Here is a 57,671-nt window from a genome sequence, read left to right on the forward strand (position 1 = left end):
ATGTGCCAGATACTCGGCAAGAGTCTCTGGCTGTACTTGGGAATTACTCATCGGCAGGCAACTGGTAGCTCCAGGTCTCGGTCAAGACTTGTTCAGTTTTTACCGATTCCGGTGTGGCTGGGGTCGCTTCGGCAGCAGCAGGCTGCTTGGCGTCTTGTTCTTTCTTCTGCTTCTCTTGCTTCTCTTGCTTCTCTTGCTGCTTGGCAGCGATCTTCTCGGCCTTGGCAACGGAAGAATTGGCCGTCGCAGCCGAAGCTTTGACTGGCTCAGGTGCAACAATGTTCTGGACCAGTGCGGCACGCATCTCAGTGGACTTGCTCGGGTCCTTGATCTTCATGCGCAGCATCAGGCGCCAGCCTTGGGTCTCTGGGTTGTAGCGAACACTATTTTCCACCAGTTCTGCGTTGTCGCCAACGCTGACCTGACTGCGAACCGGCGTATCTTCCGGCAGAGCCTTGAGGGACGGGCCTACGAAGTCCACCAGGTAAGCGACGCTGCCGTCCGGCTGACGGATCAGATTGGACTGCTTCACGTCACCGGTAGAACGCAGGGTCTGCTGGACCCAGGCACTGTCGGCCGGATGCAATGCAGCTTCGTCGATGGTCCAGTGCAGACGGTAGGCGAAGTCCAGCGGCTGGCCTGGCTCTGGGAGTTTTTCCGGACTCCAGAAAGCAACGATATTGTCATTGGTTTCGTCGGCGGTCGGAATCTCGACCAGATCGACAGAACCTTTGCCCCAGTCGCCTTGTGGCTCGATCCAGGCGCTTGGACGCTTGTCGTAGCGGTCGTCGAGGTCTTCGTAGTGGCTGAAGTCACGACCACGTTGCAGCAGGCCGAAACCACGCGGGTTTTCCACCGAGAAGTTGCTTACGGCCAAGTGTTTTGGGTTGTTCAACGGACGCCAGATCCACTCGCCATTGCCGGCATGAATCGACAGACCGCTGGAGTCGTGCAGCTCGCGACGGTAGTTGAGTACTTTCGATGGCTGGTTGGCGCCGAACAGGAACATGCTGGTCAGCGGCGCAATACCGAGCTTGGTGACCTTGTCACGCAGGAACATCTGCGCCTTGACGTCGACAATGGTGTCGCTGCCCGGACGCAGGATCAGCCGGTAAGCGCCGGTCGCGCGTGGCGAATCCAGCAGGGCGAAGATCACCAGGTGTTTGTCGGTCGGCTTGGGTTGCTGAATCCAGAACTCGGTGAAGCGCGGGAATTCTTCGCCGGACGGCAGTGCGGTATCGATGGCCAGGCCGCGGGCGGACAAGCCATAGGTGTGACCTTTACCGACAACGCGGAAATAACTCGCGCCGAGCATGGTCATGATCTCGTCTTGCTTGTCAGCCTTGTTGATCGGGTACAGCACACGGAAACCGGCATAACCCAGTTGTTCGGTGGCCTTTGGATCGACTTTGATGTCGCCGAAATCGAAACGACTCGGGTCGTACTTGATCTCTTCAACGGTGTTGGCGGTGATTTCGTTGATTTTCACCGGGGTGTCGAAATGCATGCCCTGGTGATAGAACGACAGCTTGAACGGGGTTTTCTGGTCGGCCCATTCAGCTTTCTCGGTGCGGAAACGAATTTTTTGGTAATCCGCAAACTTCATTTCACGGAATTCGTTCGGCAGGTTACTGCGCGGGGCTTCGTACTTCTGCCCGGCCAGCTCTTTTGCCTTGGCCGACACATCATCCAGATCGAATGCCCAAAGCTGGCCGGCGCTGAGCAGACAAAGCAGTGCTGAGCCCGTCACCAGTGCGCTTCGTAACCGTTTGGCAGACAATATTGGTGCATTACAGGGACTAACAATCACGAGCAACCCTCGCCGAAAACAGATCAAAAAACCAACGGCCAGATAAAGTGCCTGTGAGGTGTGCGGCATGAAAAAACCGACCTTACAAACCACTCTTGCCAAGTTGGCGAGCATTATTCCGACTCCGATGGGGCTAAATGATTCCCCAAACGGTTCAGAACAAGGCTCTACTTAAGTCAAAATGGACCAACGAACGCTGATCCCCGTAGCGCGCGATTATCTAGTAGCCAGCGTTACAACGCATCAGGGGCAACAAAGTATTTATCGCGAAAAGCCCCTGTTTTCGGCCTAAAAGGGCTTAAAACGATGTTTCAAGCCCTTTTAGGTCTGTAACAGGAAGGTTACCGGGCCATCATTGACCAAATGCACCTGCATGTCTGCGCCAAATATCCCTGATGCCACATTGCTATGCAACTGATGCGCCTTGGCTAATAGATAGCCAAAAAGCTCTTCTCCCAATGCCGGAGGGGCCGCAGTAGAAAAGCTCGGACGCAAGCCATTTTTAGTGTCGGCAGCCAGCGTGAACTGTGACACCAGTAGCAAACCGCCGCCGACATCGGCCAAAGACAAGTTCATCTTGCCCTCGGCATCAGTGAACACCCGATAGTTAAGCAGCTTATGCAGCAATTTATCGGCGCTGGCCCGGGTGTCCTCGGGCTCGACCGCCACCAGCACCAGCAAACCCTGGTCGACCGCACCAACGATTTCCCCAGCCACTTCGACTCGCGCGCCACGCACGCGTTGTAGCAGGCCCTTCATGCTTCTTCAGGCGGCAGGTCAAGCAAGCGTCGGGCCATTTTGCTGGCCGCGCGCACCAGCGCATCGGTAATTCCAGGTTCCGACGCCGCATGACCGGCATCGCGAATGACCTGCAGCTCGCTGTTCGGCCAGTTCTGATGCAGCTCCCAAGCGTTATCCAATGGACAGATCACATCGTAGCGGCCATGGACGATCACACCCGGCAAGTGGGCGATCTTCTGCATGTCGCGGATCAACTGGTTGGGCTCAAGGAAAGCATTGTTGGTGAAATAGTGGCATTCGATCCGGGCAATCGACAATGCGCGCTGCGGCTCGGAGAAGCGTTCAACGACCATCGGGTTGGGACGCAAGGTTGCGGTACGACCTTCCCATGTCGACCAGGCTTTGGCCGCGTGCATCTGGGCGATCTGGTCGTTGCCGGTCAAGCGTTTGTGGAAAGCACCGAGCAGGTCGTCGCGCTCATCCAGCGGAATCGGCGCCAGGTAGTCTTGCCAGTAATCCGGGAACAGGCGGCTGGCACCGGCCTGGTAGAACCATTCGATTTCCTGCGGACGGCAGAGAAAGATCCCACGCAGAATCAGCCCGTGGACCCGCTCCGGATGGGTTTGCGCGTAAGCCAGCGCCAGGGTCGAACCCCAGGAGCCTCCGAACAACACCCACTTTTCGATGCCCAAATGCTGGCGAATCCGCTCAAGGTCGGCGACCAGATCCCAGGTCGTGTTGTTTTCAAGGCTGGCATGAGGCGTCGAACGACCGCAACCGCGCTGATCGAAGGTGACAATGCGATACAGGTTTGGATCGAAAAAACGACGGCTTTGCGCATCGCATCCGGCCCCAGGTCCACCGTGGATGAATACCACCGGCAAACCTTCCGGTGAACCACTTTCGTCGACATACAGTACATGTGGCTTATCGACGGCCAGATCGTGCCGGGCGTAGGGTTTGATCTGCGGGAACAAAGTCTGCATTGCGCGCTCCGTAAGGGGTCGAGGTCATCCCTGGGGGGACTTCTATTATTCTGCCGTCCGGCATCATAAACCCGAATTGTGCAATGAGCATGTCCTTGGAGAAATTGGGGGTGTTGGGTTCAACCGAAGGCGGACGCAGAGCGTCCAGGGCGGCATTCCCACGCAGAGCGTGGGAATGATCTTTCGTACTATTCGCTATAACGCTTCTGTGCCCAGTCCAGTAACCCTTGCAGCAATTCCTTGAGCACCACCTGAGTCGGCGCCGCAAGATCAGCGCGATAACGGAACGGCTCGACCTCTTCCATGTAAGTACGTTGCCCCAGCTCAAGCTGCACCGCATGGATGTTTTCAGCCGGGTTGCCGTAATGCCGGGTGATGTGACCCCCCTTGAAACGTCCGTTCAGCACATGACTGTAGTCCGCGTGCCGGGCGCAGATAGCTTCCAGCTGGCTGGCCAGTTGAGGATCACAACTGGCGCCATTGAAGGTCCCGAGGTTGAAGTCCGGCAGCTGCCCTTCGAACAGATGCGGGATCACCGAGCGGATCGAATGCGCGTCGAACAGCAATGCATAACCGAACTCGGCCTTCAACCGCGCCAGCTCTTGTTGCAAGGTGCTGTGATACGGCGTCCAGACCTGCTCGAGATAACGGGCGCGTTCCTCGGCTGACGGTTCAAGCCCTTCGCGGAACAATGGCACGCCGTCGAACAGCGTCGCCGGGTACAAACCGGTAGTAGCGCCGACATATAAAGGCTTGTCGTCGGAAGGCCGGTTCAGGTCGATGACGAACCGCGAGTACTCGGCGGCCAGGGTGCTGGCACCCAACTCTTGCGCGAACTGGTAGAGCTGCGGGATATGCCAGTCGGTATCCGGCAGGCTTTGCGCCTCGGGAATCAGCCCGGCTTCTACCGCAGGAGTCAGACGCAGGCCGGCATGGGGCATGCTGATCAGCAACGGCACCCGGCCTTGTTTGAAGTTCAGAACCTTATCCACAGCCATTCTCCTAAATCGTGACTTCAACGCCGTGACGCACGACGCGTTTATCCAGGTCGCCGCCCAGCCAATACGCCAGGTCCGCCGGACGATCGATCTGCCAGGCGACGAAATCCGCCACCTTGCCGACTTCCAGCGAGCCATGGGTTGTGTCCATGCCCAGCGCGGTGGCCGCATGAATGGTCACACCGGCCAAGGCTTCTTCCGGGGTCATACGGAAACAGGTGCAGGCCATGTTTAGCATCAGCCGCACCGACAGCGCTGGCGAGGTGCCTGGATTGAGGTCGCTGGCGACGGCGATTTTCACCCCGTGTTTGCGCAAAGCCTCCATCGGCGGCAACTGGGTTTCGCGCAGGAAGTAGAACGCCCCCGGCAACAGCACAGCAACAGTGCCGGATTTGGCCATGGCGATCGCGTCGTCTTCGGTCATGAACTCCAGATGGTCGGCCGACAACGCGTGATAACGCGCCGCCAGACTCGATCCGTGCAGAGACGACAGCTGCTCGGCGTGCAGTTTTACCGGCAAACCGAGGTTCTGCGCGGCGATGAACACCCGCTCGACCTGCTCCGGGGAAAACGCCAGGTATTCGCAAAACGCATCTACCGCGTCCACCAGCCCTTCAGCGGCCAGCGCCGGAAGCATTTCGGTGCAGATGTGATCGATGTAGTCGTCAGCGCGATCCGCGTATTCCGGCGGCAAGGCGTGAGCGGCCAGGCAGGTGCTACGCACGCTGACCGGCAACTCGGCGCCCAGACGGCGGATCACCCGCAAGATCTTGCGTTCACTGGCCAGATCCAGGCCATAGCCGGACTTGATCTCGACGCTAGTGACGCCGTCGCGCAACAAGCTTTTCAAGCGCTTGTACGCGCTGGCGAACAATTCGTCCTCGCTGGCAGCCCGGGTCGCGCGCACGGTGCTGGCAATGCCACCACCGGCAGCGGCGATTTCGGCATAGCTCACGCCTTGCAGACGCTGCTCGAACTCGCCGCTGCGATTGCCACCGAACACCGTGTGGGTGTGGCAGTCGATCAGGCCCGGCGTGACCCAGGCTCCGGCGAGGTCATGCACCTCGGGGTATTCGCCTGCCGGCAGTTCACTGCGCGGGCCGATCCACTCTATGTGCGCTCCTGACGTCACAATGGCGGCATCCTCGATGATCGAGTAATTGCCCTGCGCCATGCTTGCGACGTGGCAGTGTTGCCAGAGAGTTTTCATCCGAGGCCTCCGTTAGGTTATCGATGAGACAAAGAAAGGTCGTTGGAAATCTGTGCCGCCTGCCCTGCCGCGGGCTTGACCCACAACAGGTAGGCCAGTACCAGCAGGGCAATCCACACCACGCCGACGATCAAGGCTGCCTGAGTATCCGGGAAGTAGCCAAGTACACCGAAGATAAACACCATGAAGGCAATCGCCGCCATTGGCGCATACGGCCAGAACGGCACCGGAAACTTCAATTTGGCAACTTCGTCCGAGGTCATCGAGCGACGCATGGCCACCTGGGTGACCAGAATCATCAACCAGACCCAGACCGTGGCGAAGGTCGCAATCGAGGCGATCAGCATGAACACGTTTTCCGGGATCAGGTAGTTCAGCAGCACGCCACCGAGCAAGGCTGCGCTCATAACCACCACGGTCATCCATGGCACGCCATGGCGCGACAACTGACCAAAGCCCTTCGGCGCCTGACCTTGCTGGGCCAGACCGTACATCATGCGGCCGGCACCAAAGATGTCACTGTTGATAGCCGAGACCGCCGCCGAGATCACCACAATATTGAGGATGGTCGCCGCCGAGCTGATGCCCAGGTTGTCGAAAATCTGCACGAACGGGCTGCCTTGGCTACCGATTTGCTGCCATGGGTAGATTGACATCAGCACGAACAGGGTCAGCACGTAGAACAGCAGAATCCGCAAGGGAACGGCGTTGATAGCCTTTGGCAGAACATGCTGCGGGTCTTTCGCTTCACCAGCGGTCACGCCGATGATTTCGATGCCGCCGAACGCAAACATCACCACTGCAAACGACGCGATCAGGCCACCGACACCATTGGGCATAAAACCGCCATGGCTCCAGAGGTTGCTGATACCCGTGTCCGCGCCAGGTGTGGCGGTGCTGATACCGAACAGCATGATGCCAAAACCGCCGAGGATCATCGCGACAATGGCCGCGACTTTGAGCAGCGACAGCCAGAACTCCATTTCACCGAAGACTTTGACGTTGCACAGGTTCAGCCCGCCGATCACGGACACAATGCCGAGCACCCAGATCCAGCGCGCGACTTCCGGGAACCAGAAGCCCATATAGATGCCGAATGCAGTGACATCGGCCATGCCCACGATGACCATCTCAAACGCGTAGGTCCAACCGAGAATAAAGCCCGCCATCGGCCCCAGGTAAGTGCTGGCGTACTGACCGAAAGAACCGGAAACAGGGTTATGCACAGCCATCTCACCGAGGGCGCGCATGACCATAAACACCGCCGCGCCACCAATCAGGTACGCCAGCAATACTGCAGGACCGGCCATTTGAATGGCCGAAGCAGAACCGTAAAACAGCCCGGTGCCGATTGCCGACCCCAGTGCCATGAAGCGAATATGGCGAGCCGATAGCCCGCGTTTCAAGCCTTTTGCTTGCTGCTGCATTTCTCGTCCTTAGTTGTTTTTGTCGGAGAAAATCGATAGGAGGCGAATGAGCTGAGTCAGACTTGAGATCTCTGGCGTCAGCAAAATCGCCCCCTCACCCTAACCCTCTCCCCAGAGGGGAGAAGGAACTGACCGCGAGTTTCTTCCGAGGTGCTGCGACCTGCAATCTCGAGGTGAATGCACCTCTCGAAAACAACACAGATCGGCTCCCTTCCCCCTCTCCCCCTTGGGGAGAGGGTTGGGGTGAGGGGTGATTTTCGAGCGCACCGCAAAATGCCAGGCTCTACCCTCCCCCTCAAGCCATCAGAGGCTAGGCAGCAACTTCGCCAACACCAGCTCGTTCAAGCAACGCGAAGCCAACAGCTCGCTTGCAGCATTGATGTCTGGAGCAAAGAAGCGGTCCTTCTCGTAGAACGGTACTTTGTCGCGCAGGATGCCGCGGGCTTTTTCAAGCTTGGTCGAAGTCTTCAGACCGTCGCGCAGGTCCAGGCCCTGGCAAGCGGCGAGCCATTCCACAGCGAGAACGCCACGGGTATTTTCAGCCATTTCCCAGAGACGCTTACCGGCGGCAGGCGCCATGGAAACATGGTCTTCCTGGTTGGCGGAAGTCGGCAGGCTGTCCACCGAATGCGGGTGCGACAGGGCTTTGTTTTCGCTGGCCAATGCCGCAGCAGTCACCTGAGCGATCATGAAGCCGGAGTTGACCCCGCCGTTGGCCACCAGGAACGGCGGCAATTGCGACATGTGCTTGTCCATCATCAGCGAGATGCGGCGTTCGCTCAGCGAGCCGATTTCAGCAATGGCCAGCGCCATGTTGTCAGCGGCCATGGCCACAGGCTCGGCGTGGAAGTTACCGCCGGAGATCACGTCACCTTCAGCAGCGAACACCAAAGGGTTATCCGACACTGCGTTAGCTTCGATGCTCAGCACTTCAGCGGCCTGACGGAACTGGGTCAGACACGCGCCCATGACTTGCGGCTGGCAGCGCAGCGAGTACGGGTCCTGAACCTTTTCGCAGTTCTGGTGCGAATCGGAAACCTGGCTGCGCTCACCCAACAGATCGCGGTAAGCGGCAGCAGCATCGATCTGGCCTTTTTGACCACGGGCAGCGTGAATACGCGCATCGAACGGCGAGCGCGAGCCCAGCACCGCCTCAACAGTCAGGCCGCCCAGGGCCAGTGCGCCAGCGAACAGGTCTTCACCTTCGAACAGGCCACGCAGCGCGTAGGCGGTGGACACCTGAGTACCGTTGAGCAGCGCCAGACCTTCTTTGGCAGCCAGGGTCAGCGGTTGCAGGCCAGCAACTTTCAGCGCTTCAGTCGCTTCCAGCCATTCGCCCTTGTAGCGCGCCTTGCCTTCGCCCAGCAGCACCAACGACATGTGGGCCAATGGCGCCAAGTCGCCGGAGGCACCGACCGAACCTTTCAACGGAATGTGCGGGTAAACCTCGGCGTTGATCAGTGCGATCAGCGCGTCGATCACCACCCGGCGAATGCCGGAGAAACCACGGCTCAGGCTGTTGACCTTGAGCACCATGACCAGACGCACCAGGGCGTCGCTGATCGGCTCGCCCACGCCGGCAGCGTGAGACAACACCAACGAACGCTGGAGATTTTCCAGGTCTTCGCTGGCGATACGGGTCGAGGCCAGCAGACCGAAACCGGTGTTGATGCCGTAAGCGGTGCGGTTTTCAGCGAGGATCTGTTCCACGCAAGCGACGCTGGCTTCGATCTGTGCCGAGGCGCTGTCATCAAGGCTGATTTTTACTGGCTGCTGATAGACAGCACGCAATTGGGCAAGGCTCAGTTGGCCAGGGATAAGATTCAGAGCAGTCACATTCATTCTCCTTTTGAGAGTTTTATTTAACTAACTAACCAGACGCTCCGGATGATTCCGTTGTCCGTCGCTGCCCGCTTTTTGAGGGGGATAGCGCCTTGGCACGCTGGCTTTTGTAGAAATCAGTACAGCTTCGGTACAGCGTTTTGCAGATTCTGATGACGCAACGGGGCGCCTTCTATTACGACTTGTTCAACCTGAAACATCTTCAACCTCATTCAAATAACTTCAAAAGATCGCAGCCTTCGGCAGCTCCTACGCCGAATGCGGACTCCTGTAGGAGCTGCCGCAGGCTGCGATCTCTTCATTGCTTAAACCACCGCCGCACGACGCTGGACAAACCGGTCGACGTATTCATCGGCCGGCGAGTGAAGGATCTCTTTCGGCGTGCCCACCTGAATCAACCGGCCGTCCTTGAGAATCGCGATGCGATTGCCAATGCGCACGGCTTCGTCGAGGTCGTGAGTAATGAATACGATGGTCTTGTGCAGAGTCTTTTGCAGTTCGAGCAACTGGTCCTGCATCTCGGCACGGATCAACGGGTCAAGTGCACTGAAGGCTTCGTCCATCAGAATGATGTCGGTGTCCGCTGCCAGTGCTCGAGCCAGGCCGACGCGCTGACGCATGCCACCCGATAGCTGATGCGGGTATTTGTTTTCGTAACCCTTCAGGCCCACGGTATTGATCCAGTGCTGTGCGCGCTCGGCGCACACTTCTTTGCTCTCACCACGCACCTTCAAGCCGTAGGCAATGTTGTCCTGCACATTCTTGTGGGGCAACAGGCCGAAGCTCTGGAACACCATGCTGATCTTGTGCCGACGGAATTGGCGCAGGGCTTCCATGTCGTATTGCAGGATGTCCACGCCGTCCACCAGGATCGCGCCGCTGGTCGGATCGATCAGGCGATTGATGTGGCGTACCAGAGTCGATTTACCGGAACCTGACAGGCCCATGATCACAAATATTTCGCCGGTAGCGATGCTCAACGACAGATCGTTCACGCCGATCACGCAGCCGGTCTCGGCCAGCACCTGATCCTTGCTCATGTTCTGTCGGATCATGTTCAGCGCCTCTGCCGAACGGTTACCGAAAATCTTGAAGACGTTTTTGACTTCGATCTTGGCTGGGCTACTCATTGGCTCACCTCATGCCGTGGACGACCGTAGGCTTGGGTAATACGGTCAATGACCACCGCAAGAATCACGATCGCCAGACCGGCTTCAAGACCACGTCCGACATTGAGGGTCTGGATACCCACCAGCACGTCTTCACCCAGACCACGAGCACCGATCATCGAAGCGATCACCACCATCGACAGGGCCATCATGGTGGTCTGGTTGATCCCGGCCATGATGCTCGGCAGCGCCAGCGGCAGTTGCACGCCGAACAGTTGCTGCCAGCGGTTGGCACCGAAGGCATTGATCGCTTCCATCACTTCACCATCGACCTGGCGAATGCCCAGATCGGTCAGGCGAATCAGCGGCGGTACGGCGTAGATCACGGTGGCGAAAATCGCCGGGACCTTGCCCAGACCGAACAGCATCAGGACCGGAATCAGGTACACGAAGCTGGGCATGGTTTGCATGATGTCGAGCAGTGGCATCAGCACCGAACGCAGACGATTACGGCGCGCAGAAAGAATGCCCAACGGAATGCCGATCAGTACTGAAATAATCGTCGCCACCAGCATCAGCGCCAAAGTTTGCATGAGCTTTTCCCAGAGGCCGACAGCGCCCACCAGGAACAACAGACCAACAATCACCACCGTCGTCACCAGTTTACGGGTGGCATGCCAGGCGATACCGGCAACGATCGCCAGCATCAACCACCACGGCGCCGAGCGCAGCAGGCCTTCGAGGTTGACGATGGCCCAGAGCAAGGTGTCGGAGATGTGGCGGAACACATCTCCGTAGTTGACGACCAGCGAATCAACCCAAACGTTGACCCAGTCGGCGATAGAAAAGGTGAAGCTTTCGGGAAACATAAGAGACTCTCAATCAAGTGGATGTAGCGAACGCCCCGGCCAGCCTCTCGGTTAGCCGGGAGGTAGTCGACCTACAGTGCCGCGTTGATTTTCCTGGCAGCGTCGGTGGTAACCCACGCCTGCCAGATCTCAGGATGTTCCTTCATGAAGATCTTCGCCAGTTTCGTCCAATCAGATCACTACAACGCGATCCGCCCCACTTGTTTTCGCATTTACAGCGTCGTCCTGCTCTACCGGCAGAATCAAACGATCGGGTACAACGCCATGCCACTTCTTGGCCGCCAGGTAATACATCGCAGCCGGCACCACCAGGCCGATGATCCAGGAGATATCGGTATCACCGAGACTCGCGACCAATGGACCGGTGTAGAAGTGGGTGGAAATGAACGGCATTTGAATCAACACGCCGAACACGTAAATGCTGATGCCCATGATGTTCCAGCGCCCGTAACGACCGTTCGGGTTGGACAGCGCCGGGATGTCATAACGCTCTTTGGTAATGCAGTAGAAGTCCACCAGATTGATCGCGCTCCACGGCGTGAAGAACGCCAGCAGAAACAGGATGAACGCGGAGAAATCCTTGAGGAACGAGTCCTTGCCGAGCAACGCCAGGGATGCGGCAATCGAGACCATGATGAAGATGTACAGCAGGCGAACGGCACTGGAAATATGCCGGCTGCCACGGAAGCCGCTGATGATGGTGGCGATCGACATGAAGCTGCCGTAGGCATTCAGGGTGGTCACGGTCACCTTGCCAAAGGCCACTGCGAAGTACAGTAGCGCTGCGACAATACCGGTACCGCCGAGACTGACGATGAACGACACCTCGTGGTGGGCGAATTGCGAACCGGCCAGAGCCGCCGCAAACACACCGAAGACCATGGACGCTTGCGCACCGATCACCGAACCCAGACCCACCGCCCAGAACGTCTTCGACGCCGAGGTAGCGCGCGGCAGATAACGCGAGTAGTCCGCCACGTACGGGCCGAACGCAATCTGCCAGGACGCCGACAGCGAAATCGCCAACAGGAAGCTGCTCAAGGAGAAATGCTTGTTACCCAACAGCGCACCAACATCGTTGCCGGCGAGTAGTTTGTAGAACAGGAAGATGAAGGCCACGACCCCGAGTACGCTCGCCACCCGGCCGATGCCGTGGATGACGCGGTAGCCGAAGACGGTGAAAACCATGATCAACGCAGCGAAGATCACGATCCCGATCCAGTCATCAACCTGCAATAACTGGGCGACAGCTTGCCCTGCCAACAGCGAGCCGCTGGCAGAAAAACCGATGTACATCAGGCACACCAGCACCAGTGGGATCACCGCGCCATACACGCCAAACTGCACGCGGCTGGAGATCATCTGCGGCAAACCCAGTTGCGGGCCTTGCGCCGCATGCAGCGCCATCACGCCGCCGCCGAGCAATTGCCCGATCAGCAGACCAATCAACGACCAAAACACATCCCCACCGAGCACCACCGCCAAGGCACCGGTAACAATCGCGGTGATTTGCAGGTTGGCACCCAGCCACAGGGTGAATTGACTGAACAGACGACCGTGTCTTTCCGCTTCCGGGATGTAGTCGATCGAACGCTTTTCGATCAACGGTTTACTGCTTGCACGATCGTTATTAACAGCCATTATTCAACCTCTGTGGATTGTTCCAGTAATTCATTCAGCCCTTGTAGGAGCCGAGCTTGCTCGCGATGAACGATGACGCGGTGCATCAGGTACACCGCTATCGCGAGCAAGCTCGGCTCCTACAGGTTTTGCATTGGGCCGCCCATCAAAGGCGGCCCGTTTCTCAGCCTGTGATCATCGGCAGGTTCAGGCCCTGCTCGTTGGCGCAGTCGATCGCAATCTGGTAACCGGCATCGGCGTGACGCATGACGCCAGTCGCCGGGTCGTTGTGCAGTACGCGAGCGATACGCTCAGCGGCTTCGTCAGTACCGTCGCAGACAATCACCATGCCCGAGTGCTGGGAGAAGCCCATGCCGACGCCGCCGCCGTGGTGCAGGGACACCCAGGTCGCGCCGCTCGCGGTGTTGAGCAGGGCGTTGAGCAGTGGCCAGTCGGACACGGCGTCGGAACCGTCCTGCATGGATTCGGTTTCGCGGTTCGGGCTGGCCACGGAGCCGGAGTCCAGGTGGTCACGACCGATCACGATCGGTGCCGACAGCTCGCCGCTGCGCACCATTTCGTTGAACGCCAGACCCAGCTTGGCGCGCAGGCCCAGGCCAACCCAGCAGATACGGGCCGGCAGACCCTGGAAGGCAATACGCTCGCGCGCCATGTCCAGCCAGTTGTGCAGGTGCGCGTCGTCCGGGATCAGTTCTTTGACTTTGGCGTCGGTCTTGTAGATGTCTTGCGGATCGCCCGACAGCGCCGCCCAACGGAACGGGCCGATGCCACGGCAGAACAGCGGACGGATATACGCCGGTACGAAGCCTGGGAAATCGAACGCGTTTTCTACGCCTTCTTCTTGGGCCATCTGACGGATGTTGTTGCCGTAGTCGAAGGTCGGAATGCCCATTTTCTGGAAGTCGAGCATCGCTTTAACGTGCACGGCCATGGATTGCTTGGCGGCTTTCACCACGGCGGCTGGTTCGGTCTTGGCGCGAGCGCGGTATTCGTCCCAGGTCCAGCCGGCGGGCAGGTAACCGTTGAGCGGGTCGTGGGCGCTGGTCTGGTCGGTGACCATGTCCGGGCGCACGCCGCGCTTGACCAGTTCTGGAAGGATTTCCGCGGCGTTGCCGAGCAGGGCGATGGAGATCGCTTTGCCTTCCTTGGTGTATTTGGCGATGCGGGCCAGAGCGTCGTCGAGGTCGGTGGCTTGCTCATCGACATAGCGGCTGTTCAAACGGAAATCGATGCTGACCTGCTGGCATTCGATGTTCAGCGAGCACGCACCGGCCAGGGTCGCGGCCAATGGCTGAGCGCCGCCCATGCCGCCTAAACCTGCGGTCAGGACCCAGCGCCCGGTGAGGTTGTCGTTGTAGTGCTGGCGACCGGCTTCGACGAAGGTTTCGTAGGTGCCCTGGACGATGCCCTGGCTGCCGATGTAGATCCAGCTGCCGGCGGTCATCTGGCCGTACATGGCCAGGCCCTTGGCGTCCAGTTCGTTGAAGTGCTCCCAGCTCGCCCAGTGGGGCACCAGGTTGGAGTTGGCGATCAGTACGCGCGGGGCGTTGGTGTGGGTCTTGAACACGCCGACCGGCTTGCCGGATTGCACCAACAGGGTCTCGTCGTCATTCAGGTGGGTCAGGCTTTCGACGATCTTGTCGTAGCATTCCCAGTTACGGGCCGCGCGACCGATGCCACCGTAAACCACCAGTTCTTTAGGGTTCTCGGCAACTTCCGGGTCGAGGTTGTTCATCAGCATCCGCAGCGGCGCTTCGGTCAGCCAGCTTTTGGCGGTCAGCGTGTTACCGCGGGCGGCACGAATTTCAACGTCACGGTGCTTAGTAAAAGTGGCGGGGGTAGGTTTCTGGGTATTCTCAGTCACGAAAAAACTCCTCAGCGATCAATCCAAACCAGCCCAGATAGTGGGCGAGCGAGCCTGCGCGCAGGGTCTGCGCTACAAGCGGAATAGTTGAAGGTGCGAAGAGGTTTCAGTGACTCTTACGCACACATCTTTACTTGTACATACAAGCATATGCAATCAAGCGGCCAACTCACTGACTGAGCGTTCAAGAAAGTTTTTAAAAGTGCGGGAAGCCGCGTGGATCAAGGGCTTTGGGGAGGGATAAAATTTTTCGTGCGTTTTTTTTGGAAGGGAAACAATTGTTACCAAAGCGTGGTTTTGCGCCACGCTGGGGCGTTTGGTAACAACCTGAGAGATATTGGTGCGCAGGAGGGAACGGTGCGAAGAGAAGCTTTTGTGGCGACGGAGCTTGCTCCCTCGCCACAGTGAATCAGTGTGCAGCCAGCTCGATAACGCAGCACTGACCGGTGACGGCAATCTCCAACAAACCATTGTTACCGTCGAGCTGCAGGCAATCATGCCGCCCCAGCACTTCGGGTGCACTGTTACCCAGCTCAACCTGTACCTGCTCCGCCACACTAAAAATCAGAACCGTACCCGCCGAACTGAAAAACCGCTGCTCACCCTCAAGCCATTGCAGCCGTGCGCTATAGCGGTCCGGTGCATAGATCAGGTTGAAGTCGCGAATCGGCCCGCCGAGCAACGCGCAGGAAACCTGGCTGGCACCGCTGAACCCAAACGGGTCCAGCGGTAACAGCGGCCGCGTATCCTGCCCGTCGACCCGCAACGTCATGCCCGCGCCTTGCAGCACGGTGATGATCCGCTGATAACCGGCGAAGATGGAAAACCCGCCCGACTCACCGATATCGGCAATCGACAGGCGCCAGCCGAAGCCGTCCAGACCCAAGCCTGCATCACGGGTAATTTCTTCGGTGCTACCGCCGCCGTTTTTCCACGGCATGCGCGGATAGTTGGCCGCGCGCAAAACGTTCAACTGACTCATTTACTGAAGCGTCCTTCCAGACGATGACGGGAACCGGGGTGAATCAAGCGCGCGGCGGTCACTGGCTGACGGCCGGACCAGGTCCGGCGGCGAATCAGCAGGCACGGCTCGCCGCTTTCGATCTGCAACAACCTGCATTCTTCCGGCTCGGCCAGAATAGCTTCGACTACGTGCTCGCCTTCGGTCAGCGGTGCGACCTGGGACAAATAGGCGTAAGGCGTCTGCAAGGTGAAGTCTTGTTTGAGGTAGTCCGGTGCCACCGCCGCATTGACGAAGCGGTCTTCAATTTGCACGGGAATATCGTTTTCGAAATGCACAATCAGCGAATGGAAGACCTTCTGCCCTTCGCGCATATCCAGCGCGACCGCGCGTTCGGAACCGGCCGACTCCTCGCCAAGGGTAATCACCTTGCAGGTGTGACGATGGCCACGGGAGGCGATCTCATCGGCGATGTTATGCACTTCGAACAGCGCTGACTGGCTCTTGGGCTCGGCGACAAACGTACCGACACCCTGCATACGCACCAGCAGACCGTCGGCAGTCATCTCGCGCAAGGCGCGATTGATGGTCATGCGACTGAAGCCCAGCTGGCTGACCAACTCGCTTTCCGACGGAACGCGATAGTGCGGCGGCCAGTTTCCGCTCTGGATTTGCTGGGTGATCATCTGTTTGACGCGGGCGTACAAGGGCGCCGGACTGTCGCCCATATGGGCAGCCAGCGGGGAGACGGCAGGCGGAGTCGGCACTGGAAATCCTTGTGAGAGAGTAAAGGTTGCTAGCTTGCCGGAGTTTACCGAGCAGGCAAACGTCTGTATATGTATATACAAATAACACACGATGGGGTGCTGAACCATGTCCGCCTTCTTTGCCGAACGCGCGCTGCTGCCTAGTGGATGGGCCAACAATGTACGTCTTGAGGTCAGCGCCGATGGCGTGCTGACCCACATTCAGGCCGATGCCAGCGCCGCTGGCGCCGAACGGTTAAGCGGTCCGCTGCTGCCGGGGATGCCGAATCTGCACTCCCACGCATTCCAGCGGGCGATGGCCGGGCTAGCGGAAGTCGCTGGCAATCCGAATGACAGTTTCTGGACCTGGCGCGACCTGATGTATCGCCTCGTCGGAAAAATCAGCCCGGAACAACTCGGGATAATCGCCCGTCAGCTCTATATTGAAATGCTCAAGGCCGGCTACACCTCGGTCGCCGAATTCCATTACGTGCATCACGATACCAATGGCCAACCCTATGCCAACCCGGCCGAGCTGTCGTTGCAAATCAGCCAGGCCGCCAGCGCTGCCGGAATCGGTCTGACCCTGCTGCCAGTGCTTTACAGCCACTCCGGTTTCGGTGGTCAGGCGCCCAATGAAGGCCAGCGACGCTTTATCAATAGCACCGAAAACTATCTGAATTTACAAGCGCGTTTGCAGCCAATGCTTGCACAACAACCGGCGCAACAATTGGGCCTGTGCTTCCACTCGCTGCGCGCGGTGACGCCACAGCAGATCAGCGAAGTATTGGCGGCTAGCGATAAACAGTGCCCGGTGCATATCCACATCGCCGAACAGCAAAAAGAAGTCGACGACTGCCTGAGCTGGAGCGGTCGCCGTCCGTTGCAATGGCTCTACGAAAATACCGAGGTGGATCAGCGCTGGTGCCTGGTCCATGCGACCCACGCCAATCCTGAAGAAGTCACGTTGATGGCCAAGAGCAAGGCCATCGCCGGCCTGTGCCTGACGACTGAAGCCAACCTCGGCGACGGGATTTTCCCAGCGGTGGATTTCCTCGCTCAGGGCGGACGGATGGGCATTGGCTCCGACAGCCATGTGTCGCTAAGCGTGGTGGAAGAGCTGCGCTGGCTGGAATATGGCCAGCGTCTACGCGATCAACGGCGCAACCGCTTGTATCGCGGCGATCAACCGATGGTCGGGCGCACGCTCTACGACGCCGCGCTGGACGGTGGTGCGCAAGCATTGGGGCAGCCGATCGGCGCTCTGGAAGTGGGCAAGCGTGCCGACTGGCTGGTGCTCGACGGCAACGATCCGTACCTGGCAACGGCCAATGGCGATGCGATTCTCAATCGTTGGCTATTCGCCGGTGGCGATCGCCAAGTGCGGGACGTGCTGGTCAACGGCCAATGGGTGATCCGCGACGGCCACCATGCCGCGCAAGAGGACAGCAACCGGGCGTTTACCCAAGTGTTGCGCGAGTTGCTGGGCTAAAAGCAAAAGATCATCCGAGCGCGGCCCGAACCTTCGGCAGCGCCTACAGGATGATTGATCGTTCCCACGCTCAGCGTGGGAACGATCAACTGCTAGTTCGACGTCTTCGCCATCTTCGTATCCGACACTCGCCAGATCAGGCGGGTCGTGTCGTAACCCTGCTGACGCGCCCTGCTTAGCAAGTCTTCACGCTTCACCGCATCGATCTCAGGCGAACGTGACAACAGCCAGAGGCTGCGTCGATTCGGGCTGCCGACGATGGCAGTCTTGTAGTCGTCGCTGACATACAACACCCAATATTCCCCCTTGCCAGTGCCCGGTAACAGGGTGGTAAACCAATTATTGAATTCCACCCACAGCTTGTCGGTTCTGCCAGGAATCTGCGGCGTTGCAGTGCCCTTGACCTCTTCCCATTGCCAGTCCGGGGTCAGGCAACGATTCAATATCGCGATATCGCCATCGGCCTTCAGGGTGTAATGGGCTTCGGATTGCGCGCAGTTGCGCTGGAAATACATCGGCAGACGGGCCAACTCGTACCATGTCCCTTGGTAACGCTTGAGATTGACGCTGTTGGCGGTCTTGGGCGCCAACGGGTCTTCGCCAGAGGTGGCGCAGCCGGCCAATATCAGGCCGGCCAAAAGAGCTATTACGAACCGCATCATTATTTTTCTCCCGTGGACACGTGGCCCCGGTTTTTACTTCAGGCCTTGCCCGGAAAACATCAATACTTTGTCACCGGCATACTGCACGCTGATAAAGCTGTTCTTGTTGCCCCAGGTGCAGCTGGACATACCCAGGGCGCCGGAACAATCGGAAGGAGTACCCAAAAGTCTTTCGACTTCGGCCTTGGGCATACCGGTCGAAATTTTCGAATAGTTTTCCTGATTGACCTTGCTGCACGCAGCTAACAGCACGCAGAACGACAACAGAGCGAGAGATCGCAGCGACATGGTGAAACTCCTGGGCGGAAGGGGGAAGGCATGGCTGCCAACCAGAAGCTTAGAAGAGAAAAATGCCATCTGGTTCCCCAACCCGCCGGCTATTTCTTGAGTCGCAGAATCCACTATTTCCTCCTGAAATCAGCCACTTTTTACGCTTAAGGGCCTTTCGTCGACTTTATCCAAAGCCGCCTAATCTTTGGCGCTGGCAAGTCGACATAAAAGCAGTGCAAAGCCCCTCACTGTGGCAAATTGACGCCCCCTCGTTGACCAGCCCCTCGCGGTAGTTCATTTAATGACCAGAAACATGAAATTCAGCCACAAAATTCTGCTTGCCGCCGCTCTTGTGGTCGCCGTTGCATTCGCCTGCTTCATCCTGTTCAACGATTATCGACAGCGCCAGACCTTGCGCAGCAGCACCGAATCCTCAATGCAGGAACTCGGCAGCCTGACCACCAGCAACATCCAGACCTGGCTGGAAAGCCGCATGCAATTGCTGCAATCGCTGGCCCAACAGATCGCCGTCGACGGCAGCGCGCCCGACACTCTCAAACGCAGCGTCGGCCTGCCGGCCTACACCAGTAATTTTCAGCTCAGTTACTTCGGTGGCCAGGACGGCGTGATGTTCTCGGTCCCGGCCGGTAACCGCGCGGCCGATTACGATCCACGCTCCCGTGGCTGGTACAAGGCAGCCAACAGCGCTCAACAGACCATCGTCACCGAACCCTACATCGCTGCGTCGTCAGGCAAGTTAGTGATTACCGTCGCTACCCCGGTGCAACATCAGAACCAATTCATCGGCGTAGCCGGCGCGGACATCGACCTGTCCAGCGTCAGCGCGATCATCAACTCGCTGAACTTCGGCGGCCATGGCCATGCCTTTATCGTCAGCGCGGACGGCAAGATCCTGATCCACCCGGACAGCAAACTGGTGCTCAAAAGCCTGACCGATGCTTATCCCAACGGTGCGCCGAAGCTCAGCCCAGGCATGAAGGAAGTTGAAGTGGATGGCAAATCCCAGTTCATCTCCTTCACCCATGTCAACGGTGTGCCGTCGGCGGACTGGTATGTGGCGCTGGTGCTCGACCAGGACACCGCGTTCTCGATGCTCAGCGAATTCCGCACCTCGGCAATCATCGCCATGGTGATCGCCGTGGTCATCATCATCGCCCTGCTGGGCATGCTGATCCGCGTGTTGATGCAGCCACTGCTGACCATGGGCCGCGCGATGCACGATATTGCCGAAGGTGAAGGCGACCTGACCAAGCGCCTGACCATTCACGGCCACGACGAATTCGGCGCGCTGGGGATGTCCTTCAACCGTTTCGTCGAACGGATTCATACCTCGATTCGTGAAGTAGCGTCGGCCACCGGCCAAGTCAACGAAGTGGCCTTGCGGGTAGTCAGCGCCTCCAACTCGTCGATGTTCAACTCCGACCAGCAAGCGTCGCGCACCAGCAGCGTTGCCGCGGCAATCAATCAGCTCGGCGCCGCCGCCCAGGAAATCGCCCAGAACGCCGCCCTCGCCTCGCAGCACTCCAGCGACGCCCGCAGCCTGGCTGAAGACGGTCAGCTGGTGGTGAATAAAACCATCGCTGCCATGCAGCAGCTGTCGGCCAAGATCAGCGATTCGTGCGGCAACATCGAGACGCTGAACAGTAACACCGTCAACATCGGGCAAATCCTCGAAGTCATCACCAGCATCTCGCAACAGACCAACCTGCTGGCGCTCAACGCCGCCATCGAAGCCGCCCGCGCCGGTGAAGCCGGTCGCGGTTTTGCGGTGGTCGCCGACGAGGTGCGCAACCTGGCTCATCGCACTCAGGATTCAGCGCAGCAAGTGCAAAAGATGATCGAGGAACTGCAAGTTGGCGCCCGCGAAGCCGTCGTCACCATGACCGACAGCCAGCGTCAGAGCGAAAGTAGCGTCGGCATCGCCAACCAGGCCGGCGAACGCCTGGGCAGCGTGACCCAGCGCATCGGCGAGATCGACGGCATGAACCAGTCGGTGGCCACCGCTACCGAGGAACAGACCGCAGTGGTGGAATCGATCAACGTCGACATCACCGAAATCAACACCCTCAACCAGGAAGGCGTGGAAAACCTGCAGTCGACCTTGCGCGCGTGTGCCGATCTTGAGCAGCAAGCGGCGCGGTTGAAGCAGTTGGTGGGCAGTTTCAGGATCTGACGCGCCTATGAAGGCCCCATCGCGAGCAGGCTCGCTCCCACATGGATCTTTGTCGCTCTGGAGATCCATTGTGGGAGCGAGCCTGCTCGCGATGGCGACATCAGCAACAACGAATAGCTAAAACCACGACCCCGGCCCACTCAAAAACGCCAACTCTTCTGGCGTACTCTCACGCCCAAGAATCTTGTTGCGATGGGGAAACCGCCCAAACCTTGCAATGATTTTCTGATGCCGTTCAGCGTAATCGAGGTTATCGGCAAACACCGCCCGATCCGCCTCGGGCTGCTGTGCCAACAGGTCGGTAAAACGCGAGACGGCTTCGCTCTGCACCGCCAGATTTTCGCAATGCTCGAACACCAGGTAGATGAATACCCGCTGTATGGGCAGCAGTTGCCGATCGAAATCCGCGGCAATGCCTTGCGCCACCAGAGCCTGAGCCCTCAAGTCGCCTGCGAAAGATTTGGGGGTTTCGCGAAAGATCATTCGCGGTAACTGGTCGAGCAACAGCACCAGGGCCAGCCAACCTTCGGGACGTTGCGTCCACTCGGTCAATCCGCCGGCCAGTGCCTGTTCCACCAGATCCCCGAAACGCGTGCGCGCCTCGAGGTCCTGGCTGTCACGCTTACCGAACCACAACTTGCCCTTGTCAGCCGCTACGTCATCAGGTGCTTCGGCTGAACCGAACCACCAATCAAGCAACGGCTGCCAAGGGGCCGATATGGGTTTATTCCTTGTGGTAACCAGTGATGCGCTCAACTTCTTCTTTCGAGCCAAGGAACACCGCTACGCGCTGGTGCAGGCCTTCAGGCTGAATGTCGAGGATGCGCTGGTGGCCATCGGTAGACGCGCCGCCGGCCTGTTCCACCAGGAATGACATCGGGTTGGCTTCGTACATCAGGCGCAGTTTGCCCGGCTTGGACGGCTCGCGGCTGTCACGTGGGTACATGAACAGACCACCACGGGTCAGGATGCGGTGCACATCGGCAACCATCGCGGCAACCCAGCGCATGTTGTAGTTCTTTTTCAGCGGGCCTTCATCGCCAGCCAGCAATTCGCCGACGTAGCGTTGTACCGGCGCTTCCCAGTGACGCTGGTTGGACGCGTTGATCGCGAATTCCTGGGTGGACTCCGGGATCGTGATGTCTTCATGAGTCAGCACGAAACTGCCCATTTCACGGTCCAGGGTGAAGCCTTTCACGCCGTCGCCCAAGGTCAGGATCAGCATGGTCTGCGGGCCGTAGATGGCATAACCGGCGGCTACTTGCTGAGTGCCTGGCTGCAGAAAGGCCTTTTCGTTCAAGGGCTCATTCTGGCTCAGGTATTCGTTCGGGCAACGCAGCACCGAGAAGATCGTACCGACCGGTGCGTTGATGTCGATGTTCGACGAACCGTCCAGCGGGTCGAAAACCAGCAGGTACGCGCCTTTCGGGTATTTGCCCGGGATCTGGTAGGCATTGTCCATTTCTTCGGACGCCATGCCGGCCAGGTGACCGCCCCATTCGTTGGCTTCGAGCAGGATCTCGTTGGAGATCACGTCGAGCTTCTTCTGCACTTCACCTTGCACGTTTTCGGTGCCCATGCTGCCCAGAACACCACCCAGGGCGCCTTTGGAGACGGCGTGGTTGATTTCCTTGCAAGCACGCGCCACCACTTCGATCAGGAAGCGCAGATCGGCAGGAGTGTTGTTGCTGCGGGTCTGCTCAATCAAATAGCGACTTAGGGTAACGCGGGACATGGATGGCTCCGGAGGATGGGGGGCTAAAAACCCGCGCAGTTTAACGCGAGTCGAGGCGCATTTCCTCCTGTCAGACCCAGTTAAGGCAGATAGAGTTCATGCGCCGGGTTGAGCGTAGTTCGAAACCGACCGAAGGTGCCTGAAGATTTCCTGTCAGAAAGCCTGCCCTGCGGTGATCTACCGGCCCTCATCGCGAGCAAGCGCCAAGGTTCAGGTTTTCGCAGAAGGCTTACGCAACAGACTGAATGCCATTGCCGCGAGGAAAACCACTCCCAGCAAGAGCACAGCCCAAAGACCGACCTTCTTCCAATCGGTGCCAGAGGTAACCTGCGGCGTCGCCGTGGTCGGCTGAGTCGCCACCGAGCCACCATCGACTTTGGCCTGGCCCAACGCAGCCAAGCGCTTGGCGCTGTAATCCGGAATCAACGTCGACAGCGGCAGATTCGCCGCTTTCACCGTTGGACTGCCCAACGCCAGCGTGTAAGGTCCTGCACCGCGCGCCAGGAACACCAGTTGCGTCGCCCGCACGGCAAAGCGCAACGCCGGGGCTTCAGCGCCCAGGCCACCGCCACGTTCATCCACCGTCAGTTTCAACTGCTGAACGGTATGACCGGGCAGCTGCAGTTCGTCCTGCACCACGTCCTGACCGTTCTGGGTCAGGCGATAGAGCAAACCACTGCTCAGCGATTGCCACGGCAGACTACTTTCACGGCGACCGTACAGGCTCACCGGAGCAAGGCTGTTGGCTTGGCTCAGCTCGACCCGCAAACGCTCGATGTTCAGGCCCATCGGCAGTTGCCAAGTGTATTCACCCGCCTTGACGCTGCTGCCAGCCAGCGGCTGCGACCAGACCAATGGCAGCGGCAGGCTATTGGTGCTGGCGCTCTCCAATTGGGCCGAGGTGAGGACCGGCGCCGACTGCGGGGTATTCCACAGCAGGCGCAGATAGCGCGCCGACTGCCCCGGCAAACCGACCTCATGCTGCTCAACCCGTTCGTCGGCAAACGACAAGCGCGCCACCTGCCCTTCACCCCACGACTGCCAATGCTGCAAGTCATCGCTGGCTTCAATAGTGAAGCGCTGGAAGCCGTCACGCTCGCTGGTCCAGTCAAGAATCAGTTGCTGCAGCGGCGCCTTGATCGCGCTGGCATCCAGCAGCCAGCCGCGCAAAATTTCTTCACCGGCCTCCAGTTGAGTGGAAGGCTGAACTTCGACCAGAGTGCCGTTAGGGCTTGATTGAACGCGGATACTTGGCGTGGCTTCGCTGGCATCCGCCGAGTCGTACAGCGGGAACCATTTCACGTCGTGAACGATACGATTCTCGGTGGTCTGCGCCGTTTCCCGGGCCAATGCGTAGGCTTGGGCTTCACCCGCAGCGTTGAAAACCCGCACATCGCTGAGATCGGTCTGGCGCGCACTCAGCTGCACCGCCAACGGCAACTCGAGGCGATACCAAGGACCTTCGCCGCTCAGGGTTAACGGCACTTGAGTGGTGAAATCCCCCGGTTTTTCCTGGGCATTGGCCGACAACGCCACACATAACGCGACAGCCCCCAACCAACCCAGGCTCAGCTTCTGACTCAAGACGACACTCCTTCAGATTCATTGGCCGGCTTTTCAGCACCCGGCTCAGCTTCGGCACGCTTGGGCGGCAGCGGTGCGAAATAACCCACCACCAACAGCAACACACCCACGCCAATAAACGACACGATCCGCGCCAGCCCGCCACGGTTACTCAACTCGACAAAGAACAGCTTGGCGACCACCACTGCGATCAGCGCAGCGCCGATAAGCCAGACTTCGCGGCGGTGACGCACATGACCGCCGATCATCAGGCTCAGGGCAATCAGCGTCCAGACGATCGACAGGCCGGCCTGCACCAGCATCGACTCAAGCAATACGTCCAGCTCAAATGGTACGCCGCCCCAATGGTGAGCGCTGCGCATCACCAGCGCGGTGAAGAAGGCGAACAGCGACACACCGGCCACCAGCTGCGTGGCGCGCTCGGCATAGTTGGCGCGGATCGCCCATTGCGTGGCCGCACTGCGGGACCAGACATAAACCCCGAACAGCGCGAACAACAGACCCAGCTCCAGCGGATTAAGCAGCGGCACAAAGGGCAGTGGCTCGGCGGTACCGTCACTGACGATATTCGCCAGCCAGAACCAACCGAGCATCAGCACTGCCAACGGTAGTGCCGCGTACATACGGTACTCACGGGAATAAGCCGAGACCGGCCACGGCCAGGCGCGCGGTGCGGCCATCAGCACCAGATACAGGCTCGGCAGAATCGCCCAGCCCAGCCAGCGCCAAGCGTTGTACTGCTCGGACAACAGCAGCAGGCCGTAACGCAGCTCCAGCGCCAACACGCCGATCAGCAGCCAGCAACCCAGCACGTGGGCGGCGCTCAAGGCTTTAGCTGGCAGCATCGGCGCCAAACGCCGCAGCGAAACAAAGTGCACAAAAAACACTGCCGCCCACGCCAGCCAACCGACGTTTGCTGCCGGATGATAGCGAGCGTGCCAGGCCGCGACCAAGACCAGACCCGCTGCAGGCACCAACAAGGTGCAGAGCAAGCCCAACGCCGGCCACTTCAAACGTAAGGCCAGTACGGTCCACACGCCGACGCTCAGCGCCGCGACGCCAAGCAATAGCGTGGCGTGCAGATTCAGCGGTGCGAAGCGCAACACTTCGCTGATCAACGCCAGCGCCCACCATGCCGCGCCCCACACCAGCAAGAGTTCGGACAAACGCTGCAAATTCAAGGCATCGAACGCCGTCGCATGATTGCCACGCTGCAAGCGCCAGGCCCCGACCATCGCCGCCAGCCCCAAGACCATTGGCGTCCAGAAACCGCCGTGGGCCAGTGGGCGCAAGCCTTCGCTAGACAACGGCCCCAGCAGCTCAGGCCCGGCAATCAGGAACGCTGCGCCGCCGATCACCTGCAGCAACAGACCAAAGACGAAGCTCACGCGTTGTTGCAAGTACAGGCTCAGCCAGATGATCAATAGACCGCTGGCAGCCCACACCGCGCTCGCGGTTTGCCACGGCAGGACGAACAGTACGGCCAGATTGATCAGCACCAGACCCGCCAGCAACACCACCGACAGGCCGCGCAACAGGCGCACGTCGCCGCGCACCATGTCATCACGAGCCGCCAGCAACATACCGCCAATCAACGCCAGACCGATCAGGGAGGCACTGAGCAAACCGCTCCAGCCGGCGCTGAACACCGCAGAGTCACCCTCCGCGCCTTGCAGCCGCAGCAGAAACAACGCGCCACCCAGCAGTTGCACTGCGAAAGCGCTAAACAGGAAAGTCCGCGATTGCAGGCGCAGGCCGACAAACAAGGTCACCAACCCGGCGAGCGCCCAACTGATGGCCGTGCCGTGGGTGAAGAAAAACAACGGTGCCAACAGATAGAGGAACGCCAGGCCGCCGCAGGCCAGTACCGGTAAGGCGTTGCGCTCCCGGTTCGACGCTTGCTCTGGCAGGGCTTTACGCAACTGATCGAAACTGAACAGCAAGGCCGCGCCCAGCAGCAGAGCCCCCAGCGGTGCACCGTCCAGCAGACTGGCCTCGCCAATGCGCAGCTCACTGAGGAACGCCAGCGCCGAGCCCACTTGCAGCAACAAGGCAAATGCCCGCGCCAAGGGTCGTTGCTGACGCAGGCCGAGCCAGAAAATCCCCGCGCCTTCTACCGCCCAGGCCGCCGCCGTCCAGCGCACATCCAGCCCCAGCGGAATCGCCAGGGTGGCGAAAATCACCCCCAGCGCCAGGCAGGTTTCGCCCAACAACAAGGCTCGCCCACCGGCCAGCAAACGGGCCAGGCCCATGTAGATGATGCCCAGCGCCAATGCGCTGAACGCCGCAGCAAACTCCAGATGCTGGACCAGCGCGAACTGCAAACCGAAACCAACCAGCGGCGGGCCGAACAGCATCGTGCCGTCAACATAGTCGCCCTTGCGCGCCGACCAGTGCAGCAGCGCCTTGCGGCTGTCGTCGTCCGGTGCGTCGCTCATCTCAAGTAACTTGCGCCGCGCAAACAGCAAACCGATCGCCAGGTACATCAGGAAGAACAGAATCAGAAACGGCTCGGTGCTCCACAGCAGTTCCGGCGTGTAAGAACGCAAGCCCCAGGCGAAGCCAATGCCGAAGGTGCCGACGAAACCGATCAGGTTGAGCAACCGCCAGGCCTTGAACCAGGCGATGCCCAGGATGCCGGCATTAAGCAAGGCAAAATAGCTGAACAGCGCGACATGGTTGCCAGCACCGGTGGAGGTCAGGATCGGCGCGGCAAAGCCACCGAGGGCCGCTGCCGCAGCCAGGCCCAGCGAATCCTGAGTGATCGCCAGAACCGCCGAGAACACCGTGACTGCCACTAACAAACTCAAAGCGGCGGTCGGATCGAGCAGCGGGTGCAGGCGCATGGCGGCAAACACCGTCAGGTACAACACCGCGATTCCGGTGCCTTGCAATATCAACGCGTAGTTGCTGTTGCGCAGACGCAGCCACCAGCCCACCCCGAGCAGGCCAAGAGCGCAAGCGGCGACCCCGGCGTAACGCAGCTCGATCGGCACCACCATACCTTCGGTGGCATAACGCAGCAGGAACGCCAAACCAAGGAACAACAGCACCACACCGACCCGCAGCACCATGTTGCCGCCGAACAGCCAATTGCGTGCGCCGGCAAGGGCGCGCTCGATCAGGTTCGGTTCGCGTGGAGCGGCAGGGGCGGCAGGTTTTCTTGGTTCGCTGGCAGCGGGCTCTGGCTTCCAGGCATCGGCAGGCAATAGCTTGCTCAACTCTGGTGCAACGGAAAATTGCTCGGGTTCAAGCTCGGCGGGCCATTCCCAGACCAATTCGGGAACCGCACGCAAAGACGCCGGAATCGGTTCCGGCGCTTCGTTCAAGACAAATTCAGGGGGTTGATCCGGCCGGACAGATTCGCTGGCAGCCGTCGGTTCAGGCTGCCCGACGGCGCTGGCACCCGGCACTTCAAGCAGCGCCAGGCGCTGCTCGACAGCCGCTAAAGCCTTCTGCGCCAGTTCCAGCTGCTGACGCTGCTGCGCCGCTTGCGACCCCAAACTCGCGAGGCGGATAGCTTGCCCAATGCCGAGCCCGATCAGCGCACCGAACAGGGCATCGCTGAAGGACTCATCGAGTACCCAGCCCAGCACCAACCCTATCAACATGAAAATCCATTGCATGGTCGATATCCCTAAGCGGCTCATACAGTCCGTTGAGGGATAAATATCTACGCGTCTTGCTGAGAACGACGTCCCGTAGCAGCTGGCGAAGCCTGCGTTCGGCCGCGTCGCGGTCGCAATCCAGACGACTCAATCTCTTTGCAGAAACGAGGCATGGCATCTTGCGACCGCTATGCGGCCGAACGTAGCCTGGCGGCAACTGCTACGGAAGGTGTTCCAGCCCGGAGCCGGTAGATACCAAACGCGCAGACGGACAGACCCGGGTCGTTCAATACCCGGAAAAACTGTCGCCTAGTATATCGATCCGGCCCAACGGGCGTTGGGCCTTACTCGCAATTGTCGCTAAAATTTACTCAAGCGCCTTCCAGATATCCGTCGCGTACTCACGAATCGTTCGGTCGGACGAGAACCAACCCATCCGGGCGCTGCTCAACACCGCCGAGCGCCACCACTCTTTCGAGTCGTGCCAATGAGTTTCCACCCGCGCCTGGGCGTTCCAGTAGGAGTCGAAGTCGGCGCAGACCAGAAAGCGGTCATAGTCGATCAACGAATCGATCAAGCCGACATAACGCGCCGGATCGTCCGGCGAGAACACCCCACCGCGAATCGCTTGCAGCACATCGTTGAGCCGATGGGAGGCAGCGATATCGGGAACGGCGCTGAACTCGCCGTTGCGCTTGCGCGCCTCGACTTGCTGGGCGCTTAAACCAAAGATGAACATGTGCTCGGCACCGATGCGCTCGCACATCTCCACGTTGGCACCGTCCAGCGTACCGATGGTCAGCGCGCCGTTGAGACCGAATTTCATATTACTGGTGCCCGAGGCCTCGAAGCCGGCAGTGGAAATCTGCTCTGACAGGTCAGCCGCCGGAATGATGCTCTCCGCCAGACTCACGTTGTAGTTAGGCAGGAACACTACTTTGAGCAGGCCGCGTACGGTCGGGTCGTTGTTCACGGTGCGGGCGATGTCGTTGGTCAGTTTGATGATCAACTTGGCCTGGTGATAACTGGCCGCAGCCTTGCCGGCGAAGATCTTCACCCGCGGCACCCAATCGATTTCAGGCTCCGCGCGGATCGCCTGGTACAGCGCCACGGTGTGCAGCAGGTTGAGCAGTTGGCGCTTGTATTCGTGAATCCGTTTGACCTGCACATCGAACATCGCCGCCGGATTGACCGCGATACCCAGTTGCTCGTGGATGATTTGGGCCAAGGCCCTTTTGCTGTGCAGGCGCTGCTCGGCGAACTGCTTGCGGAACGCTGATTTCTCAGCGAACGGCTCCAGCTCAACCAGGCGCTGCTCGGGATTATCCAGCAGATCAGGACCCAGCGCCTCGACCATCATCGCGGTCAGTTCCGGGTTGGCCTGGTACAGCCAGCGGCGAAAGGTGATGCCGTTGGTCTTGTTGTTGATCCGTTCCGGATAGAGCTTGTGCAGCTCGGAAAACACCGTGCTGCGCATCAATTGAGTATGCAGACCGGACACACCGTTGACACTGTGGGAGCCGAGAAACGCCAGGTTGCCCATGCGTACCCGGCGGCCGTTGTCTTCCTCGATCAGCGACACCGCGCGCAGCACGTCAAAGTCGTGGATGCCCTTGGCCCGCAGTGAGTCGATGTGTTGGGCGTTGATCAGGTAGATGATCTGCATATGCCGCGGCAGCATCCGCTCCATCAGTCCTACCGGCCAGGTTTCCAGCGCTTCGGGCAGCAACGTGTGGTTGGTGTAAGACAGCGTGTCGACGGTGATCTGCCACGCCGCGTCCCATGCGACGTCGTGCAAATCGACCAACTGACGCATCAGCTCGGCCACGGCAATTGATGGGTGGGTGTCGTTGAGTTGGATCGCGGCGTGGTCACCAAGACTCAATACCGAGTCATGCATATTCTTGTGCCGACGCAACAAATCCTGCAGGGACGCCGAGACAAAGAAATATTCCTGACGCAGCCGCAGCTCTTGTCCTGCATCGGTGCTGTCGGCCGGATAGAGTACGCGAGAGATACTTTCTGCCCGCGCTACCTCGGCTACCGCGCCCAGGTGGTCGCCCGCATTGAAGCGCTCCAGGTGCAGGTCTTCCATCGCCCGCGCCCGCCACAACCGCAGGGTGTTGACGCTGGCACCGCGCCAACCGACCACGGGCGTGTCATAAGCCACCGCACGCACGGTTTCCGCCGGGTGCCAGACTTGCATGGTCTTGCCGGTTTCATCCTCCACAGTCTCGACGCTGCCGCCGAAGCCGATCGGGTAGATCACCTCTGCCCGCTCGAACTCCCAAGGGTTGCCGAAATCCAGCCAGTGCTCGGTCTGCTCCTGCTGCCAGCCATCGACAATCGCCTGGCGGAACAAGCCGTGCTCATAACGAATACCGTAGCCATGGCCGGCGATGCCGAGGGTCGACATGCTTTCCATGAAACACGCCGCTAATCGCCCAAGACCGCCGTTGCCCAGCGCGGCATCAGGCTCCAACAGCCGGATACGCTCAAGGTCGACGCCCAGTTCGGTCAAGGCTTCGCGCGCCACGTCCAGCAGCCCGAGATTGCTCAGGCTGTCGTAGAGCAAACGGCCGATCAAAAATTCCAGGGAGAGGTAGTACACACGCTTCTGACCCTTGCGGTAGATCTGCCGCGTGTGGTCCATCCAATGCTCGACCATATGGTCTCGCGCTGCCAACGCAATGGCTTCGAACCAGTCATGGTCAAACGCGTGATCCGGGTCTTTACCCACCGCGTAGGTGAGTTTGGTCAAGACAGCGTCGCGAAATGCGGCCACCTCTGCGTCACGAACTAGCGGTTCCTGAGTCATCGATACGACCTCGAACGAGATAGACGGCGTGGAATTGTCTGAGCCTAGTCGGTCTGACACGGGGCAAAGGCACTGGTTCGGCAGTTTTTTCAATTGCCTATATAAAGCTTTTTTGTCCCGGCAGGTAACGCCCTAAAAAGATGCAGATGCCGTGCCGATCCGCCCTAAATGCCCTGAGCGGACGAAAAACCGGCAAATGGTTGTTCACTCATCCATCAACCCCGGTATCATCTCGCGCCCTGATACACCCCCCTGGAAACACACCTGATGAAGCCCCAACTGATCGCCGCCGCGGAAATCGACCGACTCGATACCTGGGCGAAATACTCCAGCTATATGTGCGGTGGCTGTGTTTCCAGCTGCTGCACCCTGCCGGTCGAAGTGAAGATCAAAGACTTGATCCGCATCGGCATCGTCGATGAGTTCGAGCGCGGCGACCCGCCGAAGAACATCGCCAAACGCTTGCAAAAAGAAGGCATCGTCGAGCGCTACAACCAGAAGTCGGAAATCTTCACACTTCAGCGCATGAGCAACAACGATTGCCTTTATCTGGATCGCAAAAGCCGTCTGTGCACCATTTACGAGAAACGCCCGGACACCTGCCGCAACCACCCGAAGATCGGCCCACGGCCGGGGTTTTGTGCGTACAAGCCCAAAGAAGTCGAGCGCGAAACCAGCAGCCGCAAGCCACTGGAGAAGTTTTGATCAGTATTCTGGTCGCCTGACAGACCGCTATCGTCGGATCGCCGCCCGGAGCGAGCTTGCTCCGGGCGGCGATCCGACGATGAAGCCCTGACAAACGCTACAAAATCTCCAGACAAACAAAAACGCCCCCGACCTTGCGGTCGGGGGCGTTTTTTTAACAGCTAACTAATAAATCAGTTGCCGCTTTTCTTGGCAGCGCGGGTGCGCTCGCTTTCGCCCAGGATCTTCTTACGAAGACGGATGGACTTCGGCGTAACTTCACACAGTTCGTCTTCTTGAACGAATTCCAGAGCTTGCTCCAGAGTGAAGCGGATAGGCGGAACCAGTGCGATGGTTTCGTCTTTACCGGAAGCACGCATGTTGTCGAGCTTCTTGCCTTTGGTTGGGTTTACACCCAGGTCGTTGTCGCGGCTGTTGATGCCGACGATTTGACCTTCGTACACGTCTTCGCCGTGGCCCAGGAACAGCTTGCCACGAGCCTGCAGGGTTTCCAGCGAGTAAGTCAGAGCCTTACCGGTAGCAACCGAAACCAGCACGCCGTTCTGACGGCCGGACATGTCGCCGGACTTCATCACGTCGTAACGGTCGAAGATGCTGGTCAGGATGCCAGCACCGGAGGTCAGAGTCAGGAACTCGTTACGGAAACCGATCAAGCCACGAGCAGGGATGTTGTACTCAAGGCGAACACGGCCCTTGCCATCCGGAACCATGTTGGTCAGGTCGCCTTTACGGATACCGATCTGTTCCATGATCGCGCCTTGGGATTCTTCCGGCAGATCGATGGTGACGTTTTCGTACGGTTCGTGCTTGACGCCGTCAACCATACGGATGATCACTTCCGGACGACCAACACCCATTTCGAAGCCTTCGCGACGCATGGTTTCGATCAGTACCGAGAGGTGCAGCTCACCACGGCCGGAGACTTTGAACTTGTCGGCGGTATCGCCTTCTTCAACGCGCAGAGCAACGTTGAACAGCAGTTCTTTATCCAGACGTTCCTTGATGTTACGGCTGGTGACGAACTTGCCTTCTTTACCGCAGAAAGGCGAGTCGTTTACCTGGAAGGTCATGGAAACGGTTGGTTCGTCAACGGTCAGCGGCTTCATCGCTTCGACGTTCAGTGGGTCGCACAGAGTGTCGGAGATGAACAGCTGATCGAAGCCGCTGATGCAGACGATGTCGCCGGCAGCTGCTTCGTCAACGTCGATGCGGTGCAGACCGTGGTGACCCATCAGCTTCAGGATACGACCGTTGCGCTTTTTGCCATCAATGTCGATCGCTACAACCTGGGTGTTCGGCTTGACGCGACCACGAGCGATACGGCCAACGCCGATGACGCCCAGGAAGCTGTTGTAGTCCAGTGCCGAGATTTGCATCTGGAACGGGCCGTCACGGTCAACTTGTGGAGCTGGAACGTGGTCAACGATGGCCTGGTACAGCGGGGTCATGTCTTCAGCCATGTCGGTGTGTTCCAGACCGGCAATGCCGTTCAGGGCCGAGGCGTAGACGACTTTGAAGTCCAGCTGTTCTTCGGTAGCACCGAGGTTGTCGAACAGGTCGAAGATCTGGTCCAGAACCCAGTCCGGACGCGCGCCTGGACGGTCAACCTTGTTGATTACCACGATTGGACGCAGGCCGGCTTCGAAAGCCTTCTTGGTCACGAAACGGGTTTGCGGCATAGGGCCGTCTTGAGCGTCAACCAGCAGCAGAACGGAGTCAACCATCGACATTACGCGTTCAACTTCGCCGCCGAAGTCGGCGTGGCCCGGGGTATCCACGATGTTGATGTGGTAGCCGTTCCAGTTGATGGCGGTGTTTTTCGCCAGAATGGTAATACCGCGCTCTTTCTCCTGGTCGTTGGAGTCCATCACGCGCTCGTCGTTGAGCTCGTTGCGCTCCAGAGTGCCGGATTGACGCAAGAGTTTGTCTACCAGGGTGGTTTTACCATGGTCAACGTGAGCAATGATGGCGATGTTGCGTAGATTTTCGATCACTTGTGTATCTCGATCAGAGGATTCGGTGTGCTGACAGGTCGTGGCAGCGATTAACAGTAGAGTCCGGCAAAGCCGTTACAGCTTGACGGCGGCGTCGGGGGGCCGGTGACGCAGGCCACAGGCATACAGCCCCGGGCTCTTAGCTCGGTCGATAAACGCGCACATTGGCATGCCCCTCACTGAGCAAATGGTGGGCATGCAGGCGACTCATCACGCCTTTGTCGCAATACAACAGGTACTGGCGAGTAGGGTCCAGTTCCTTGAAACGAGCGTTCAATGCATAAAACGGCATCGCTTGTACCTCGATGCCAGGCAGCGCCAGCGGCTCGTCTTCCTGAGCATCCGGATGACGGATGTCGATCACGATCTGACCGGCCAGCACTTCACTGACTTCTTCGACCTGCAAATCCTGGCCCAATTCATCGATAACCCGATCGATCGGCACCAGTTTGGCGTTCTCGAGCGCACGCTCGAGCACCGCCATATCAAACTGTTGTTCTTCATACTCCACGCGGTTGCGCTTGGCGTGGGTCTTGGGGTTGACCGAAATCACCCCGCAATATTCCGGCATGTGCTTGGCAAAATCGGCAGTGCCGATCTCGTTGGCCAGATCAATGATGTCCTGCTTGTGACTGGCGATCAGCGGGCGTAACACCAGCTTCTCGGTCACGCAGTCGATCACCGACAGATTCGGCAGCGTCTGGCTGGAAACCTGGGAGATCGCCTCACCGGTAACCAGCGCGTCGATTTCCAGCCGATCGGCAATCCTGGACGCAGCGCGCAACATCATACGCTTCAATACTACGCCCATATGACTGTTATCGACTTTACCGAGAATTTCTCCGAGCACTTCCTCGAACGGCACGCTGACAAATAGCACGCGTTGGGAGCTGCCGTACTTTTTCCAGATAAAGTGCGCGACTTCCATCACGCCCAGCTCGTGGGCACGACCGCCAAGATTGAAGAAGCAGAAATGGCTCATCAGCCCGCGGCGCATGATCTGGTAGGCCGCCACCGTCGAATCGAAACCGCCGGACATCAACACCAGGGTCTGTTCGAGGGCGCCTAGCGGATAACCGCCGATGCTGTTGTGCTGGCTGTGAATCACAAACAACCGTTGGTCGCGAATTTCCATTCGCACTTCGATTTCTGGCTCTTTCAGGGAAATTCCGGCGGCGCCGCACTGACGACGCAGCTGGCTACCGACGTATTTCTCGACTTCCATCGAGGTGAATTCATGCTTGCCGGCGCGCTTGCAGCGCACTGAAAAGACCTTGCCCGATAAGGTATCACCGACGTGCTGTTTGCACTTGGCGACGATGTCATCGAAGTCGCCCAACGGGTACTCATCGACCTGCAGGAAATGCGCGATGCCCGGCATGCAACTCAGGCGATCCATCATCTCCTTCAAGGCTTTCGGCTCGCTGACGCGGGTTTCCATGACGAGGTTGTCCCACACACCGTTCACCACCACAGCCGGGTCCAGATCGCGGAGCACGGCACGGATGTTCTTGGCCAACTGACGGATGAAACGCATCCGTACCGGGCGGCTCTTGATGATGATCTCGGGGAAGACTTTTACGATTAATTTCATGAAAACAGCGCGCGAGGGGCCAGCCGAAAAAGGGGGGCGCGGATTATAGCGGAAATTGCTCAAGGTTTAACCAGTTAATATACAGATGACTCTCGATGCACTAAAACAGGGCGTTTAGGATTTTTAGCGCTACATTGCAGTGCGTAAATATCGCATTTTTTCCCGCGTGTACCTTTATGTGCGTGAGTTTGGGGCGAAAAACCCAAGTCGGGGCACTGGCATGCAATTTGCTCCCTTGTGAGGCAGGTTGCCATGGCAGAGTATTCGCGCCGGCATCACCCACATTCTAAGGGCACTCCACTACTAGCCCGAAGCCACCCCGGAGGACACTATGTCGAAGTCGGTTCAACTCATCAAAGATCATGACGTCAAATGGATTGATCTGCGCTTCACTGATACCAAAGGCACTCAGCACCACGTGACCATGCCGGCCCGTGATGCGCTGGATGAAGCCTTCTTCGAAGAAGGCAAAATGTTCGACGGCTCCTCCATCGCTGGCTGGAAAGGCATTGAAGCTTCCGACATGATCCTGATGCCGGACGACACCACTGCTGTTCTGGACCCGTTCACCGAAGAGCCGACCCTGATCCTGGTTTGCGACGTGATCGAGCCTTCGACCATGCAAGGCTATGACCGTGACCCACGTGCCATCGCCAAGCGCGCCGAGGAATACCTGAAGTCGACCGGTATCGGCGACACCGTTTTCGTCGGTCCAGAGCCTGAGTTCTTCATCTTCGACGAAGTGAAGTTCAAGTCCGATATCTCCGGTTCGATGTTCAAAATCTACTCCGAACAAGGTTCGTGGATGTCCGACCAGGACGTGGAAGGCGGCAACAAAGGCCACCGTCCAGGCGTCAAAGGTGGCTACTTCCCGGTACCTCCGTTCGACCACGACCACGAAATCCGTACCTCCATGTGTAATGCCATGGAAGAAATGGGCCTGATCATCGAAGTTCACCACCACGAAGTGGCGACTGCCGGTCAGAACGAAATTGGCGTCAAGTTCAACACCCTGGTAGCCAAGGCTGACGAAGTTCAGACCCTGAAATACTGCGTACACAACGTTGCCGATGCTTACGGCCGCACCGCGACCTTCATGCCTAAGCCTCTGTACGGCGATAACGGTTCGGGTATGCACGTTCACCTGTCCATCTCCAAAGATGGCAAGAACACCTTCGCTGGCGAAGGCTATGCCGGCCTGTCCGATACCGCTCTGTTCTTCATCGGCGGCATCATCAAGCACGGTAAGGCACTGAACGGCTTCACCAACCCGTCGACCAACTCCTACAAGCGTCTGGTCCCAGGCTTCGAAGCTCCAGTAATGCTGGCCTACTCGGCTCGCAACCGTTCCGCTTCGATCCGTATTCCTTACGTGTCCAGCCCTAAAGCTCGCCGTATCGAAGCTCGCTTCCCGGATCCAGCAGCCAACCCGTACCTGGGCTTTGCTGCACTGTTGATGGCTGGCCTGGACGGCATCCAGAACAAGACCCACCCAGGCGATGCTGCTGACAAAAACCTGTATGACCTGCCGCCTGAAGAGGCGAAAGAGATCCCACAAGTTTGCGGCAGCCTGAAAGAAGCCCTGGAAGAGCTGGACAAAGGTCGTGCGTTCCTGACCAAAGGCGGCGTTTTCAGCGACGATTTCATCGACGCTTACATCGCCCTGAAAAGCGAAGAAGAAATCAAGGTTCGTACCTTCGTACATCCACTGGAATACGAGCTGTACTACAGCTGCTAATCCGGTAGCGCTTGCGCAAGCGGCGTAACAGAGGCCTCCTTCGGGAGGCCTTTTTTATGGCCGCGATTCAACGGCTGACAAAAACCCAATGTGGGAGCGAGCCCGCTCGCGATAGCGTTTGTTCATTCAACATTGATGCTGGCTGATCCACCGCCATCGCGAGCAGGCTCGCTCCCACAGGGTATTGTGGTTTCTGATACAGCTCGGTAAACCATACCCAAATGTTTACAACTTGGGTCAACCGTCACCCCTGACCTATGCTGCAACCCAACGCCTTCGTTTCTGGTCGATTTTATGGGTCGTGGTTTTCTATTCATTTTGCTACTCATCGCCCTGCCGGCGGCCGCACAGATCTATAAATACACCGACGCCAATGGCAACACCGCCTATAGCAACCAACCGCCCGATGGCACCCGGAGCCAGACCGTCGAACTGCCGCCGCTCAATAGCGTCGAGCCTCAGCAGCCTGCCCCGCCACAAGTCAGCCCAGCACAAAACGGCAGGCAGCAAGCCAATAAAGCCGCTTATGGGGTACTGGAGCTGACAGGGTTGCCCAGCGAAGAAGCCCTGCGTGCCAACAATGGCACCTTCACCGTTGGCGTTCTGCTGCAACCGCGCCTGCAAGGCGAGCATCGCCTACGTCTACTGCTGGACGGCCGGCCGTATGGTCAGCCGAGCAATGTTCCGCGCCTGCAACTGGTAGATGTCGATCGCGGCGAACACAGCCTGGCGGTGCAAGTACTGGATGGAGAGAAGAAGGTTGTGCAGCAGAGTCCGACTGCGACCTTCACCGTGCAACGGGTGCATACGCCTTGATGCCTTCATGAAACGGATATCCATGCGCACTCTATTGCTGGTCCTGCTCCTGATTGCCCTGCCAGTTGCCGCTGAGGTCCACACCTACATCGATGCGCAGGGGAATAGGGTCTTCACTGACCAACCGCAGCCGGGTAACGCTAAACGTGTTCAATTGGCGCCAGGCAATCGCATGCCCGCGACCCTTGGCGAAGCCGCCCCGGTGCCGGCAGCCAAAACAGCCAAAGACAAACCGCTCTTCCACTACCAGATGCTGCGCGTTCTGGTACCGGATCCGGACGCCACCATTCGCAACACCCAAGGCGAGTTGATTGTCAGCGTCACCAGCGAGCCCGGCCTGCAACGCGGGCATCGCTATCGCTTACTGCTGGACGGCCAGCCAACTGCCGATCCAGGCCCCAGCCCAGTGTTTGCCCTAAGCAACATCGACCGCGGCAGCCATCAGCTGGCGGTGGAAATTCTCGATGAGCAAGGGCGGATGGTCGAACGCACGCCCAACCAGCCGTTTCACATGCTGCGCATTTCCCTTGCCCAGAAGCGCCAGGTCAAACCTTGCACGCTTGCCGATTACGGCCAGCGTCCGGAATGCCCTTTGGCAGACAAACCTAAAGAAGAGAAAAACAGCATCTTTTCATTCTTCTGAACGCCGTTCAGGTTTGCGCACTATATTGGTGCAATGAGCTGCACCCTACCCACTAATCAACCCATTTTGGTTCGAAAATACCCGGCGAAGCTGGCAGAACGCCACGCAATCGAGCTTTAAACGCCTGTTTCAGGGGTTTAGCGCTTCTTTTCGGAGCCTTGGTTTGGTTTTTGCATTTTCCTCGCATCAGCGCTATATCCGCGCGCGCAATCCGGGACCGGCCTCGGGTTGCCCTGCTCCAAAAGAGGTCCTAATGACCATCAGCGACGCTCTGCACCGCTTGCTACTCGACAACCTGACCACCGCAACCATTCTACTCAACGCTGACCTACGCCTTGAGTACATGAACCCCGCGGCGGAAATGCTGCTGGCCATCAGCGGTCAGCGCAGTCATGGGCAATTCATCAGCGAGTTGTTCACCGAATCCGCCGAAGCCTTGAGTTCCTTGCGCCAAGCCGTCGAGCAAGCGCATCCGTTCACCAAGCGCGAAGCGATGCTCACCGCCCTGACCGGGCAGACCCTGACCGTCGATTACGCCGTGACGCCGATCCTCAGCAATGGCGACACCCTGCTGCTGCTGGAAGTCCATCCGCGTGACCGCTTGCTGCGGATCACCAAGGAAGAGGCCCAGCTGTCCAAGCAGGAAACCAGCAAGATGCTGGTGCGCGGCCTGGCTCATGAGATCAAGAACCCTTTGGGCGGGATTCGCGGCGCTGCCCAGTTGCTGGCCCGCGAGCTGCCGGAAGAAAGCCTCAGGGATTACACCAACGTCATCATCGAGGAGGCTGATCGCCTGCGTAACCTGGTGGATCGCATGCTCGGCTCGAACAAACTGCCGTCGCTGGCGATGACCAATATCCACGAAGTGCTCGAGCGTGTGGGCAGTCTGGTGGAAGCCGAAAGCCAAGGCTGCATCACCTTGGTGCGCGACTACGACCCAAGCATTCCCGATGTATTGATTGACCGTGAACAGATGATTCAGGCGGTGCTCAACATCGTGCGCAACGCCATGCAGGCCATCGGCAGCCAGAACGAACTGCGCCTGGGCCGAATCACTCTGCGCACCCGTGCGATGCGCCAGTTCACCATCGGCCATGTGCGCCATCGGCTGGTGACCAAGGTCGAAATCATCGACAACGGCCCGGGAATTCCCGCCGAGCTGCAAGAAACCATCTTCTTCCCAATGGTCAGTGGCCGCCCGGACGGTACCGGGCTGGGCCTGGCCATTACTCAGAACATCATCAGCCAGCACCAGGGCCTGATCGAATGTGACAGCCATCCTGGCCACACCACGTTCTCGATCTTTCTGCCACTGGAACAAGGAGCCCCATCGACATGAGCCGTAGTGAAACCGTGTGGATCGTCGATGACGACCGTTCTATCCGTTGGGTTCTGGAAAAGGCCCTGCAACAGGAAGGCATGACCACGCAAAGCTTCGACAGTGCCGATGGCGTGATGAGCCGTCTGGCTCGCCAGCAACCGGACGTGATCATCTCCGACATCCGTATGCCGGGCACCAGTGGTCTGGACCTGTTGGCGCGGATTCGCGAACAGCACCCGCGCTTGCCAGTGATCATCATGACTGCTCACTCCGATCTGGACAGCGCTGTCGCGTCCTATCAGGGCGGCGCTTTCGAGTACCTGCCCAAGCCGTTCGATGTCGATGAAGCCGTTTCCCTGGTCAAACGCGCCAACCTGCACGCCCAGGAACAGCAAGGCCTGGAGGTCGTGCCGACTCTGACCCGCACCCCGGAAATCATCGGCGAAGCGCCGGCGATGCAGGAAGTGTTTCGCGCTATCGGTCGTCTCAGCCACTCAAACATTACGGTATTGATCAACGGCGAATCCGGTACCGGTAAAGAGCTGGTGGCCCACGCCCTACACCGGCATAGCCCACGGGCAGCGTCACCCTTCATTGCCTTGAACATGGCTGCGATCCCCAAGGACTTGATGGAGTCCGAGCTGTTCGGCCACGAGAAAGGCGCGTTCACCGGTGCGGCCAACCTGCGCCGCGGGCGTTTCGAACAAGCCGATGGCGGCACACTGTTTCTCGATGAGATCGGCGACATGCCGGCCGACACCCAGACGCGTCTGCTGCGGGTATTGGCCGATGGCGAGTTTTACCGGGTCGGCGGTCACACCCCGGTCAAGGTCGATGTGCGAATCATCGCCGCGACTCACCAGAATCTGGAAACCCTGGTTCACGCCGGGAAGTTCCGTGAGGATTTGTTCCACCGCCTCAATGTGATTCGTATCCATATCCCGCGGATGTCGGACCGCCGCGAAGATATTCCGACCCTGGCCAAGCACTTCCTGGCCCGCGCCGCGCAAGAACTGGCGGTCGAGCCGAAACTGCTGAAGAGCGAAACCGAGGAGTACCTGAAAAACCTGCCGTGGCCCGGCAACGTGCGCCAACTGGAGAACACGTGCCGCTGGATCACGGTGATGGCTTCGGGTCGCGAAGTACATATCAGCGACCTGCCGCCTGAGCTGCTGAACCTGCCACAAGATTCTGCACCGGTGACCAACTGGGAGCAGGCCCTACGCCAATGGGCCGATCAGGCGTTGGCGCGTGGCCAATCGAGCCTGCTGGATAGCGCGGTGCCGAGCTTCGAGCGAATCATGATCGAAACCGCCCTCAAACACACCGCCGGCCGCCGCCGCGATGCCGCCGTGCTGCTGGGCTGGGGCCGCAACACCTTGACCCGCAAGATCAAGGAGCTGGGGATGAAGGTCGATGGTGCAGATGATGACGAGGGGGATGAGGGTTAAACAGCCTTTAGCTCTTCGCTGAAAGTTACATCCAATCGCGAGCAGGCTCGCTCCCACAGGGTTCAATGGTGTTCACACATTGTGTGAAACACTGAAAAATCACTGTGGGAGCGAGCCTGCTCGCGATGCTTTTGGGGCCATCAGTGCACCGACTGAATGCACCGTGAACCGCAATCGCGCACGGCAACTGATCCGAAATCCCGCCTGCTTTCGCAATCGAATCCTTATAAAAAAACACGAAATCCCCGGAATACGGGGCTTTCAGCGCTTAAAAGCGACTATCTGTTTCAACTTATTAAAACCTGGCACGCCCCCTGCAATAACCTAATCACAACCCAGTTTCGGGGACCTTGGTACAGGCAGGCCGGGGATTCCCCTCTTTACACCTGGGGCTCATGACGCAATCAGCGACGAGCCCCACCCGTTTCGGGAACCCTGGTACAGGCAGGCCGGGGATTCCCTCTTTTATTCCTCTCGGAGATGGATCTCCAGCCGCCAGCGGTCATCGACCTCAGCGCCAGCCCACTCGCCATGTAATGGCCTGGCGGCCACCAGCGTCAGCAACAAGCCCCCATCACTCAAACGCACCCGCCAGTTCACGTCCTTATCGTTGACCTTCAACTGACCTCGCTGTGCCTTACCCTCAGCCTCGAACAGCAGCGCGACGCTGCCGTCGATAAACTCACCGTGGGTCTTGGGTTCGTTGTTGAACCAGACCACCAGCCCATCGTTCGTCACCTCGACCTGCTGCAAAACGCTAGGGTCGGGGGTGGTCAGGCGACCGATCATCAGCCCGACCATCATCCCGACAATCGCCAACGAGCCGAGCACCTTCGGGAATAGCTTCGGCCGTGGGTCTTCTTCAGGCGTAGAATGCAGCCCATCTTTACGTTCGGAGCCGTGCATGTTTCACGTCATCCTTTTTCAACCAGAAATTCCGCCGAATACCGGCAACGTTATCAGGCTGTGCGCCAACAGTGGCTGCCACCTGCATTTGATCGAACCGCTGGGCTTCGAGATGGACGACAAGCGCCTGCGCCGGGCTGGTCTCGACTATCACGAGTATGCCACCTTACAACGCCATGCCGACCTGGCCAGCTGCCTGGAAAGCCTCGGCCAGCCGCGTCTGTTCGCCTTTACCACCAAGGGCTCGCGGCCCTTCCACGATGCCAGCTTTGCCGAGGGGGATGCTTTTCTCTTCGGCCCGGAAAGCCGCGGCTTGCCCGCCGAGGTTCTGGACGCCCTCCCGGCCGAACAACGCCTGCGCTTGCCGATGCGTGAAGGTTGCCGCAGCCTGAACCTGTCGAACACAGTGGCCGTGGCGGTCTATGAAGGCTGGCGACAACTGGGTTTCAAGTAACGCAATATTTCATAACAACGCAAATAAAATGTGGGAGCGGGCTTGCTCGCGATAGCGGTCTAACAATCGGCATCTGTGTCGACTGTCAGGCCCTCATCGCGAGCAAGCCCGCTCCCACATTGGTTTGCGCTATATCGACGGCTTATTGCACAGTCGGCGTTGCGCCAGCTTCCTGCATGCGCTGCAGTTCTTGCGCGTACAGCGCGTCGAAGTTCACCGGAGCCAGCATCAGTGCCGGGAACGAACCACGAGTCACCAAGCTGTCCAGGGTCTCACGAGCGTACGGGAACAAGATGTTCGGGCAGAACGCACCCAAGGTGTGGCTCATCGAAGCGTCGTCCAGGTTCTTGATCAGGAAGATCCCGGCCTGTTGCACTTCAGCGATGAACGCGACTTCTTCCCCGTTCTTCACGGTCACCGACAGGGTCAGCACGACTTCGTGGAAGTCACCTTCCAGAGCCTTCTGACGGGTGTTCAGATCCAGACCGACGCTCGGCTCCCACTGCTGACGGAAGATCGCCGGGCTTTTCGGAGCTTCAAAGGACAGGTCACGCACGTAAATGCGCTGCAAGGAGAATTGCGGTGCAGTTTCTTCTTCGTTCGCAGCAGTGTTCTGTTCGTCAGTCATCTCAGATCCTTTCTGATCTTGGGGGTCTTGTAGGGTTTGCTGATCTTGGGGGGGTTAGTCAGGCCTCGAGCAGCGCGTCCAGCTTGCCGGCGCGCTCCAGGGCGTGCAGCTCATCACAACCACCAACATGGGTGCTGCCGATCCAGATTTGCGGCACGGACGTCCGGCCCGCCTTCTGGGACATTTCAGCGCGCACCTGCGGCTTGCCATCGACCTTGATCTCTTCGAAGGCTACGCCTTTGCTCTCGAGCAGATACTTGGCACGCGAGCAATAAGGGCAGTAATCGCTGGAATAGACGACGACGTTTTTCATGTCACTTCACCAGCGGCAGGTTGTCGGCTTTCCAGCTGGAAACACCGCCGGACAGCTTGGCCGCAGTGAACCCGGACTTGAGCAGCTCGCGGGCGTGAGTACCGGAATGCTGGCCTTGGGCGTCGACCAGGATGATGGTCTTGGCCTTGTGTTTTTCCAGTTCGCCAACACGGGCGGTCAATTTGTCCTGCGGGATGTTGAGCGCACCGACGATATGACCGGCAGCGAAATCCTTGGCTGGACGGATGTCGATCACTACGCCCTGGTCGCTGTTGACCAGTGAGGTCAGCTCACGGGTGCTGAGGCTGCGGCCGCCGCCCTTCATCTCATGGGCGATCAGCAGAGCCAGCAGAACGGCGAAGATGCCAACGAGCAGATAGTGGGTGGTGGCAAATGCAATCAGGTGATCGACCATTTAAGGAGGTTCCAGAGCGTTAAAAGTCGGCCAGTATACACAGCCACCATGGTCGGCCAAACCCCGCCGGGCGGTGACGGCGTCGGAACTTCGCTTTAAACTGCCACTCCCTTTTCTATCGCCTTCTTTTAACTCAGCCACGAGTGGAATCTATGACTACCACGCCTAAACCTTTGGTCCTGATGATTCTCGATGGCTTCGGTCACAGTGAGAGCCAAGAATCCAACGCCGTCTATTCAGCCAGGAAGCCCGTACTCGACCGTTTGTGCGCCACCGTCCCGAACGGCTTGATCTCAGGCTCTGGCATGGACGTCGGCCTGCCTGACGGGCAAATGGGTAACTCGGAAGTCGGCCACATGAACCTCGGTGCCGGCCGCGTTGTGTATCAAGACTTTACCCGCGTGACCAAATCGATCCGCGACGGCGAGTTCTTCGAAAACCCGACCATCTGCGCTGCGGTAGATAAAGCCGTGGCCGCTGGCAAAGCGGTGCATATCCTCGGTCTATTGTCCGAAGGCGGCGTGCATAGCCATCAGGACCATCTGGTGGCCATGGCCGAGCTGGCGTTCAAACGTGGTGCCGAGAACATCTACCTGCACGCCTTCCTCGACGGCCGTGATACGCCGCCGAAAAGCGCCCAGTCGTCAATCGAACTGCTTGATGAGACGTTCAAAACCCTTGGCAAGGGCCGAATCGCCAGCATCATTGGCCGCTACTTCGCCATGGACCGTGACAACCGTTGGGACCGTGTGTCCCAGGCCTACAACCTGATCGTCGACGGCAACGGTGAATTCAACGCAGCCACTGGTCCGCAAGGTCTGCAAGCTGCGTACGAACGCGGCGAGAGCGACGAATTCGTCAAAGCCACGACCATTGGCAAGCCGGTCAAGGTCGAAGACGGCGATGCCGTGGTGTTCATGAACTTCCGTGCCGACCGTGCCCGCGAGCTGACCCGGGTGTTCGTCGAAGACAACTTCAACGACTTCGAACGTGCCCGCCAGCCGAAATTGGCCGGTTTCGTCATGCTGACCCAATACGCGGCAAGCATCCCGGCACCGTCGGCGTTTGCGCCGGGCAGCCTGGAAAACGTACTGGGCGATTACCTGGCGAAAAACGGCAAGACTCAGCTGCGTATTGCCGAGACCGAAAAGTACGCCCACGTGACCTTCTTCTTCTCTGGCGGTCGTGAAGAACCCTTCCCGGGCGAAGAACGTATCCTGATCCCGTCGCCAAAAGTCGCTACTTATGACCTGCAGCCAGAAATGAGCGCACCGGAAGTCACCGACAAAATCGTCGACGCCATCGAAAACCAGCGTTACGACGTCATCGTGGTCAACTACGCCAACGGCGACATGGTCGGTCACAGCGGCGTGTTCGACGCAGCAGTGAAGGCCGTTGAATGCCTGGATCTGTGCGTTGGCCGGATTGTCGAGGCACTGGAGAAAGTCGGCGGCGAAGCACTGATCACCGCTGACCATGGCAACGTCGAGCAGATGTCAGACGAGTCCACCGGCCAGGCGCACACCGCCCACACCTGTGAGCCCGTGCCGTTCATCTATGTCGGCAAGCGCGACCTCAAGGTTCGCGAAGGCGGTGTGCTGGCCGACGTCGCGCCGACCATGCTGATGTTACTGGGGCTGGAGAAACCGGCCGAGATGACTGGCACTTCGATACTGGTATAAGCAGGTCGTTCCGACCCAGTCAAACCCTGTGGGAGCGAGCCTGCTCGCGATAGCAATCTGACATTCAACGTCTTCGTTGAATGTTAAGACGCCATCGCGAGCAGGCTCGCTCCCACAGTGGTATTTGGGAGTTTCAAAGGCTATTAGACCCTGCGTGCCACTCCAGTCATCACACAGCCCCAATTGGGCGTTTTTTTTGCGGTCCGCGGCGGGCATACTATGCTGTCCCTTTCCCTGGTGTCGCCCGCCTCTATGCTTCGCGCCCTGATTGCCCTTGCTCTGACTTGCCTGCTCCAACCGGCCTTTGCCGATGAGCGAGCGCAAACCCAACAACAGTTGGACGCCACGCGTCAGGATATTACTGAGCTGAAAAAACTCCTCGGCAAATTGCAGGAGGAAAAATCCGGTGTGCAGAAAGACCTGCGCGGCACCGAAACCGAAATGGGCAAGCTGGAGAAACAGGTCGACGCTCTGCAAAAAGAGCTGAAAAAGAGCGAATCCGAGCTGCAGCGACTCGATGAAGAGAAAAAAAAACTCCAGAGCGCGCGCATTGAACAGCAACGACTGATCGCGATTCAGGCCCGAGCGGCCTACCAGAACGGCCGTCAGGAATACTTGAAGCTGCTGCTCAACCAACAAAATCCGGAAAAATTTGCCCGGACCCTGACCTATTACGACTACTTGAGCCAGGCGCGCCTGGAGCAGCTGAAAAATTTCAACGAAACCCTGCGCCAACTGGCCAACGTCGAGCAGGACATTGCCATGCAGCAAGCCCAGCTGCTGGTGCAGAAAAGCAGTCTCGACAGCCAGCGCGACGAACTCGATAAAGTCCGCAAAGAGCGCCAACTGGCGTTGGCCAAGCTCAACGACGACGTAAAAGCTCGCGACCAGAAACTTCAAGCCCGCGAGCAGGATCAAGCCGACCTGTCTAAAGTCCTCAAAACCATCGAAGAAACCCTGGCCCGTCAGGCCCGTGAGGCAGAAGAAGCGCGGCAAAAAGCGCTGATCGCCCAGCAGGAAGCCGAAAAAAAGCGCTTGCGTGAGGCCCAGGCGGTTGCCAGCGATAGTCCGCGTAAACCAGCTAAAGCCGCGCCCGGCCCCTTGGTTTCCAGTTCCGGAGCCTCCTACGGTGGCCCTTTTGCATCGGCGCGCGGCAAACTTCCATGGCCGGTTGATGGTCGACTGCTGGCGCGCTTTGGTGAAACCCGTGGCGATGATGCCCGCACCAAGTGGGACGGCGTGATGATCAGCGCCTCCGCCGGCAGCCAGGTGCATGCCGTACACGGCGGTCGCGTGGTGTTCGCCGACTGGTTGCGAGGGGCCGGATTGCTGGTCATTCTCGACCATGGCAACGGGTTTCTGAGCCTTTATGGTCACAACCAGACGCTGCTTAAAGCCGCTGGTGATGTTGTAAAAGCCGGTGAGTCCATCTCCACTGTCGGCAACAGCGGTGGGCAAGACACGCCAGCGCTATATTTCGCTATTCGTCAGCAGGGTCACCCGAGTGATCCGGCACAATGGTGTCGCGCGCAAGGATAAGCGTGCCATCTAACTCAGGAGTTCGTTTGACATGCTGCATTTGTCCCGCCTCACCTCGCTGGCCCTGACGATCGCCATTGTGATCGGTGCGCCCCACGCGTTTGCCGCCCAAGCCGCTCCTGCGCCAACAGCCGCGACCACCAAGGCGCCATTGCCGCTCGATGAGCTGCGCACCTTTGCCGAGGTCATGGACCGGATCAAGGCGGCTTATGTCGAACCCGTAGACGACAAGACCCTGCTGGAAAATGCCATCAAAGGCATGCTCAGCAACCTCGACCCCCACTCGGCCTATCTGGGCCCGGAAGACTTCGCTGATTTGCAGGAAAGCACCAGCGGCGAATTCGGTGGTCTGGGCATCGAAGTCGGTGCCGAAGATGGCTTCATCAAGGTCGTCTCGCCGATCGACGATACTCCGGCGTCCAAAGCAGGCATTCAGGCCGGCGACTTTATCGTCAAGATCAACGGCCAGCCGACTCGCGGCCAGAGCATGACCGAAGCGGTCGACAAGATGCGTGGCAAGATCGGCCAGAAAATCACCCTGACCCTGGTTCGCGACGGCGGTACGCCGTTCGACGTGACGCTGACACGCGCCACCATCCAGGTCAAAAGCGTGAAGAGCCAATTGCTCGAGTCCGGCTACGGCTACATCCGTATCACCCAGTTCCAGGTAAAAACCGGCGAAGAGGTTTCCAAGGCCCTGGCCAAGCTGCGCAAGGATAACGGCAAGAAGCTCAGCGGTATCGTCCTGGACCTGCGCAACAACCCGGGCGGCGTGCTGCAATCGGCGGTTGAAGTGGTCGACCACTTCATCACCAAAGGTCTGATCGTCTACACCAAGGGCCGCATCGCCAACTCCGAGCTGCGCTTCTCCGCGACCGGCAAAGACGAAAGCGAAGCCGTGCCAATGGTGGTGCTGATCAACGGCGGCAGTGCCTCGGCTTCGGAAATTGTCGCCGGCGCCCTGCAGGATCAGAAACGCGCTGTACTGATGGGCACCACCAGCTTCGGTAAAGGTTCGGTGCAAACCGTGCTGCCACTCAACAACGAGCGCGCGCTGAAGATCACCACCGCGCTGTACTACACGCCAAACGGTCGCTCGATCCAGGCTCAAGGTATCGTGCCGGACATCGAAGTGCGCAAAGCCAAGATCACCAACGTGCAGGACGGCGAATACTTCAAGGAAGCTGATCTGCAAGGTCACCTGGGTAATGGCAACGGCGGCGCCGACAAGCCAACCGGTTCCTCCGGCAAGGCCAAGCCAATGCCGCAGGACGATGACTATCAGTTGGCCCAGGCCCTGAGCCTGCTCAAAGGTCTGAGCATCACCCGCGGCCACTGAGGATGCGTTTAAGGCTCATCCTCAGCTTGCTGTGCTGTCTGGCGGGTGCTGCTCATGCAGCGTCCGCCGAGACAGCAACAACCCCGCACAAGGCTTACTTGAGCCTGATCATCGATGACCTCGGGCAAAACCTGCCACGGGATCGCCGGGTGCTGGCGCTGCCCGGCCCGGTCACGACAGCGGTGATGCCGGACACCCCACATGCCGCCGAATTTGCCCGCGAGGCTCATCGCGCTGGCAAGATCGTCATTCTGCACATGCCCATGGACCCGGCTACCGGGCCATTCGCCTGGCATCCCGATCTGCCTATCGAAGAGCTTGAAAAACGCCTGAACGCGGCGTTCAAGGCCGTGCCCTATACCTCCGGCATCAATAACCACATGGGCAGCCGCATGACCGCCGAACCCAAGGCCATGGCCTGGCTGATGGCCGAATTGCAGCGTCGGCATAAATTCTTCGTCGACAGCCGTACCAGCGCCAAAACCGTGGCCGCCGCCGAGGCGCAGAAGATTGGACTGGCGAGCGTTTCGCGCGACGTGTTTCTCGACGATGAACGCACCGAACAAGCCATCACCGCCCAGTTGCAGACAGCAATCAGCCTGGCCCACAAACAAGGCTCAGCGGTAATGATCGGTCACCCCTACCCGCAAACCCTCGCCGTACTTGAACGCGAACTGCCAAAGCTCAAGGCCCAGGGCATCGACTGGATCGACATCAAGTTGATGATCAGTGTGCGCAGTAATCAAGCGATGGAGGGGCATGGGAAGGATGGGGTTTACCGGTAGCGCTTTTCGTAGCCGCTGGCGAAGCCTGCTGCTACGGGGCCTACGCGTCAGAGATACCGAGCAATAATCTCATCGACTACCCCTTCCTTGCGTAACTGGTCCAGCGCGGCCTGAAGCTTTGCCACCACCTCATCCGACACGTTCTTGTTCAACGCCAGATAAAGCTCGGCACTGTTAAAGCGCAACACGGTCTTGAGTCCGGTCACCCCCTCTTGCTTGGCAAGGTAGCGACCGGCCGGGTCGCCGGTGGCCCAAAGGTCGATCTGGCCGTTGACCAGTTTCCTGGCGTTGTCCTGATCGCGCAGGACTACCACAGGAGCCAAACCCTGCTTGGTCAGCGTCTCGGCAATCGCATCGCCTTTGTAGGCGCCAATTTTGTATTTGCGCGCTTGGTCGAGCGACTCCAGGGTGATCTTGCTATCGGCCTTGGCCAACATGATCCAGTCGTCCGGCCCGATGGGGCCAACCCACTTGAAGAGTTTTTCGCGATCCGGCAGGCGCGCCGTGACAAACACGCCGTACCCCGGTTTCTCCAGGGCAAGCTTGTAGATTCGCTCCCAAGGGAAGCGCAACGTCAGGCTGTAGTTGATTTCGGCGCGTTTGAACATCTCACGGACGATATCCACGGCGATACCGTTGATATTTTCGTCCTGAGCGAAGTTTTTACCGTTCTTCGCCATGTTGTACGGCGGGAAGTTTTCCGTCAGCAACACCAGGGAGGTGTTGGCATTGTCTGCTGCGTGAGCAGCGCCAGTGAGCAATACCCAAGCGCTGGTGAGTACAAGGAGAAGACGTTTGAACATGACGAGCTACCGAAATCCATGGCGTGCCCAAGAGTGCCGTGAGCCCGCCATGCTGTCCAGTGGCCAGACACTATCGCATGACGATACCGCGCGCTGCCATATAGGCCTTGGCTTCCTGCACGGTGTATTCGCCGAAGTGGAAGATACTCGCCGCCAATACTGCGCTGGCGTGACCTTCCAGAATGCCGTCAGCCAAATGCTGCAAATTGCCAACACCGCCTGACGCGATCACCGGGATCCCCAACGCATCGCTGATGGCCCGGGTGACGCCCAGATCGAAGCCGTTTTTCATGCCGTCCTGATCCATGCTGGTCAGCAGGATTTCACCGGCACCGAGGCCTTCCATCTTCTTCGCCCACTCCACCGCATCCAGGCCTGTCGGTTTGCGCCCACCGTGGGTGAAGATTTCCCAGCGCGGGGTTTCGCCAGGCTTTGACACCTTCTTCGCATCGATAGCGACGACGATGCATTGCGAGCCGAAATGCTGCGCCGCCTCACCCACAAACTCAGGATTGAACACCGCTGCGGTGTTGATCGAGACCTTGTCCGCGCCGGCATTGAGCAGGTTGCGAATGTCCTGCACAGTGCGCACACCGCCGCCCACAGTCAGCGGGATGAATACCTGGCTGGCCATGCGTTCAACGGTATGCAGCGTGGTATCGCGGCCATCGACGCTGGCGGTGATGTCGAGAAAGGTAATCTCGTCAGCGCCCTGCTCGTCATAGCGACGGGCAATTTCCACCGGGTCGCCGGCATCACGGATGTTCTCGAACTTGACGCCCTTGACCACACGGCCGTTGTCGACGTCCAGGCAAGGGATAATGCGTTTGGCCAGCGCCATGGTGAGTCCTCAGCCTTGGTAGCTGTCGCAGAAGGCTTGCGCCTCGGCAACGTCGAGAGTGCCCTCATAAATCGCGCGGCCTGTGATAGCGCCGATGATCCCCGGCGCCTTGGCGTCGAGCAGCGACTTGATGTCACCCAGGTTGTGGATACCGCCGGAGGCGATCACCGGGATCCGCGTAGCGGCCGCCAGTGCTGCGGTGTACGACACATTGCAACCCTGCATCATGCCGTCTTTGGCGATATCGGTATAAACGATGGCAGACACGCCGTCGGCTTCGAAACGCTTGGCCAGGTCGATCACCTGTATGGTGCTGATTTCAGCCCAGCCGTCGGTGGCGACGAAACCGTCTTTGGCGTCCAGACCGACAATAACCTTGCCCGGGAACGCACGGCAGGCTTCAGCGACGAATGCCGGATCCTTGACCGCCTTGGTGCCGATGATCACGTAGCTGACGCCCGCCTTGACGTAGTGCTCGATGGTTTCCAGCGAGCGGATACCGCCGCCGATCTGGATCGGCAGGTTCGGGTAGCGCTTGGCAATCGCGGTGACCACTTCGCCGTTGACTGGCTGGCCTTCGAAAGCGCCGTTCAGATCGACCAGATGCAGACGGCGGCAACCGCCCTCGACCCACTTGGCTGCCATGCTCACCGGGTCATCGGAGAACACCGTGGAATCCTCCATGCGGCCCTGGCGCAGACGTACACAGGCACCGTCTTTAAGATCGATAGCGGGAATAATCAGCATCTGGCAAACCTTCAAATTCGATTTTTCAGCTTCACTCGGAAATCAGTTTTTCTCGAGCGCCCACAAGTCGCTTTCGATGCTTTCGAACCTCTCTTTGAGGTGCGTCTGCACATCGAAAATCGCCCTGTTGTAATAGTGCGGAGCAATTTCACGGGTAAACAGTTCGAGGATCTCAGCCGCCTCGAACGAGCCGAGGTCCAGCTCGAAGCGGTCTTCCATGAAACGCTTGATCTTGCTGTTGGCCTCGTTCTCCTGCTCAGGCGTGAGCGTGAGAATCGGCGGCTTGATCTTCTTGGCCATTACCAGCGACCGTCCCATGCGGCGAAGTTTTGCAGTAATTGCAGGCCATGGGTATGGCTCTTCTCCGGGTGGAACTGCACAGCGAAACGCGAGCCATCGGCCAGCGCTGCGGCGAAGTCGACACCGTAGTGACCACCGCCCACCACCTGCCGCGGGTTGCCCGCAGCGATGTAGTAGCTGTGTACGAAGTAGAAACGCGCCAGGTCCGGAATGTTGTGCCACAGCGGATGATCCACCGCCTGCTGCACTTCGTTCCAGCCCATGTGCGGGACTTTCAGGTGTTCGCCGTCTTCGTGCAGACCTTTGCCGAAGAACTTCACCTGGCCTGGAAACAGACCGATGCAGTCGACACCGTCGTTCTCTTCGCTGTGGTCGAGCAAGGCTTGCATGCCGACGCAGATGCCGAGAAACGGACGATCCTGACTCACTTCACGCACCAGCGAGTCGAAGCCCAGACGACGGATTTCCGCCATGCAATCGCGAATGGCGCCGACGCCGGGAAACACCACCCGGTCGGCTTCGCGAATCACGTTGGCATCGCTGGTGATCAACACCTTGCCGGCACCGACGTGCTCGAGGGCCTTGGCCACCGAGTGCAGGTTGCCCATGCCGTAATCGATAACCGCGACCGTCTGCATCAGAGCACGCCCTTGGTCGAAGGCATTTGCCCGGCCATGCGCTCATCCAGCTCAACGGCCATGCGCAGTGCGCGGCCGAACGCCTTGAACACGGTCTCGATCTGGTGGTGGGTGTTGTGCCCACGCAGATTGTCGATGTGCAAGGAGACGTTGGCGTGGTTGACGAAGCCCTGGAAGAACTCCTGGAACAGGTCGACATCGAAGCCGCCGACGGTCGCGCGGGTATAGGGCACGTGCATCTGCAGGCCTGGACGGCCGGAGAAGTCGATCACCACGCGCGACAGCGCTTCATCGAGCGGCACATAGGCGTGACCGTAGCGACGGATGCCTTTTTTGTCGCCGATGGCTTTGCTGAAGGCCTGACCCAAGGTGATACCAACGTCTTCCACCGTGTGGTGGTCGTCGATATGCAGGTCGCCCTTGCTCTCGATATCCATGTCGATCAGCCCGTGACGGGCGATCTGATCCAGCATGTGCTCAAGAAAAGGAACACCGATATTAAATCGGGCCTTTCCGGTGCCATCCAGGTTGATCGAGGCTTTGATCTGGGTTTCCAGAGTGTCGCGCTCGACGGACGCCTTACGTTCGGCCATCACCAGCTCCGCAAAATCATTGGGCGAAAAAGGCAGCCATTATAGGCTCGCGGACGCCAAACAGAAACACGAAGGACGATATCACTGACGAGCTGAAAACAGTGCCTCCAGCGATGTACATGTCAATACAAGCCGGCAAACACCGATTTTGTGTCTTGTGGAGATCAAATGTGGGAGCGGGCTTGCTCGCGAAGGCGGTGTGTCAGGCAACATTGATGTCGACTGACACTTCCTCTTCGCGAGCAAGCCCGCTCCCACAGGGTTCTGCGTTAGTGGAAGAGAGCCGCAGTCTTCTGCAAGGTCACCCAAACACCCCACGCCAGCGGGATACCCACCACCAGCCACGCCGCAACCGCCAACGGCACGCTGCCCGAAGAGGCTTTCCACTCCAGTACGGTAGTGCTGTTTGCCCCTTTGTCATGACCCAGCGCCTGTTCAGCGGCCAGCTCGGTATCGGTCATGAAGTGCTTGTCGGCCACCGGACGCACCAGCAAGTTGCAGAGGAAACCCAGCACCAGCAGGCCCGCGAGAATGTACAAGGTGATGTCATAAGCCGCGGCGCGCTCGACGCCAATGCTCAGTTGATACTCACGCAGGTAGTTCACCAGGACCGGACCCAGTACGCCGGCTGCGGCCCAGGCGGTGAGCAGACGACCATGGATCGCGCCGACCATTTGCGTGCCGAACAGGTCCGCCAGGTAAGCCGGAACCGTCGCAAAACCGCCGCCGTACATCGACAGAATGATGCAGAACGCCGCCACAAACAGCGCAATGTTGCCCAGGTGACCGAGGTTCGGTATCAGCGCGTAAAGCGCAAAACCCAGGGCGAAGAACACAAAGTAAGTGTTTTTACGGCCCAGATAGTCCGAGAAAGTCGCCCAAAAGAAACGTCCACCAATGTTGAACAGGCTCAGCAATCCGGTAAAACCAGCCGCGATGACTGCGATCTGCCCCAACTGAGCGGCGTCCAGCTGACCAAATGCCAGGCCATTACCAAGCAACTTACCGGCGAAGACTTCCTGCAGCAGCGGCGAGGCCATGCCCAGGATGCCGATACCGGCGGATACGTTCAGGCACAGCACCAGCCAGACCAGAATGAACTGCGGGGTTTTCCACGCGACGCTAACGTGCACATGGCGATGGGTGATCATCGCATTGGCAGTTTTTTTCGCCGCAGCGGTCCAGCCTTCAGGCTTCCAGCCAGTGGGCGGAACGCGATAGGCCAGCGCTCCACCGATCATGAACACGAAGTAAATCGCGGCCATCACCAGAAAGCTCTGCCACACGCCGACGCCCGCTGGCGAAGCGAAATGACTCATCAAGGCTGCCGCTAGCGGCGCACCCACCATCGCGCCGCCACCGAAACCCATGATCGCCATGCCAGTCGCCATGCCGCGCTTGTCCGGGAACCACTTGATCAGCGTCGAGACAGGCGAGATATAACCCAACCCCAGCCCGATACCACCAATGACCCCGGAGCCGATCCACATCAGCCATATCTGGTGGGTATAAATGCCCAATGCAGAAATCACCAGACCGCCACACCAGCACAACGCCGAAACGACACCGGCCTTACGCGGGCCGGCGTGCTCCAGCCAACCGCCCCAAATGGCCGCGGAACAGCCGAGGAAGATGAAGAACAACGTGAAAATCCAGCCGAGCATAGAGATCGGCCAGTCACACGTGGCCGAAAAGACCTGCGCGACAAAGCTCATGTCCGGCGCGCACGCCACTGCAGTGGTGACGCCCAAGGCTTTGGACAGCGGCAGCCAGAACACCGAGAAGCCATAGGCCATGCCGATGCACAAGTGGATGGCCAGAGCGGCCGGTGGTACCAGCCAACGGTTGAAACCGGGCTTGGCAATGATGCGTTCTTTAGACAAGAACGCTGGCTGGACGGCGATAATGCCCGCCTCGGAGCTAGAGCTCATTTGTGTTTCCCCCAATTATTAATATGGTCAGCCAGCCACCCTCCATCCATCCACAGCCTTAATGCACGCAGGCATGACCGTTTTATCGGATGAAACTTCTAGAACGCGACATCAAGTCGCAGAAGGACGGACTAACTGCGAGAGGTTACCATTTGCTCACGACAGAAAAACCAAACTGATATCGCCTTATCGCAGCCATCTGCTCTCGCACTACTCAAGGAAATTCCATGCCCATCGTTGTCGAGTCGCTGAACGAAGCCACCTATCAGGATCAGCAGGACCTGCAGAAGATCTATCACGACGCCCCGGACTGGCTGTTTGCGCCGTTCAAAGACGACCTGCAACTGATCGAAAGCAGCTTGCGCGACGGCAGCCTGATCGTCGGGCGTTTCAATGACCGACTACTGGGTGCGGCGCGCCTGCAACGGCAGCATGACGTCTGGCATCTGTCCCAATTATGCGTACGAAAAATCACCCGGCGCCGCGGCGTGGCCGAGCGTCTGGTGAGTGAGGCACAAAGAATGGCTGAGCAGCAAGGCGCAAAACTGCGCCTGCTCGCGCCTGCCGGGCATTTGGAAGCACAGGCACTGTCGGCCAAGCTGCACTTGCCGCTAGATGTGCTCTAGACGCGATCGGTGACCAGTCGTCAGGATCTGAGCGCTATACTCCCCGGCTAAATACGAATTCGACACACTACAAGGACTCGCCCATGAAAGCGTTTGGCAAAATCCTGGGTCTGGTAATTCTCGGGCTGTTGCTGATTATTGTGGCTCTGGGCTTCGCTCTGACCCACTTCTTCAATCCCAACGACTACAAAGACGAGATTCGCCAGATTGCCCGCAACAAGGCCCATATTGAGCTGACGCTCAACGGCGATATCGGTTGGAGCCTGTTCCCCTGGCTTGGCCTGGAGCTGCACGAAGCCAGCGTCGCGACACTGGCCAATCCGACCCAACCTTTCGCCGATCTGCAGATGCTCGGTCTGTCGGTTCGAGTGTTGCCGCTGCTGCGCCGCGAAGTGCAAATGAGCGATGTCCGCGTCGAAGGCCTGAACCTGCGCCTGAATCGCAACAAGGACGGTCACGGGAATTGGGAAGATATTGGCAAGACCGTACCGGTCGCCACACCGGCTGACGCTAGCGCCACAACGGCCAGCGCGCCTGAGCAAGCCAAACCTTCAACACCCGATAAATCTGCCCTACCGGCTCGCCTGGACATCGACAGCCTGACCGTGAACAACGCTCGTGTTGAATACAACGATGAACAAAGCGGCAAACAATTCAGTGCCGAAAGCATTCAGTTGAGCACCGGCGCGATCCACGACGGGACGAGCATCCCGGTCAAGCTGACCGCGTTCCTGGGCAGCAACCAACCCGTGTTGCGGGTCAGGACTGAACTCAATGGTGAGCTGCGCTTCGACCGCGCGCTCAAGCGTTATCAGTTTGAAGACATGAAACTGTCTGGCGAAGCTTCTGGCGATCCGTTGCAAGGCAAGACCATGACCTTCGCCGCTCAGGGCCAGTTGCTGGTGGACATGGCGGCAAACATTGCCGAATGGAACGGACTGAAGTTGTCGGCCAACCAACTGCGTGCCCTTGGCGAGCTGAAGGTCAATGATCTGGACAAGACCCCGCAGATCAGCGGCGGACTTTCGATTGCCCAGTTCGACCTGGCGAAGTTTGTCGACAGCATCGGCCAGAAGCTTCCGGCCATGGCAGAAGGCAGCCTGAGCAAGGTCGAACTGGTCAGCCGTCTTACTGGCACGCCAACCAGCATCGCCCTCGAAGACCTGAACCTGAAACTCGACGACAGCACCTTCACCGGGCGCATCGCGGTCGACGACTTCGTCAAGCAGTCACTGCGCGTACAGCTCAAGGGCGACACCTTCGACGTTGATCGCTACCTGCCGCCAAAATCCGCAGAAGCCAACAGCGCAGCGGTGACCCGTAAGGCTGAAGTGAAAAGCAGCGAAGCAGCGGCCATAGCCGGTCCCGCTAACTCCCCCCTGCCGGAGGCTCCGACCAAAGGCGCCTGGAGCACTGAGAAACTGCTGCCAGTCGAACGCCTGAGCAAGCTGGATATCGACGCGGACCTGAACTTCGGCCAACTGACCCTCGACAAGTTGCCGATCCAGAACGCAGCACTGAAAGCGTCCGGCCAAGGCGGTCTGCTCAAACTCGAAAACCTGCGCGGCGAGCTCTACAACGGCAGCTTCGAAGCCAATGGCAACCTTGACGTGCGTCAGCCAGTGCCGTTGTTGAGCATGCAGACGCGCATCAACAAGGTGCCGGTTGAACGCATCCTCGAAAGCCAGGGGCAAACGCCGCCGGTCAAAGGTCTGATCACCTTGAACAGCACTCTGACGGGCAGTGGGAATAGCCAGAAGACCTTGATCGACAGCCTCAACGGCACTGCCAGCTTCGTCATCAACGACGGCGTGCTGCTCAATGCCAACCTCGAGCAGCAGCTCTGCCAGGGCATCGCCACGCTCAATCGCAAAACCCTCAGCAGCGCACCGCGTGGCAAGGACACACCATTCCAGGAACTCAAGGGCAACCTGACCTTCCGTAACGGCGTGGCCAACAACCCGGACCTGAAAGTGCGCATCCCCGGCCTGACCGTCAACGGCAACGGTGACGTCGATCTGCGGGTACTCGGTATGGATTACCGCGTCGGCATCATCATCGAAGGCGACAAGAGCGACATGCCGGACCCTGCCTGCGAAGTCAATAAACGCTACGCCGGCATTGAGTGGCCACTGCGCTGCCGTGGCCCGCTGGAGCTCGGCGCCAAGGCCTGCCGCCTGGACAATGAAGGCCTGGGCAAGATCGCAAGCAAACTGGCCGGTGACAAGCTCGGCGAAAAAATTGATGAAAAACTCGGCGACAAAGTCAGCCCGGAACTGAAAAACGCTCTCAAGGGGCTGTT

49 protein-coding genes and 1 pseudogene (2 of these 50 cut by a window edge) are annotated in these 57,671 nt (G+C 58.9%); 15 read left to right on the forward strand and 35 right to left on the reverse strand.

From position 1 onward, the window contains the following. From mdoH to hutC, 15 genes and pseudogenes are all read right to left on the reverse strand, one after another. On the reverse strand, window positions 1-51 hold the beginning of the coding sequence (gene mdoH, locus ACZYSM_RS01485; RefSeq protein ID WP_489068143.1) for a glucans biosynthesis glucosyltransferase MdoH. The gene continues 2,520 nt to the left of window position 1, outside the view; the window shows 51 of its 2,571 coding nt (coding positions 1-51); the start codon lies at window positions 49-51; the stop codon falls past the left edge of the window. Further along, window positions 44-1,810, reverse strand: coding sequence for a glucan biosynthesis protein G (locus ACZYSM_RS01490; protein ID WP_489068145.1), 1,767 nt, complete (start codon window positions 1,808-1,810; stop codon window positions 44-46). The genes mdoH and ACZYSM_RS01490 overlap by 8 nt, the downstream gene beginning before the upstream one ends. Window positions 1,811-2,131: 321 nt before the next feature. Further along, window positions 2,132-2,569 (reverse strand): D-aminoacyl-tRNA deacylase, encoded by a 438-nt coding sequence (dtd, locus tag ACZYSM_RS01495; RefSeq protein WP_489068147.1) that lies wholly within the window; start codon window positions 2,567-2,569, stop codon window positions 2,132-2,134. Then, window positions 2,566-3,537: a prolyl aminopeptidase gene (gene pip, locus ACZYSM_RS01500; RefSeq protein WP_489068149.1), complete on the reverse strand. Its 972-nt coding sequence runs from the start codon at window positions 3,535-3,537 to the stop codon at window positions 2,566-2,568. The genes dtd and pip overlap by 4 nt, the downstream gene beginning before the upstream one ends. Window positions 3,538-3,725: 188 nt before the next feature. Further along, window positions 3,726-4,529 carry an N-formylglutamate deformylase gene (gene hutG, locus ACZYSM_RS01505; protein WP_489068151.1) on the reverse strand — a complete coding sequence of 268 codons (804 nt, stop codon included), beginning with the start codon at window positions 4,527-4,529 and terminating at the stop codon, window positions 3,726-3,728. 10 nt (window positions 4,530-4,539) lie between these two features. Next, window positions 4,540-5,745, reverse strand: coding sequence for an imidazolonepropionase (gene hutI, locus ACZYSM_RS01510; protein ID WP_489068153.1), 1,206 nt, complete (start codon window positions 5,743-5,745; stop codon window positions 4,540-4,542). Between the two features lie 17 nt (window positions 5,746-5,762). Continuing rightward, window positions 5,763-7,172: an amino acid permease gene (locus ACZYSM_RS01515; RefSeq protein WP_489068155.1), complete on the reverse strand. Its 1,410-nt coding sequence runs from the start codon at window positions 7,170-7,172 to the stop codon at window positions 5,763-5,765. Window positions 7,173-7,475: 303 nt separating this feature from the next. Next, complete coding sequence (gene hutH / locus ACZYSM_RS01520; RefSeq protein ID WP_489068157.1) at window positions 7,476-9,014, reverse strand: histidine ammonia-lyase; 1,539 nt, start codon at window positions 9,012-9,014, stop codon at window positions 7,476-7,478. A 305-nt stretch (window positions 9,015-9,319) separates the two neighbouring features. Continuing rightward, on the reverse strand, window positions 9,320-10,144 hold the full coding sequence (locus ACZYSM_RS01525) for a quaternary amine ABC transporter ATP-binding protein (protein WP_489068159.1): 825 nt from the start codon (window positions 10,142-10,144) through the stop codon (window positions 9,320-9,322). Next, entirely contained in the window at window positions 10,141-10,992 is an 852-nt protein-coding gene (locus tag ACZYSM_RS01530; protein WP_489068161.1) for an ABC transporter permease, read from the reverse strand. The genes ACZYSM_RS01525 and ACZYSM_RS01530 overlap by 4 nt, the downstream gene beginning before the upstream one ends. A 71-nt stretch (window positions 10,993-11,063) precedes the next feature. After that, window positions 11,064-11,156 (reverse strand): annotated as a pseudogene (locus tag ACZYSM_RS01535) (hypothetical protein); the annotation flags it as partial. Between the two features lie 7 nt (window positions 11,157-11,163). Beyond that, window positions 11,164-12,633 (reverse strand): purine-cytosine permease family protein, encoded by a 1,470-nt coding sequence (locus ACZYSM_RS01540; protein WP_489068163.1) that lies wholly within the window; start codon window positions 12,631-12,633, stop codon window positions 11,164-11,166. Between the two features lie 163 nt (window positions 12,634-12,796). Further along, on the reverse strand, window positions 12,797-14,497 hold the full coding sequence (gene hutU / locus ACZYSM_RS01545; protein WP_489068165.1) for a urocanate hydratase: 1,701 nt from the start codon (window positions 14,495-14,497) through the stop codon (window positions 12,797-12,799). Between the two features lie 409 nt (window positions 14,498-14,906). Then, on the reverse strand, window positions 14,907-15,479 hold the full coding sequence (locus ACZYSM_RS01550) for a HutD/Ves family protein (protein WP_489068167.1): 573 nt from the start codon (window positions 15,477-15,479) through the stop codon (window positions 14,907-14,909). Then, window positions 15,476-16,186: a histidine utilization transcriptional repressor HutC gene (hutC, locus tag ACZYSM_RS01555; RefSeq protein ID WP_489068285.1), complete on the reverse strand. Its 711-nt coding sequence runs from the start codon at window positions 16,184-16,186 to the stop codon at window positions 15,476-15,478. The genes ACZYSM_RS01550 and hutC overlap by 4 nt, the downstream gene beginning before the upstream one ends. Window positions 16,187-16,331: 145 nt before the next feature. On the opposite strand from hutC, the gene ACZYSM_RS01560 reads away from it, so the two are divergent. Then, window positions 16,332-17,696, forward strand: coding sequence for a formimidoylglutamate deiminase (locus ACZYSM_RS01560; protein WP_489068169.1), 1,365 nt, complete (start codon window positions 16,332-16,334; stop codon window positions 17,694-17,696). A gap of 92 nt (window positions 17,697-17,788) precedes the next feature. On the opposite strand, the gene ACZYSM_RS01565 is transcribed toward ACZYSM_RS01560, so the two are convergent. Then, entirely contained in the window at window positions 17,789-18,358 is a 570-nt protein-coding gene (locus ACZYSM_RS01565) for a lipocalin family protein (protein WP_489068171.1), read from the reverse strand. Window positions 18,359-18,391: 33 nt separating this feature from the next. After that, on the reverse strand, window positions 18,392-18,646 hold the full coding sequence (bamE, locus tag ACZYSM_RS01570) for an outer membrane protein assembly factor BamE domain-containing protein (protein WP_489068173.1): 255 nt from the start codon (window positions 18,644-18,646) through the stop codon (window positions 18,392-18,394). 283 nt (window positions 18,647-18,929) lie between these two features. On the opposite strand from bamE, the gene ACZYSM_RS01575 reads away from it, so the two are divergent. Beyond that, window positions 18,930-20,822 carry a methyl-accepting chemotaxis protein gene (locus ACZYSM_RS01575; RefSeq protein ID WP_489068175.1) on the forward strand — a complete coding sequence of 631 codons (1,893 nt, stop codon included), beginning with the start codon at window positions 18,930-18,932 and terminating at the stop codon, window positions 20,820-20,822. A 117-nt stretch (window positions 20,823-20,939) separates the two neighbouring features. On the opposite strand, the gene ACZYSM_RS01580 is transcribed toward ACZYSM_RS01575, so the two are convergent. The 5 genes from ACZYSM_RS01580 to ACZYSM_RS01600 form a co-directional block, all read right to left on the reverse strand. Continuing rightward, window positions 20,940-21,542: a DUF924 family protein gene (locus ACZYSM_RS01580; protein WP_489068287.1), complete on the reverse strand. Its 603-nt coding sequence runs from the start codon at window positions 21,540-21,542 to the stop codon at window positions 20,940-20,942. Window positions 21,543-21,546: 4 nt separating this feature from the next. Further along, window positions 21,547-22,557 (reverse strand): class 1 fructose-bisphosphatase, encoded by a 1,011-nt coding sequence (locus tag ACZYSM_RS01585; RefSeq protein WP_489068177.1) that lies wholly within the window; start codon window positions 22,555-22,557, stop codon window positions 21,547-21,549. Window positions 22,558-22,767: 210 nt separating this feature from the next. Continuing rightward, window positions 22,768-24,141, reverse strand: a complete 1,374-nt coding sequence (locus tag ACZYSM_RS01590; RefSeq protein WP_489068179.1) for a DUF3999 domain-containing protein — start codon at window positions 24,139-24,141, stop codon at window positions 22,768-22,770. Next, a complete protein-coding gene (locus ACZYSM_RS01595; protein ID WP_489068181.1) occupies window positions 24,138-27,767 on the reverse strand; it encodes a DUF2339 domain-containing protein in 3,630 nt (1,209 codons plus the stop codon). The genes ACZYSM_RS01590 and ACZYSM_RS01595 overlap by 4 nt, the downstream gene beginning before the upstream one ends. 349 nt (window positions 27,768-28,116) lie before the next feature. Then, window positions 28,117-30,567, reverse strand: a complete 2,451-nt coding sequence (locus ACZYSM_RS01600; protein WP_489068183.1) for a glycogen/starch/alpha-glucan phosphorylase — start codon at window positions 30,565-30,567, stop codon at window positions 28,117-28,119. A gap of 267 nt (window positions 30,568-30,834) precedes the next feature. Between ACZYSM_RS01600 and ACZYSM_RS01605 the strand changes: the two genes are divergently transcribed. Continuing rightward, entirely contained in the window at window positions 30,835-31,272 is a 438-nt protein-coding gene (locus ACZYSM_RS01605; RefSeq protein WP_489068185.1) for a YkgJ family cysteine cluster protein, read from the forward strand. Between the two features lie 173 nt (window positions 31,273-31,445). On the opposite strand, the gene typA is transcribed toward ACZYSM_RS01605, so the two are convergent. Together typA and thiI are read right to left on the reverse strand one after the other, a co-directional pair. Next, window positions 31,446-33,266, reverse strand: a complete 1,821-nt coding sequence (gene typA / locus ACZYSM_RS01610) for a translational GTPase TypA (protein WP_489068187.1) — start codon at window positions 33,264-33,266, stop codon at window positions 31,446-31,448. 139 nt (window positions 33,267-33,405) lie between these two features. Then, window positions 33,406-34,860, reverse strand: a complete 1,455-nt coding sequence (gene thiI / locus ACZYSM_RS01615) for a tRNA uracil 4-sulfurtransferase ThiI (RefSeq protein WP_489068189.1) — start codon at window positions 34,858-34,860, stop codon at window positions 33,406-33,408. A 331-nt stretch (window positions 34,861-35,191) separates the two neighbouring features. Here thiI and glnA point away from each other — a divergent pair, with 331 nt between their 5' ends. The 5 genes from glnA (at window position 35,192) to ntrC (ending at window position 40,829) form a co-directional block, all read left to right on the forward strand. Next, window positions 35,192-36,598, forward strand: coding sequence for a glutamate--ammonia ligase (glnA, locus tag ACZYSM_RS01620; protein ID WP_489068191.1), 1,407 nt, complete (start codon window positions 35,192-35,194; stop codon window positions 36,596-36,598). Between the two features lie 294 nt (window positions 36,599-36,892). After that, a complete protein-coding gene (locus tag ACZYSM_RS01625; protein WP_489068193.1) occupies window positions 36,893-37,414 on the forward strand; it encodes a DUF4124 domain-containing protein in 522 nt (173 codons plus the stop codon). 22 nt (window positions 37,415-37,436) lie between these two features. Continuing rightward, the gene (locus ACZYSM_RS01630) at window positions 37,437-38,057 is read left to right on the forward strand and encodes a DUF4124 domain-containing protein (RefSeq protein ID WP_489068195.1); all 621 of its coding nucleotides are present in this window, start codon (window positions 37,437-37,439) and stop codon (window positions 38,055-38,057) included. 253 nt (window positions 38,058-38,310) lie between these two features. Then, entirely contained in the window at window positions 38,311-39,396 is a 1,086-nt protein-coding gene (gene glnL, locus ACZYSM_RS01635) for a nitrogen regulation protein NR(II) (RefSeq protein ID WP_489068197.1), read from the forward strand. Next, the gene (gene ntrC / locus ACZYSM_RS01640) at window positions 39,393-40,829 is read left to right on the forward strand and encodes a nitrogen regulation protein NR(I) (RefSeq protein ID WP_489068199.1); all 1,437 of its coding nucleotides are present in this window, start codon (window positions 39,393-39,395) and stop codon (window positions 40,827-40,829) included. The genes glnL and ntrC overlap by 4 nt, the downstream gene beginning before the upstream one ends. Before the next feature lie 465 nt (window positions 40,830-41,294). On the opposite strand, the gene ACZYSM_RS01645 is transcribed toward ntrC, so the two are convergent. Continuing rightward, window positions 41,295-41,735, reverse strand: a complete 441-nt coding sequence (locus ACZYSM_RS01645) for a hypothetical protein (RefSeq protein ID WP_489068201.1) — start codon at window positions 41,733-41,735, stop codon at window positions 41,295-41,297. On the opposite strand from ACZYSM_RS01645, the gene trmL reads away from it, so the two are divergent. Next, a complete protein-coding gene (trmL, locus tag ACZYSM_RS01650; protein WP_489068203.1) occupies window positions 41,734-42,189 on the forward strand; it encodes a tRNA (uridine(34)/cytosine(34)/5-carboxymethylaminomethyluridine(34)-2'-O)-methyltransferase TrmL in 456 nt (151 codons plus the stop codon). The two genes, ACZYSM_RS01645 and trmL, sit on opposite strands and share 2 nt — an antisense overlap. 142 nt (window positions 42,190-42,331) lie before the next feature. Here the strand turns inward: trmL and secB are convergent, their stop codons facing one another. The 3 genes from secB to ACZYSM_RS01665 are packed head-to-tail and all read right to left on the reverse strand — an operon-like array spanning window position 42,332 to window position 43,545. Next, a complete protein-coding gene (gene secB / locus ACZYSM_RS01655) occupies window positions 42,332-42,817 on the reverse strand; it encodes a protein-export chaperone SecB (RefSeq protein WP_489068205.1) in 486 nt (161 codons plus the stop codon). A gap of 58 nt (window positions 42,818-42,875) precedes the next feature. After that, window positions 42,876-43,130: a glutaredoxin 3 gene (gene grxC / locus ACZYSM_RS01660; protein WP_150802314.1), complete on the reverse strand. Its 255-nt coding sequence runs from the start codon at window positions 43,128-43,130 to the stop codon at window positions 42,876-42,878. Between the two features lies 1 nt (window position 43,131). Then, window positions 43,132-43,545 (reverse strand): rhodanese-like domain-containing protein, encoded by a 414-nt coding sequence (locus tag ACZYSM_RS01665; RefSeq protein ID WP_489068207.1) that lies wholly within the window; start codon window positions 43,543-43,545, stop codon window positions 43,132-43,134. Window positions 43,546-43,697: 152 nt separating this feature from the next. Between ACZYSM_RS01665 and gpmI the strand changes: the two genes are divergently transcribed. From gpmI to ACZYSM_RS01685, 4 genes are all read left to right on the forward strand, one after another. Further along, window positions 43,698-45,227, forward strand: coding sequence for a 2,3-bisphosphoglycerate-independent phosphoglycerate mutase (gene gpmI, locus ACZYSM_RS01670; protein WP_489068209.1), 1,530 nt, complete (start codon window positions 43,698-43,700; stop codon window positions 45,225-45,227). Window positions 45,228-45,479: 252 nt separating this feature from the next. Next, a complete protein-coding gene (locus tag ACZYSM_RS01675; RefSeq protein WP_489068289.1) occupies window positions 45,480-46,766 on the forward strand; it encodes a murein hydrolase activator EnvC family protein in 1,287 nt (428 codons plus the stop codon). Between the two features lie 31 nt (window positions 46,767-46,797). Then, window positions 46,798-48,105 (forward strand): S41 family peptidase, encoded by a 1,308-nt coding sequence (locus ACZYSM_RS01680; RefSeq protein WP_489068211.1) that lies wholly within the window; start codon window positions 46,798-46,800, stop codon window positions 48,103-48,105. A gap of 2 nt (window positions 48,106-48,107) precedes the next feature. Then, entirely contained in the window at window positions 48,108-48,890 is a 783-nt protein-coding gene (locus tag ACZYSM_RS01685) for a divergent polysaccharide deacetylase family protein (RefSeq protein ID WP_489068213.1), read from the forward strand. A gap of 47 nt (window positions 48,891-48,937) precedes the next feature. On the opposite strand, the gene ACZYSM_RS01690 is transcribed toward ACZYSM_RS01685, so the two are convergent. The 7 genes from ACZYSM_RS01690 to ACZYSM_RS01720 all read right to left on the reverse strand — a co-directional run bounded on the left by ACZYSM_RS01690 (window position 48,938) and on the right by ACZYSM_RS01720 (window position 54,743). Next, window positions 48,938-49,693: a substrate-binding periplasmic protein gene (locus ACZYSM_RS01690; protein WP_489068215.1), complete on the reverse strand. Its 756-nt coding sequence runs from the start codon at window positions 49,691-49,693 to the stop codon at window positions 48,938-48,940. Between the two features lie 70 nt (window positions 49,694-49,763). Next, window positions 49,764-50,534: an imidazole glycerol phosphate synthase subunit HisF gene (hisF, locus tag ACZYSM_RS01695; protein WP_489068217.1), complete on the reverse strand. Its 771-nt coding sequence runs from the start codon at window positions 50,532-50,534 to the stop codon at window positions 49,764-49,766. A 9-nt stretch (window positions 50,535-50,543) separates the two neighbouring features. Beyond that, window positions 50,544-51,281: a 1-(5-phosphoribosyl)-5-[(5-phosphoribosylamino)methylideneamino]imidazole-4-carboxamide isomerase gene (gene hisA / locus ACZYSM_RS01700; protein WP_489068219.1), complete on the reverse strand. Its 738-nt coding sequence runs from the start codon at window positions 51,279-51,281 to the stop codon at window positions 50,544-50,546. A 42-nt stretch (window positions 51,282-51,323) separates the two neighbouring features. Continuing rightward, window positions 51,324-51,581: a DUF2164 domain-containing protein gene (locus ACZYSM_RS01705; protein WP_489068221.1), complete on the reverse strand. Its 258-nt coding sequence runs from the start codon at window positions 51,579-51,581 to the stop codon at window positions 51,324-51,326. Continuing rightward, window positions 51,581-52,219, reverse strand: a complete 639-nt coding sequence (hisH, locus tag ACZYSM_RS01710; protein WP_489068223.1) for an imidazole glycerol phosphate synthase subunit HisH — start codon at window positions 52,217-52,219, stop codon at window positions 51,581-51,583. Before hisH ends, ACZYSM_RS01705 begins: the two co-directional genes overlap by 1 nt. Then, a complete protein-coding gene (gene hisB, locus ACZYSM_RS01715; RefSeq protein ID WP_489068225.1) occupies window positions 52,219-52,812 on the reverse strand; it encodes an imidazoleglycerol-phosphate dehydratase HisB in 594 nt (197 codons plus the stop codon). The genes hisH and hisB overlap by 1 nt, the downstream gene beginning before the upstream one ends. A gap of 269 nt (window positions 52,813-53,081) precedes the next feature. Then, the gene (locus ACZYSM_RS01720) at window positions 53,082-54,743 is read right to left on the reverse strand and encodes an OFA family MFS transporter (protein ID WP_489068227.1); all 1,662 of its coding nucleotides are present in this window, start codon (window positions 54,741-54,743) and stop codon (window positions 53,082-53,084) included. Between the two features lie 227 nt (window positions 54,744-54,970). On the opposite strand from ACZYSM_RS01720, the gene ACZYSM_RS01725 reads away from it, so the two are divergent. Beyond that, window positions 54,971-55,369, forward strand: a complete 399-nt coding sequence (locus ACZYSM_RS01725) for an acetyl-CoA sensor PanZ family protein (protein WP_489068229.1) — start codon at window positions 54,971-54,973, stop codon at window positions 55,367-55,369. Window positions 55,370-55,452: 83 nt separating this feature from the next. Further along, a protein-coding gene (locus ACZYSM_RS01730) for an AsmA family protein (protein WP_489068231.1) crosses the window boundary here: on the forward strand, window positions 55,453-57,671 show its 5' portion. Its footprint extends 10 nt past the window's final position; the window shows 2,219 of its 2,229 coding nt (coding positions 1-2,219); its start codon is at window positions 55,453-55,455; the stop codon falls past the right edge of the window.

The organism is Pseudomonas sp. F220, from assembly GCF_057813935.1.

Excerpts from the sequence above, each read along its gene's own strand:
- ACZYSM_RS01595 (WP_489068181.1), bottom strand. The coding sequence starts at position 27,767 with ATGCAATGGATTTTCATGTTGATAGGGTTGGTGCTGGGCTGGGTACTC.
- ACZYSM_RS01665 (WP_489068207.1), bottom strand. The coding sequence starts at position 43,545 with ATGGTCGATCACCTGATTGCATTTGCCACCACCCACTATCTGCTCGTT.
- ACZYSM_RS01720 (WP_489068227.1), bottom strand. The coding sequence starts at position 54,743 with ATGAGCTCTAGCTCCGAGGCGGGCATTATCGCCGTCCAGCCAGCGTTC.
- ACZYSM_RS01705 (WP_489068221.1), bottom strand. The coding sequence starts at position 51,581 with ATGGCCAAGAAGATCAAGCCGCCGATTCTCACGCTCACGCCTGAGCAG.
- hutH (WP_489068157.1), bottom strand. The coding sequence starts at position 9,014 with ATGAATGTGACTGCTCTGAATCTTATCCCTGGCCAACTGAGCCTTGCC.
- ACZYSM_RS01525 (WP_489068159.1), bottom strand. The coding sequence starts at position 10,144 with ATGAGTAGCCCAGCCAAGATCGAAGTCAAAAACGTCTTCAAGATTTTC.
- hisA (WP_489068219.1), bottom strand. The coding sequence starts at position 51,281 with ATGCTGATTATTCCCGCTATCGATCTTAAAGACGGTGCCTGTGTACGT.
- hisH (WP_489068223.1), bottom strand. The coding sequence starts at position 52,219 with ATGCAGACGGTCGCGGTTATCGATTACGGCATGGGCAACCTGCACTCG.
- thiI (WP_489068189.1), bottom strand. The coding sequence starts at position 34,860 with ATGAAATTAATCGTAAAAGTCTTCCCCGAGATCATCATCAAGAGCCGC.
- hutC (WP_489068285.1), bottom strand. The coding sequence starts at position 16,186 with ATGGGCGACAGTCCGGCGCCCTTGTACGCCCGCGTCAAACAGATGATC.
- hutI (WP_489068153.1), bottom strand. The coding sequence starts at position 5,745 with ATGAAAACTCTCTGGCAACACTGCCACGTCGCAAGCATGGCGCAGGGC.
- ACZYSM_RS01540 (WP_489068163.1), bottom strand. The coding sequence starts at position 12,633 with ATGGCTGTTAATAACGATCGTGCAAGCAGTAAACCGTTGATCGAAAAG.
- pip (WP_489068149.1), bottom strand. The coding sequence starts at position 3,537 with ATGCAGACTTTGTTCCCGCAGATCAAACCCTACGCCCGGCACGATCTG.
- hisB (WP_489068225.1), bottom strand. The coding sequence starts at position 52,812 with ATGGCCGAACGTAAGGCGTCCGTCGAGCGCGACACTCTGGAAACCCAG.
- gpmI (WP_489068209.1), top strand. The coding sequence starts at position 43,698 with ATGACTACCACGCCTAAACCTTTGGTCCTGATGATTCTCGATGGCTTC.
- ACZYSM_RS01675 (WP_489068289.1), top strand. The coding sequence starts at position 45,480 with ATGCTTCGCGCCCTGATTGCCCTTGCTCTGACTTGCCTGCTCCAACCG.
- trmL (WP_489068203.1), top strand. The coding sequence starts at position 41,734 with ATGTTTCACGTCATCCTTTTTCAACCAGAAATTCCGCCGAATACCGGC.
- ACZYSM_RS01630 (WP_489068195.1), top strand. The coding sequence starts at position 37,437 with ATGCGCACTCTATTGCTGGTCCTGCTCCTGATTGCCCTGCCAGTTGCC.
- secB (WP_489068205.1), bottom strand. The coding sequence starts at position 42,817 with ATGACTGACGAACAGAACACTGCTGCGAACGAAGAAGAAACTGCACCG.
- ACZYSM_RS01550 (WP_489068167.1), bottom strand. The coding sequence starts at position 15,479 with ATGAGTCAGTTGAACGTTTTGCGCGCGGCCAACTATCCGCGCATGCCG.
- bamE (WP_489068173.1), bottom strand. The coding sequence starts at position 18,646 with ATGTCGCTGCGATCTCTCGCTCTGTTGTCGTTCTGCGTGCTGTTAGCT.
- ntrC (WP_489068199.1), top strand. The coding sequence starts at position 39,393 with ATGAGCCGTAGTGAAACCGTGTGGATCGTCGATGACGACCGTTCTATC.
- ACZYSM_RS01560 (WP_489068169.1), top strand. The coding sequence starts at position 16,332 with ATGTCCGCCTTCTTTGCCGAACGCGCGCTGCTGCCTAGTGGATGGGCC.
- glnA (WP_489068191.1), top strand. The coding sequence starts at position 35,192 with ATGTCGAAGTCGGTTCAACTCATCAAAGATCATGACGTCAAATGGATT.
- ACZYSM_RS01680 (WP_489068211.1), top strand. The coding sequence starts at position 46,798 with ATGCTGCATTTGTCCCGCCTCACCTCGCTGGCCCTGACGATCGCCATT.
- ACZYSM_RS01575 (WP_489068175.1), top strand. The coding sequence starts at position 18,930 with ATGACCAGAAACATGAAATTCAGCCACAAAATTCTGCTTGCCGCCGCT.
- ACZYSM_RS01530 (WP_489068161.1), bottom strand. The coding sequence starts at position 10,992 with ATGTTTCCCGAAAGCTTCACCTTTTCTATCGCCGACTGGGTCAACGTT.
- dtd (WP_489068147.1), bottom strand. The coding sequence starts at position 2,569 with ATGAAGGGCCTGCTACAACGCGTGCGTGGCGCGCGAGTCGAAGTGGCT.
- ACZYSM_RS01725 (WP_489068229.1), top strand. The coding sequence starts at position 54,971 with ATGCCCATCGTTGTCGAGTCGCTGAACGAAGCCACCTATCAGGATCAG.
- ACZYSM_RS01690 (WP_489068215.1), bottom strand. The coding sequence starts at position 49,693 with ATGTTCAAACGTCTTCTCCTTGTACTCACCAGCGCTTGGGTATTGCTC.
- ACZYSM_RS01515 (WP_489068155.1), bottom strand. The coding sequence starts at position 7,172 with ATGCAGCAGCAAGCAAAAGGCTTGAAACGCGGGCTATCGGCTCGCCAT.
- hisF (WP_489068217.1), bottom strand. The coding sequence starts at position 50,534 with ATGGCGCTGGCCAAACGCATTATCCCTTGCCTGGACGTCGACAACGGC.
- ACZYSM_RS01605 (WP_489068185.1), top strand. The coding sequence starts at position 30,835 with ATGAAGCCCCAACTGATCGCCGCCGCGGAAATCGACCGACTCGATACC.
- ACZYSM_RS01600 (WP_489068183.1), bottom strand. The coding sequence starts at position 30,567 with ATGACTCAGGAACCGCTAGTTCGTGACGCAGAGGTGGCCGCATTTCGC.
- ACZYSM_RS01585 (WP_489068177.1), bottom strand. The coding sequence starts at position 22,557 with ATGTCCCGCGTTACCCTAAGTCGCTATTTGATTGAGCAGACCCGCAGC.
- grxC (WP_150802314.1), bottom strand. The coding sequence starts at position 43,130 with ATGAAAAACGTCGTCGTCTATTCCAGCGATTACTGCCCTTATTGCTCG.
- ACZYSM_RS01625 (WP_489068193.1), top strand. The coding sequence starts at position 36,893 with ATGGGTCGTGGTTTTCTATTCATTTTGCTACTCATCGCCCTGCCGGCG.
- ACZYSM_RS01565 (WP_489068171.1), bottom strand. The coding sequence starts at position 18,358 with ATGATGCGGTTCGTAATAGCTCTTTTGGCCGGCCTGATATTGGCCGGC.
- ACZYSM_RS01685 (WP_489068213.1), top strand. The coding sequence starts at position 48,108 with ATGCGTTTAAGGCTCATCCTCAGCTTGCTGTGCTGTCTGGCGGGTGCT.
- ACZYSM_RS01645 (WP_489068201.1), bottom strand. The coding sequence starts at position 41,735 with ATGCACGGCTCCGAACGTAAAGATGGGCTGCATTCTACGCCTGAAGAA.
- glnL (WP_489068197.1), top strand. The coding sequence starts at position 38,311 with ATGACCATCAGCGACGCTCTGCACCGCTTGCTACTCGACAACCTGACC.